Genomic DNA, 57,671 nt, shown 5'->3' on the forward strand with positions numbered 1-57,671 from the left:
CGCCTCCCTGCCCGGTTGTTTGGGCGGGGGGTCCGTGGTGTGAGTGTTGCGCGCCGCCCACAATTTCTAAATGGCCGCCCCCCCCGCGACTCGCTGGGGCCGCGGCCTTTTTGTGTTTTGCGAACGTGAAGAAGTCCGGCAGAACGGGACTTCCGCCCAGACGCGGAGGGTCCTGACATGCCGGACAATGGAGAAGGTGCGCGGGCCAGGAGGCCGGCGCCGAAACCGCGTGACGGCAGCGGGAGTTGCACGCACGGCCCACGCGGTGAAGCTGAAGCAGCAGAAGGAGTCACCACGATGTCGAACCAGCCCCAGGACCGTCCCGAGCGTCGATCGGACGACGGCCGAGGCTATGAGCCCCGGTCGCGTGGGGGCTGGTCGAACGACCGTGGCGCCTCCCGCCGCGACGACCGCCCCTCTGGCGGCGGCTACCGCCGTGACGACCGCCCGGGTGGCTACCGTCGCGATGACCGCGATGACCGTCCGCGTCGTGACGACCGTCCCTCCGGCGGTTACGGCCGTGACCGCGACGACCGCGGTGGCGACCGTGGCGGCTTCCGCCGTGACGACCGTCCGGCCGGCGGTGGTTTCAACCGCGACCGTGGCGACCGTCCGTCGGGCGGCTTCAACCGTGACCGCGATGACCGCGGTGGCGACCGTGGCGGTTTCCGTCGCGACGACCGTCCCTCCGGTGGGTACGGCCGTGACCGTGACGACCGCGGTGGCGACCGTGGCGGTTTCCGTCGCGACGACCGCCCGTCGGGTGGTTTCCGTCGGGACGACCGCCCGAGCGGCTTCAACCGCGACCGCGATGACCGTCCGCGTCGTGACGACCGTCCCTCCGGCGGGTACGGCCGTGACCGTGACGACCGCGGTGGCGACCGTGGCGGTTTCCGCCGTGACGACCGTCCGGCTGGCGGTGGTTTCAACCGCGACCGTGGCGACCGTCCGTCGGGCGGCTTCAACCGTGACCGTGACGACCGCGGTGGCGACCGTGGCGGTTTCCGTCGCGACGACCGCCCCTCCGGCGGTGGTTTCAACCGCGACCGCGGCGACCGTCCCTCCGGCGGCTTCCGTCGCGACGACCGTCCGGCCGGCGGTGGTTTCAACCGCGACCGTGGCGACCGTCCGTCGGGCGGCTTCAACCGCGACCGTGACGACCGCGGTGGCGACCGTGGCGGCTTCCGCCGTGACGACCGTCCGGCCGGTGGGTACGGCCGTGACCGTGACGACCGCGGTGGCGAGCGTGGCGGCTTCCGCCGCGACGACCGTCCGGCCGGCGGTGGTTTCAACCGCGACCGTGGCGACCGTCCCTCCGGCGGCTTCCGTCGGGACGACCGTCCCTCCGGCGGCTTCAACCGTGACCGTGACGACCGCGGTGGCGACCGTGGCGGCTTCCGCCGCGACGACCGCCCCTCCGGCGGTTACGGCCGTGACCGTGACGACCGCGCTGGCGAGCGCGGTGGTTTCCGTCGGGACGACCGCCCGAGCGGCTTCAACCGCGACCGCGGCGACCGTCCCTCCGGTGGGTACGGCCGTGACCGCGACGACCGCGGTGGCGACCGTGGCGGCTTCCGCCGCGACGACCGTGGTGGCGAGCGCGGTGGCTTCCGCCGTGACGACCGCCAGGGTGGTGGCTACCGCCGCGGCGGCGACGACCGTCGTGACGACCGCCGCGACGACCGGGACCGTCGGGACTACGACGACCGCCGTGGCAACTACGAGCCCGTCAAGCGCCTGCCGATCCCGGAGGACGTCACCGGCTTCGAGCTGGACGCGGACGTGCGCCAGGAACTCAAGAGCCTGCCCAAGACCCTCGCGGACGATGTCGCCCGCAACCTGGTGATGGTGGCCCGCCTGCTCGACGGCGAGGCCGAGGAGGCCTACCAGTACTCGCGCGTCGCGCTCCGTCTGGCGTCCCGCGTGGCCGCCGTCCGTGAGGCGGCCGGTTTCGCCTCGTACATGACGCAGCGTTACTCCGAGGCGCTGACCGAGTTCCGCGCCGCCCGTCGGATGACCGGCCGCGCGGACCTGTGGCCGGTGATGGCCGACTGCGAGCGTGGTCTGGGCCGTCCGGAGCGGGCGCTGGCGATGGCCGGCGAGCCCGAGGTGAAGCAGCTGGACAAGGCCGGCCAGGTGGAGATGCGCCTGGTGGCGGCCGGTGCCCGCAGCGACATGGAGCAGTTCGACGCCGCCGTGGTGACCCTGCAGAGCCCGGAGCTGGCCTCCAGCTCCGTGCAGCCGTGGACCGCGCGCCTGCGGTACGCCTACGCCGAGGCGCTGATCGCGGCCGGCCGCGGCGACGAGGCCCGTGACTGGTTCGCCAAGGCGGCCGAGGCCGACACCGACGGCACCACCAACGCCTCGGAGCGGCTCGCCGAGATCGACGGCGTGGAGTTCACCGACGCGCTCGACCCGGAGCTGGCCGAGGAGGAGGCCGAGCAGGCCGACGCCCCGGCGAAGAAGCGCACCGGTGACGTCGCCGACGACCGCGTGATCTTCGAGGACGAGGAGGACGTCGAGGAGTTCTACGACGAGGACGACCTCGAAATCGACGAGGACTTCGACGGCGTGGTGCCCGAGCGTGCCAAGGACGTCGAGTCCGCGGACGTCAAGGCCGACGAGGCCGACGCCAAGAGCTGAGCGATCGCGTAACGCCGTGAGGCCCTGCCGTTCCCGGACTTCCCGGGGTACGGCAGGGCCTCACGGCGTCCGGGCCCGTGGCACCGCGCGGCGAAGCGCGGGGACGGCCCGGCGCGGGGTCAGCCCAGCGTGAGGTTGCGCAGCACCAGTCCGGTGGCCGGCTTCGGCCCGAAGGAGGTGGACTTGCGCGGCATGGTGACGCCCTGCTCGGCTAGTCGGCGCACCACGCTCTCCCGGACCGGGTGCAGCAGGACGGCGGTGCCGCCGGTGCGCGCGGCCTCCCGTTCGGCGGCGACGGCGGTGTGCAGGTAGCCGATGTCGTCCGGGCCGTCGGGGACGTGCCAGGTGCGGTCGAGCAGGGTGGAGTGCAGGACCGTGGCGTCCAGGTGGCGCCACTCCTCCGGCCGGTCGCGCGGCACGGTGGCGTCCAGCAGCGACTCGTCGGGCTCGCCGAGCAGCCAGTAGACGCCGTCGCCACCCGTCAGCACGAAGCCGTTGCCGCCGTGGCGCTTCTGCTCGGCGAGCGCCTGGAGCGCGGCGGGCAGCGGGCCCGGGACCTCCTTGACCTTCCAGTGGTCGCCGAGCTTCTCCAGCGCCTCGGCCACGGGCAGCCGGTAGAGCACCCGGTGGATCGCGCGGACCCGCAGCGGGTAGCGGGCGGTGTCGACCAGGAGCACCATGCCGCGGTCCCAGGGGCTGCGCGGCAGGTGGCGGTGCTCGCGCTGGAGGCGCAGGTACATCTCCCAGCGGTGGTGGCCGTCGGCGATCAGCGCCCGGCAGGTCGCCAGGTCGCGGCCGATCTCGGCGATGTCGGCCCGGTCCGTGACGGCCCACAGCCGGTGGTGGGTGCCGTCGCTGGTGGCGGTGGAGATCAGCGGCTCGCCCTCGACCGTCCGCTCGATCACGCCGGAGGCACCGCCGTCGCCCCGGTAGGTGAGCAGCAGCGGTTCGAGGTTGGCCCGGGTGGTGCGCATCAGGCCGACCCGGTCGGCGACCGGCCGGGGCATCACGTCCTCGTGGGGGAGGACGACGCCGGCCTCGCGGCCGCTCACCGCGAGGGCGCCGATCAGGCCGCGCTGGAGCAGCTCGGGGGAGTCGGCGGTGGCGGGGACCCGTTGCTCGTACACGTAGATCGCGGGGGCCGGGTCGGCGGCGAGGATCCCCTCGCGCTGCCAGGCGGCCAGCAGCCGCGCGGCGTGCCGGTACCGGGTGTCGCGGTCGGGGCGGTCGCCGGCGTCCTCGGGCTCGGGCCTGGGCAGGATCAGCCGGACCACGTTGTGCGGGTCGGCGGTCTCCAGGTCGAGCCGACGGCCCGGGTCGACCACGTCGTACGGCGGGGACGTCACCGCGGCCAGGGCGCCGACCCGGTCGGGGACGTAGCGCAGGCCGCGGAAGGGGGACAGGGACAGGCCGGCGGTGGCGACGTGCCCGGGATCGCCGGGGCCGCCCTCGGGAGTCTCGACTCCGTCTTCTGCACTGGGTGTGCTCATTCTGGGCATCGTAACCGGGTACGCGTTGTTGAGAGATCGGAACACCCGTGCCGACTCGTGGGGCGGGTGTGCGACCGAGGGCGAGGTACCGCATGGACGACGGGCAGGAACGGGTGGACGGCGGCGGTTCGACCGGGTCGGGCGGGCCGGTCGGCGGGGTGCCGCCGCAGAGCCGGTCCGGGGAGCCCGCAGGGGACGTGTACGACTGGTTCCGCCGCGGCGCGCAACTGTTGGCGCAGGGCCATCCGGCGGCCGCCGAGCAGCTGCTGGCGAGAGCGGTGGCGGCCGAGCCGCACTCCCGCAGCATCCGGGAGGCCCTGGCCCGGGCCCAGTTCGACGCGGGTTCGTACGCCGCCGCGCTGGAGAACTTCCGGGCGGTGGCGCTGGCCGACCCGTCGGACGACTACGCTCAGTTCGGGTGGGGGGTCACGGCAGCCCGGCTGGGTGACTTCGAGACCTCCGCCGAGCACCTGGCGCTCGCCGTGGCGATGCGGCCGGAGACCGACCACTACCGGGCGGCCCTGCGGCAGACCCGGGCGACGCTGGCGGCCCGGGCCGGCGCGTACGGCCCGCTGCTGCCTGGGGCTCCCGGGTACCTGGCGCCCCCGCCCGGGGAGGCGGACCGGGCCGGGGGCGAGCCGGACGGCGCCGACGGCGCCGACGGCGCCGACGGCGCCGAGGGCGACGTCCGACCGGCCGACGGCTGACCGACGGGCGCAGGGCCGACGGATGCCGGGTCGGTGAGTGCCGGGTCGACGGGTGCCGGGCCGACCGTGGGGCCCGACGGGCCCGGTGCCGGTGGGCGCGGCGTCGCACAGCGTGGTGCGGCGGCGAGGTGTACGACGTGATCGACGACGCAGTGAACGACGACGCAGTGAATGAGGTAGCGCAGCCATGACCGATTCGGCCACCCCCGTGCGACGGACCGCCCCCGGCGGCAGCGAGCGGCCGCTGACCGAGGCCTACGACACGGCGCTGCTGGACCTGGACGGCGTGGTCTACGCAGGCGCCCGGGCGATCGAGCACGCGGTGTCCGCCCTGGACGCCGCCCGGACGGCCGGGATGCGGCTGGCCTACGTGACCAACAACGCCTCCCGCCCGCCGCGGGTGGTGGCCGAGCACCTGACCGAGCTGGGCGTGCCGGCCGAGCCGACGGACGTGATCAACTCGGCGCAGGCGGCCGCCCGGGTCGTCGCCGAGAAGGTGCCGGCCGGGGCGAAGGTGCTGGTCGTGGGCGGCCTCGGGCTGGAGGAGGCGCTGGCCGACCTGGGGCTGGTCGCGGTCCGCTCGCTGGCCGACGAGCCGCTCGCGGTGGTCCAGGGCTTCGACCCCTCGGTGGGGTGGGCGGACCTGGCGGAGGCCTCGTACGCGGTGCAGAGCGGGCTGCCGTGGGTGGCGTCCAACCTGGACCTGACGGTGCCGCGGGCCCGCGGTATCGCGCCGGGCAACGGCACGCTGGTCGCGGCGGTGCGGGCGGCGACCGGGGTGGAGCCGGAGGTGGCGGGCAAGCCGCTGCCGCCGATGCACCGGGAGACCGTGCTGCGCACCGGCGCGAAGCGGCCGCTGGTGGTCGGGGACCGGCTGGACACCGACATCGAGGGCGCCTTCAACGGCGGGGTGGACAGCCTGCTGGTCTTCACCGGGGTGACCACCCCCGAGCTGCTGCTGGCGGCCCCGGTCGAGCACCGGCCGACCTACCTGGCGGCCGACCTGCGCGGGCTCCTGGTCCCGCACACGGCGGTGACGGCCGAGGCCGGCGGCTTCGCGTGCGGCGGCCGGGTCGCGGACGTGGAGGGCGGCGCGCTGCGGCTGACCGGGTCGGGCGACCGTTGGGACGGTCTGCGGGCGCTGTGCGCGGCGGCGTGGGCGGCGCTGGACGCGGACGGTGAGCCGGTGGACGGGCGGAAGGCCCTGGCCGAGCTGGGCTTCTGAGGTCCGCCGGGGCCCGGTGGTCCCGGCTCCTGCGGAACGGGGCGGGCCGGGGCCGGCGTCAGAGAAGGGTGCGCAGTCGCAGCAGATCGCGGAAGCCGGCCTCCAGCCGGACCCGGCCGCCGGCCCAGGCGGCGGCGAAGTTGAGGCGGCCGTCGACCATCGCGACCAGGTCGTCGCTGCTCATGGTGAGCCGGATCTCGGCCTTCTCGGCGGGCGGGCCGGGCGTGGTGACCACGTCCTGGATCCGGCCGTCGCGCAGCCGCCCGGTGAAGGTCAGGTCCAGGTCGGTGATCCGGCAGCTGAGCGACCGGTCGAGGGACGCGGCCTTGCGGACGTTGCCGCTGGACTGCGACATGTTCCGGCTGAGCTGTTCCAGGGCCTCCCGGCACTCCTCGACGTCGGCCATGGGCGGCGGCTCCCTCCCCCGGTCGCTACGGTGCTGACTGCGGGCCACGGTACCTCAGCGGGGTTTTGGCGGTAGCGTCGTCCGTGGGGTGCCCGGAACGGCCCGGGTACTGAGGGCGACGGAGCGACGCGAAGGCGATTGGGAGGCACCCGGATGCTGCCGAGGACGGTTCGGGGAGTGGTGGAGACCGCCGCCGGGGTGGTCGAGGAGGTCGGCAAGCGGGTCGTCGTGACGGCCGCCTCGATGCTGGAGAAGGCCGGGGTCGACGTCACGGAGGTCGAACGCCGGCTGGGCGGGGAGTTCCCGCCGTCGGCGAAGACGCTGCAGACGCTGGCGGGGGAGGCGGTCACCGCCGGGCTGGCCGGGGTCGACCTGGCGGTCGGGGTGGCGCGCAACGAGGCGGAGAAGGTCTTCGAGAAGGTCGGCGACCAGGTCACCAAGGTCGGCGTGGTGCTGGCGTACCTGGAGAGCAAGCTGCGCGAGGTCGAGGAGGAGACCCCGGCGGCGCCCGGCGAGGGTGCGTACGGCTCGGAGGAACCGGTGCCGGCGCCGCGGGCGGACGACCTGTTCGGGCGCGGCTGGGAGTACGAGGACGAACCGTCCGGCCGGTCGGCGGGGGAGCCGATAATCGCCGAACGGGTGGAGGTGGACGCGCCGGTCGAGGTCGACCCGCCGGTCCCGCCGGCCGCGCGGTTCTCGCCGACGCCGCCGGAGCCGAAGGAGCAGGCGCAGAAGGCTCCCGCGCGGAAGACGGCGGCGAAGAAGGCCGCGGTGAAGAAGGCGGCGGTGAAGAAGGCCGCGGCGAAGAAGGCCGCCCCGGCCGGGGACAGCGCCGCCGAGAAGACGGCGACGCCCGGGACGGCGGCCGGGAAGGCCGCGGCCGAGAAGGCGGCTGCCACGCCCGCGAAGCCCGCCAAGGCTGCGAAGGCTGCGAAGGCTGCCAAGAAGACCACGACGGTCAAGAAGACCGCCTCCGCCGGGCGGGGCACCGCCGCCGCGCAGTCGGCCGCGCAGCCCAAGGCACCGGCGAAGCGCACGGCGACCAGGAAGACCACCGTCCGCAAGGCCACCAGCGTGAAGAAGCCCGATGCCCAGGACGAGTGAGCCGGCCGCAGCGCCCGGGGGCACCGGGCCGGCGCCGGGGGCGGAGCCGCTCGGCGTCGACCTGCAGCCCACCGGCCATCCCGTGGTGGACGCCGCACTGGCCCGGTTGGAGGCTCTGGACGGGGCCCCCGCCGAGGAGCACGTCGCGGTGTACGAAGATGTTCACCAGCGGATGGCCGACACGCTGGCCGCGCTCGACCAGGAATGACCCGCGGGACCCGTAGGAGCTGAAACACCAGTGGCAGTGGCACGACGCCGACTCGACGCGGAGCTGGTCCGCCGCAAGCTGGCCCGGTCGCGTGAGCACGCGTCCGAGCTGATCGCGGCCGGCCGGGTGACCGTCGGCGGCACCACCGCGACCAAGCCGGCCACCCAGGTGGAGACCTCGGCGGCGGTCGTGGTGGCCAAGGACGAGAACGACCCCGACTACGTCTCGCGCGGGGGCCACAAGCTCGCCGGGGCGTTCGCCGCCTTCGTGCCGCAGGGCCTGGTGGTCGAGGGCCGCCGGGCGCTGGACGCCGGCGCGTCCACCGGCGGGTTCACCGACGTGCTGCTGCGCGCCGGGGCGGCCCGCGTGCTGGCGGTGGACGTCGGGTACGGGCAGCTCGCCTGGTCGCTGCAGAGCGACGAGCGGGTCACCGTGATGGACCGCACCAATGTGCGCGAGCTGACCCTGGACCTCATCGGCGGCACCCCGGTGGACCTCGTGGTGGGCGACCTGTCGTTCATCTCGCTGGGCCTGGTGCTCCCGGCGCTCGCCTCCTGCGCGGCCGAGGACGCCGACCTGGTGCTGATGGTCAAGCCGCAGTTCGAGATCGGCAAGGAGCGCCTGGGCAGCGGCGGGGTGGTGCGCAGCCCGGAGCTGCGCGCCGAGATGGTGCGCCAGGTCGCCGGGCAGGCGTGGGAGCTCGGGCTGGGCGTGCGCGCCGTCACCGCGAGCCCCCTGCCGGGACCGTCGGGCAACGTGGAGTACTTCCTGTGGCTGCGGCGGGACGCCCCGCAGCTGGACCCCGCGGACGCGGACCGGGCCGTGGCGGAGGGGCCCCGGTAGGGTGCTCAGCGGACGTCCGGCCCGTCATGCTGTATGGCGGCCGCACCGGGGCCATGAGAGACCCGGCAGGCGTGAGGGAGAGGGCAGCGGCATGAGCGATGAAGAACGTACGGTCTTCCTGATCGCGCACACCGGCCGGGAGGCGGCGCTGCGCAGCGTCGAGGGCCTGGTGCACGGGCTGCTGAAGTCCGGGCTCCGGATCAGACTGCTGGAGGCCGAGGCGGTCGACCTGGACCTGCCGGACGGCGTCGAGAAGGTGGCCGAGGGCCCCGGGGCGGCGGACGGCTGCGAGCTGATCCTGGTGGCCGGCGGGGACGGGACGCTGCTGCGCGGGGCCGAGCTGGCGCGCTCGCACGGGCTGCCGATGCTCGGGATCAACCTGGGCCGGGTGGGCTTCCTCGCCGAGGCCGAGCGGGACGACCTGGCCGTGGTGGTCGAGCGGGTGGTCGACGCGGACTACGAGGTCGAGGAGCGGATGACGATCGACGTCATCGTCCGCACCAACGGCGACGTGGTGCACGAGGACTGGGCGTTGAACGAGGCCTCGATCGAGAAGGCGTCCCGGGAGCGGATGCTGGAGGTGGTGACCGAGGTGGACGGCCGCCCGGTCTCCAACTTCGGCTGCGACGGCGTGGTGTGCGCCACGCCGACCGGCTCCACCGCGTACGCGTTCTCCGGCGGCGGGCCGGTGGTGTGGCCCGAGGTGGAGGCGCTGCTGATGGTGCCGATCTCGGCGCACGCGCTGTTCGCCCGCCCGCTGGTGACCTCGCCCGAGTCGGTGCTGGCCGTCGAGGTGCAGCCGAAGACCCCGCACGGCGTGCTCTGGTGCGACGGGCGGCGCTCGGTCGAACTGCCCGCCGGGGCACGGGTGGAGGTCCGCCGGGGCCGGACCCCGGTGCGGCTGGCCAGACTGCACCGGGCGCCGTTCACCGACCGGCTGGTGGCCAAGTTCGCGCTGCCGGTGACGGGTTGGCGCGGCCGGGCGAACCACCACTAGGAGCGCACGGCCGGACCGCACCGTCGGACCGGCCCCGGACCGTACCCCCGGTCCGGGGCCGGCCCGGCCGCGGACGGTCCGTCAGACCGCCAGCGGCTGGGCCTCGTCGGTCGGGCCGAGCCGCCCGCCCGCCGCCGCGCGGGCGGCGACCGCGGCCAGGCGGCCGACGGCGGCCGGCACGGTCGCGGCGGGCACGGTGAGCGGGATCCGGATGTGGTGCTCGAACGCGCCGTCCGATCCGAAGCGGTTGCCCGAGGCGACCCGCACCCCACCGTGCTCCCCGGCCTGCGCCAGCGCCGCGCCGGACAGGCCGGCGGTGGAGACCCACAGCGCGAGCCCGCCGGTCGGCATCGGGAAGCTCCAGTCCGGCAGCTGGTCCGGCAGCGCGGCGGCGAAGGCGTGCGCGGTGGCCCGCAGCCGCGCCAGCTGGTGCGCCCGTACGGCGGGCAGCGGGTCGCCCAGCAGTTCGGCGGCGATCAGCTGGTCCAGCACCGGGGTGCCGACGTCGCTGTAGACCCGCTCGCCGGCCAGCCGGCGCACCAGCGCGGGCGCGGCCCGGACCCAGCCGATCCGCAGGCCGCCCCACAGGAGCTTGCCGGCCGAGCCGACGGTGACCACCTGGGCGGACCGGTCCAGCGCCGCCACCGGGCGCGGCAGCGGCACGGACTCCGGTACGCCCCAGCCGAGTTCGGCGGTGGTCTCGTCGACCAGCACGATGCTTCCGGCGGCCCGGGCGGCGGCCAGCAGCTCGCGGCGCTGCTCCTCGCCGATCAGCGCGCCGGTCGGGTTGTGGAAGTCCGGGATCACGTAGGCGAGCCTGGGCGCGGCGCCGCGCAGCACCCGCTGCCACTCCTCCGCGTCCCACCGCGGCGCCGGCCCGCCGTCCGGTCCCGGGCGGTACGCGAAGGGCACCGGGACCAGGCGGGCGCCGGAGAGCCGCAGTGCCTGCAGGGTGTGCGCGTAGCTGGGCGCCTCGACGGCGACCCGGTCGCCGCGGCCCACCAGCACCCGCTGAACCAGGTGCAGGCCGCCCATCGCGCCGGTGGTGATCAGGATCTGGTCGGGCGTGGTCGCCAGTCCGCGCTCGGTGTAGCGGCGGGCGACGGCCTCGCGCAGCACCGGGACGCCGGTGGGGTAGTGGCCGTGCCCGGAGGCGTAGTACGGCAGCTGTTCGACGGCCCGGGCGGCGGCGGCGCCGAACCAGGGCTGCGGGGCGGGCGGGGCGGCGACGCCGAGGTCCAGGGTGCGGCCCTGCTCGTCCGGCGGGACGGGGTGCAGGGCGTCACCGGGCGGCGGGGCGCCCTCGGGCAGGGCGGTCCAGCTGCCCGCGCCGCGCCGGCTGTGCAGGTAGCCGTCGCCGCGCAGCGTCTCGTACGCGGTGGCGACGGTGGTGCGGCTCAGCTCCAGGGCGGTGGCCAGCTCGCGCTCGGCGGGCAGGCGGGCGCCGACCGGCAGCCGGCCCTCGGTGACCAGCAGCCGGATCTGCCCGGCGAGGGTGCGGTAGGCGGGCCGGCGGGCGGTGGCCGGTTCGGGGAGCCGGGCGGTGGCGAGCAGCCGGGCCAGCGCGGGCGGGGTGACGGTGGTGTGCCAGTCGGCCATGGATATCAGTCCACTTGCTCGGAATTGGCCCTGGGGCGGGCCGTTTTGGCTCGTCCATCATGGCAGGGTGGCCGTACCGGCCGCCACCGCCGGGCGGACCGGAGGTGCAGCACCACCGCAGGAGCACCAGTGGCCACGTCGACCACGCCCCGACCGGGCACGCCCGTACCGACGACCGGAGAACCCGCCGGGGAGAGCAGCCTCGCGGCCCGCGTCCTCGGCGACACCCACGGCCTGGGCCGCCGGGTCCCGCAGCTGTTCGCCGGCCTCGCCCTGTACGGCGCGAGCATGGCGCTGATGCTCCGCTCCGGCCTCGGCCTCGACCCCTGGGACGTCCTCCACCAGGGCCTGCAGCGCAGCATCGGGCTCTCGGTCGGGGCCTGGGTGACGATCTGCGGCGCCCTGGTGCTGCTGCTGTGGATACCGCTGCGCCAGCGTCCGGGGCCGGGCACCGTCGCCAACGTGCTGGTGATCGGCGCGGCGATGGACCTCACCCTGCGGGTCATCGACGGTTTCGCGGCCCTGCCCGTGCGGATCGCCGTGATGGCCGGCGCGATCGTGCTCAACGGCCTGGCCAGTGGCCTCTACATCGGCGCCCGCCTCGGCCCCGGCCCGCGGGACGGACTGATGACCGGCCTGCACCGGCGCACCGGCCGCTCGCTGCGGCTGATCCGCACCGGCATCGAGCTGACCGTCCTGGCCGTCGGCCTGCTGCTCGGCGGCACCGCCGGGATCGGCACGGTCGCGTACGCGCTGGCCATAGGCCCCCTGGTGCAGGTCTTCCTGCCCCTGTGCACCGCACCTGTGACCGCGCCCACACCCGGGCCACAGCCCGCACGAAACCGCCGGAAGGGGTGAACTTCGGGGCACGGAGTTGCCGCGCGCCGTTGTCGCTCGTCGCGCGCCGGGGGCGGAACCTCGTATGGTCGTCTCCGTGTTGGACGAGATGCGGATACGGGATCTTGGGGTCATCGACGACGCGGTGGTCGAACTGGCCCCCGGCTTCACCGCCGTGACCGGTGAGACCGGCGCGGGCAAGACCATGGTCGTCACCAGCCTCGGCCTGCTGCTCGGCGGGCGCGCCGACCCGGGCCTGGTGCGCAACGGCACCGGACGGGCCGTCGTCGAGGGCCGGCTGGAACTGCCCGCCGACTCCCCGGTGGCGGCCCGGGCCGTCGAGGCCGGGGCGGAACTGGACGACGGAGCCCTGCTGATCAGCCGGACCGTCTCCGCCGAGGGCCGCTCCCGGGCGCACGTCGGCGGGCGGGCCGTGCCGGTCGGGCTGCTCGCCGAACTCGGCGAGGACCTGATCGCCGTGCACGGCCAGACCGACCAGCAGCGCCTGCTGCGCCCGGCCCGCCAACGCGGCGCGCTGGACCGGTACGCGGGCGAGGCGGTGGCCGAGCCGCTGGCCCGCTACCGGGAGACCTACCGCACCCTGCGCGAGGTCTCCGCGACCCTGGAGGAGCTGACCACCCGGGCCCGCGAGCGCGCCCAGGAAGCCGACCTGCTGCGCTTCGGCCTGGACGAGATCGCCGCCGCCGAGCCGGTGGCCGGCGAGGACGCCGAGCTCGCGGCCGAGGCCGAGCGGCTCGGCCACGCCGACGCGCTGTCCTCCGCCGCCGCCCTCGCGCACGCCGCACTGGCCGGCGACCCGGCCGACCCGGAGGCCCTGGACGCGGGCACCCTGCTCGGGCAGTCCCGCCGCGCCCTGGAGGCCGTGCGCCACCACGACGAGCGCCTGGCCGCCCTCGCCGACCGCCTCAACGAGGTCGGCTACCTGCTCGCCGACGTGGCCGGCGACCTGGCCGGCTACGCGGACGACCTGGACGCCGACCCGGTGCGCCTGGCCGCCGTCGAGGACCGCCGGGCCGTGCTCGCCCAGCTGCTGCGCAAGTACGGCGGCGAGGAGAACACCCTCGCCGAGGTGATCGCCTGGGCCGAGGCCGGGGCGGTACGGCTCGCCGAACTCGACGGCGACGACGACCGGATCGACGAGCTCGGCGCCCGCGAGACCGAACTGCGGGCCGAGCTGGCCGAGCTCGCGGCCGAGGTGTCGGCCGCCCGGCAGGCCGCGGCCGGGCGCTTCGCCGCGGCCGTGTCCGCCGAACTCGCCGAACTGGCCATGCCGCACGCCCGGGTGACCTTCTCGATCAGCCAGGTCGACGACCTCGGCGGGATCGAGGTCGGCGGCCGCACCGTCGCGTACGGCCCGCACGGCGTGGACGAGGTCGAGGTGCTGCTCGCCCCGCACCCGGGCGCCCAGCCCCGCCCGATCGCCAAGGGCGCCTCCGGCGGTGAGCTGTCCCGGGTCATGCTCGCCGTCGAGGTGGTCTTCGCGGGCGCCGACCCCGTCCCGACCTACCTGTTCGACGAGGTGGACGCGGGCGTCGGCGGCAAGGCCGCGGTCGAGATCGGCCGCCGGCTGGCCAAGCTGGCCGAGTCCGCCCAGGTCGTGGTGGTCACCCACCTCCCGCAGGTCGCCGCGTTCGCGGACCGGCACCTCGTGGTGGAGAAGACCAACGACGGCACCGTGACCCGCAGCGGGGTCAAGGTGCTGAACGACGAGGAGCGGGTGCGCGAACTCTCCCGGATGCTGGCGGGCCTGGAGGACTCGGAGCTGGGCCGTGCCCACGCCGAGGAACTGCTGGCCGCCGCCCGGGCCCCGCGCCACCGGTAGCCGGCGCCGGCGGCCCCGCGGACCGTCGGCGACGCGCCCCGGTGGCGCCGACTGTCCAAGAGGGCCGCCGACCTGGCATGGTGGCCGCTGGACACTGGCTTCCCAGCCCCGAGCGCCGCCCGGCGGGCAATCCTCGCGAAGCGGCGCGCGAACCTGATCGAGTCGGATGCGAGACGACGTGGACCATTCCGCCGCCCGGGCCACCGCGGCCGCCCCGGAACCGGGGCAGCTGCACGTGGTACTCGTCCTGGCCGCCAGCACCGGCGGCATCGGTGCGCACGTGCGCTCCCTGGCCCAGGGCCTGGTCGCGCACGGGGTGATCGTCACGGTCTGCGCGCCGGCCGGCACGGACGCGCTGTTCGGCTTCTCCCGCACGGGCGCCAGGTTCCACACCGTCGACATCACCCCCACCGCGGGCGCCCGCAGCGACGCCACCGCGATCGGCGAGCTGCGCCGGGCCTTCACCGGCGCGGACGTGGTCCACGCCCACGGGCTGCGCGCCGGGCTGCTCTCGGACCTCGCGCTGCGCACCGCCGGCCGGTTCCCGGGCCTGCGCCCGGAGACCCCGCTGGTGGTCACCTCGCACCACGCGCTGCTGGCCACCGGCATGGAGCGCCGGCTGCAGAGGCTGATGGAGCGCCGGGTCGCGCGCGCCGCCGACCTGGTCCTCGGGGCCTCCTCCGACCTGGTCGCCCGGGCCCGCGAACTGGGCGCCACCGACGCCCGGCTGGGCCCGGTGGCCGCCCCGCCGATGCCCGAGGGCCGGTTCGGCCGGGCCGAGGCGCGCGCTGCGCTGCTCGGCGGGGGCCCGGACCGCCCGCTGGTGCTGGCGGTGGGCCGGCTCGTCCCGCAGAAGGCCTTCGGGCTGCTGCTGGACGCCACCCGGGAGCTGGCCGCGCTGGACCCCGAGCCGCTGGTCCTGCTCGCCGGGGACGGCCCGGAGGCGGGCCCGCTGCGTGAGCGGGCGGCCGCCGAGAGGCTCCCGGTGCGGCTGCTCGGCTACCGCACCGACGTGCCCGACCTGCTGGCCGCCGCCGACCTGGTGGTGGTCCCCAGCCGCTGGGAGGCCCGCTCGCTGGTGGTGCAGGAGGCGATGCGGGCCGGCGTGCCGGTGGTCGCCACCGCCGTGGGCGGCATCCCCGAACTGGTCGGTGACGCCGCCGTGCTGGTGCCCTCCGGCGACCCGGCCGCGATCGGCGGCGCGGTGCGCGGGCTGCTGTCCGACCCGGCCCGCCGCGAGGCGCTGGTGGCGGCCGGCCGACAGCAGGCCGAGACCTGGCCGGACGAGGCCGCCACCGTCGCCCAGGTGCTCAGCACCTACGACGAGCTGGTGCAGCGCAGTTAGGGCCCCGCCCCCAGCCCGTCCCGAGGCGGCTCCGAGCACGCCCAGGGCACGCTTCGGGCCGGCTCCGGTGCGTCAGACCGTCGCCTGCTCGACGCGGTCGGCGGCCCGGCCGTCCGGCTGGGCGGACAGGTACGCGGCGCCGCACGCGGTCAGCCGCAGGGCGGTGTCGATCAGCGGGACGTGGCTGAAGGCCTGCGGGAAGTTGCCGACCTGGCGCTTGAGGCGCGGGTCCCACTCCTCGGCGAGCAGGCCCAGGTCGTTGCGCAGCGACAGCAGCCGGTCGAAGAGGTCGCGGGCCTCCTGCACCCGGCCGATCATGGCGAGGTCGTCGGCCAGCCAGAACGAGCAGGCCAGGAACGCGCCCTCGTGGCCGGAGAGGCCGTCCACGTTGTTGCCCGACTCGTCGTGGGTCGGGTAGCGCAGCACGAAGCCGTCCTCGGTGGACAGTTCGCGCTGGATCGCCTCGATGGTGCCGATCACGCGCTTGTCGTCCGGCGGCAGGAAGCCGACCTGGGGGATGAGCAGCAGTGAGGCGTCCAGCTCCTTGCCGCCGTAGTACTGGGTGAAGGTGTTGCGCTCCGGGTCGTAGCCCTTCTCGCAGACGTCCCGGTGGATGGTCTCGCGCAGCTCGCGCCAGCGCTCCAGATGGCCGTCGGCGGGGGCGTCCTCGGGGGTCTGCTCCAGCAGCTTGATGGTGCGGTCGACCGCGACCCAGGCCATCACCTTGGAGTGGACGAAGTGCCGGCGCGGGCCGCGCACCTCCCAGATGCCCTCGTCCGGCTCCTGCCAGTGCTCCTCCAGGTACTCGATCAGGCGCAGCTGCAGGTGGTGGGCGTGGTCGTTGCGGACCAGGCCGGTCATGTGGGCCAGGTGGAGGGCCTCCACCACCTCGCCGTAGACGTCGAGTTGGAGCTGCCCGGCGGCGCCGTTGCCGACCCGGACGGGCTGCGAGCCCTCGTAGCCGGGCAGCCAGTCCAGCGAGGACTCGGTGAGCTCGCGCTCGCCGGCGATGCCGTACATGATCTGCAGGTTCTCCGGGTCCCCGGCGACGGCCCGCAGCAGCCACTCGCGCCAGGCCTTGGCCTCGTCGCGGTAGCCGGTGCGCAGCAGGGAGGAGAGGGTGATCGCGGCGTCGCGCAGCCAGGTGTAGCGGTAGTCCCAGTTCCGTTCGCCGCCGATGTCCTCGGGCAGCGAGGTGGTGGGGGCGGCGACGATGCCGCCGGTGGGGGCGTAGGTGAGGCCCTTGAGGGTGATCAGGGAGCGGACCACGGCCTCGCGGTAGGGGCCCTGGTAGGTGCACTGGTCGGCCCACTCGTGCCAGAAGTCGGCGGTGGCGTCGAGCATCACCTCGGCGTCCGGGGTCCGGGGCGCGTCCAGGTGGGAGGCCTGCCAGGTGAGGGCGAAGGCGATCCGCTCGCCGGCCGTGACGGTGAAGTCGGCGTAGGTGGTGAGGTTGCGGCCGTAGGTCTCCGAGACGCCGTCCAGCCAGACGGAGTCGGGTCCGGCCATGGCGACGGTGCGGTGGGTGCCGTCGGCCTGCTCGACGCGGTGCACCCAGGGCACGATGCGGCCGTACGAGAAGCGCATCCGCAGCGCCGAGCGCATCCGGACGGTGCCGGCCACGCCCTCGACGATCCGGATCACCTGGGGGACGGCGTCCTTGCCGGCCAGCGGGCGCGGCGGCATGAAGTCGATCACCCGGACGGTGCCGCCCTGGGCGTCCCACTCCTGCTCCAGGATCAGCGAGTCGCCCCGGTAGCGGCGGCGGTCGGCGGGTACGGCGGGGGCGGCGGCGGTGGGCGGCGGCACCCGGAGGTCGGCGGTGTCGGCGAGGCGGACCCGGCCCCCGGTGGTGGGGGCGGTGGCCGTGGCGGGCGCGGGGACCTCGGTCAGGACGGCTTCGGCGGGGCCGATCCGCCAGAAGCCGTGTTCATCGGTGCCCAGCAGGCCGGCGAACACGGCCGGCGAGTCGAAGCGGGGCAGGCAGAGCCAGTCCACCGCCCCGTCCCTGCTGACCAGGGCGGCGGTCTGCATGTCCCCGATGAGTGCGTAGTCCTCGATACGGCCGGCCACGTGGATCTCCAGTTCGCAATGTGGTCAGGGCATCGGCGAGACGAGGGAGCGGGTCTGCGGGGCCGGAGGTCCACCCCGGGACGTCCGGTCTGCCGGGGGGTGGTGGCAGGCCTTGCTGGAGTGTCCGCGCGGGGCTCGGTCGAGCCCCTGGAGTGGGTGGGGAGGAGCTGCAATACGGGGAGGTCCGGTCGCGCATCGGGGACCGGGAGCGTCCTGACCCTCCCACGCCCTCCGCGTGCTCGTGCTGTCGGCGATGCGTCCGAGCAGCTTACGACGGACGAAAGGGGCGAAGCACGCGGGCGCCGCCCGGTGTGGCGCCGCAATTCGGCGGAAATGCCGTGCATCGCGGAGGCGTGGCGCAGGATGGTCCGGAAGGATCACCTCCGGGTGGTCCCTGTGGAGGAGCCGCCATGACCCGGACGGATACGGCCGGCTGGCCCGGTCCGGTGGGTCGTGCGACCGGTGTGACTCATGCGGCGGATGATGCGCCGGTGGTGCGCCCGGCGTGCGCCCCAGGTGCGGTGCGCGCGGCCCGAACGGCGTCCGGGTCGGGTCACTGTTACCCTGGTATCCCGTGGACCGGCGGGATCAAACGCCCCGGACCAGCCGAACCGGCGACTCTTCGAGCGCGGTGCCCAGCACCCGCCACCGTCGCCCGGCGAACCCCGAGCCTCCCGCCCACGTCACTTTCGACACGCGACCCACGGGAGCCCCCTCTTGGCACAGCCCCATTCCGGCAAGGCAGCGAACGGCCGAGCCGTGACGACCAAGCACCTCTTCGTCACCGGGGGTGTCGCCTCTTCGCTCGGCAAGGGGCTCACCGCCTCCAGCCTCGGAGCCCTGCTCAAGGCCCGCGGCCTGCGCGTCACGATGCAGAAGCTCGACCCGTACCTCAACGTGGACCCGGGCACCATGAACCCGTTCCAGCACGGTGAGGTGTTCGTCACCGACGACGGCGCCGAGACCGACCTGGACATCGGCCACTACGAGCGGTTCCTGGACACCAACCTGCACGGTTCGGCGAACGTCACCACCGGCCAGGTGTACTCGACCGTCATCGCCAAGGAGCGCCGCGGCGAGTACCTGGGCGACACCGTCCAGGTCATCCCGCACATCACCAACGAGATCAAGTCCCGGATCCGCCGGATGGCGACCGAGGACGTCGACGTCGTGATCACCGAGGTCGGCGGCACCGTCGGCGACATCGAGTCGCTGCCGTTCCTGGAGGCCGTCCGCCAGGTCCGCCACGAGGTCGGCCGGGACAACGTGTTCTTCGTGCACGTCTCCCTGCTGCCGTACATCGGCCCCTCGGGCGAGCTCAAGACCAAGCCCACCCAGCACTCCGTCGCCGCGCTGCGCAACATCGGCATCCAGCCGGACGCCATCGTGCTGCGCGCCGACCGCGAGGTGCCGCAGGCCATCAAGCGCAAGATCTCGCTGATGTGCGACGTGGACGAGGAGGCCGTGGTCGCGGCCATCGACGCCAAGTCGATCTACGACATCCCGAAGGTGCTGCACGGCGAGGGCCTGGACGCCTACGTGGTGCGCCGCCTGGACCTGCCGTTCCGCGACGTGGACTGGACCACCTGGGACGACCTGCTGCGCCGCGTCCACGAGCCGCAGCACATCGTCAAGGTCGCCCTGGTCGGCAAGTACATCGACCTGCCCGACGCCTACCTGTCGGTGACCGAGGCCCTGCGCGCCGGCGGCTTCGCCAACAACGCCCGGGTCGAGATCAAGTGGGTCACCTCGGACGACTGCGAGACGCCCGAGGGCGCCCGCGAGCAGCTGGGCGACGTGGACGCGATCTGCATCCCCGGCGGCTTCGGCGACCGCGGCGTCAACGGCAAGGTCGGCGCCATCACCTTCGCCCGAGAGAACAAGGTCCCGCTGCTCGGCCTGTGCCTGGGCCTGCAGTGCGTGGTCATCGAGGCGGCCCGCAGCCTGGCCGGCCTGCCCGAGGCCAACTCCACCGAGTTCGACGCCGCCGCCAAGCACCCGGTCATCTCCACCATGGCCGAGCAGCTGGCCATCGTCGACGGCAAGGGCGACCTGGGCGGCACCATGCGCCTGGGCCTCTACCCGGCCAAGCTCGCCGAGGGCTCGATCGTCCGCGAGGTCTACGGCGGCGAGCAGTACGTCGAGGAGCGCCACCGCCACCGCTACGAGGTCAACAACGCCTACCGCGCGGACCTGGAGAAGACCGGCCTGCAGTTCTCCGGCCTCTCCCCGAAGGGCGACCTGGTCGAGTACGTCGAGTACCCGCGCGAGGTGCACCCCTACCTGGTGGCCACCCAGGCCCACCCGGAGCTGAAGTCCCGCCCGACCCGCCCGCACCCGCTGTTCGCGGGCCTGGTCAAGGCCGCCATCGAGATCAAGACCGCGGCCTCCGCGTAGTTTTCCTCTCACCGGCCTCGGTCGTTCACCGGACGGCGGCCCCGCGATTCCCGCGGGGCCGCCGTCCGGCGTTAGATTGTGTCGTACTGACGAAAAGGGGAGAGCGATGGACGAGCACAGCGACCCGGTGATCGCCGACGTGGCCGAGGAGTGGGAGGTCCGGGCGAGCGGGACGCCGTTCCAGGGCAAGGTCACCGGCGTGCGCAGCGAGGAGGTCCGGATGCCCGACGGCAGCTGGGCCCGCCGCGACTACCAGACCCACCCCGGCTCGGTCTCCGTCCTCGCCCTGGACGGGGAGCAGCGGGTGCTGGTCCTGCGCCAGTACCGCCACCCCGTGCGCCAGCGGCTCTGGGAGCTGCCGGCCGGCCTGCTCGACGTCCCCGGCGAGAACCCCTGGCACGCCGCGCAGCGCGAGCTGTACGAGGAGGCCCACTGCAAGGCCGGCACCTGGCGGATCCTCGCCGACTACTACACCTCGCCGGGCGGCACCGACGAGGCGCTGCGGATGTTCCTGGCCACCGATCTGGCGGCGGCCGAGGGCGAGCGCTACGCCGCCGAGGGCGAGGAGCAGGAGATCGAGGTCGCCTGGGTGCCCGTGCCGGAACTGATCGGGCTGATCCAGGCCGGACAGCTGCACAACCCGACCCTGATCACCGGCACCCTCGCCGTGCACGCCGCGCTCACCGGCCCGGACGGGCTGGACGCGCTGCGCCCGGCGGACTCGCCCTGGCCGGCCCGGCCCTTCGAGGCGTGAGCGAACCTCCCGGCGGATCCGGTGAACCGCCGGGCGAACCGTCCGGTGAACCCGATGGCGCACCTGATGGCGAACCACCCCGCGCACCTTCCGGCGAACCGCCCGGTTGATTCGCCCGGGTGATTCGCCGGTTCGTACGACCGGTCACCTCGGCTCAGCCGGACGGTCGAACTACGCTTCGCAGACAGGGCGCCCGTCCCGGGCCGCCTCCGCTGAGCACCGGGCACCCCGTCCGGATGCCGAGCGCCGGATGCCCAGCTCCGGATGCCGAGCGCGGGATGACGTCGGGAGTGGCACGGGTGGCGAGGAAGACGGCGACGACGGACCCCGGCCCCGACGTGCCCGCCGGGGCCGTCCCAGGCCTGGACCGACTCCCGGCCGGGCCCACGCTCTTCGTCGGCCGGCGCGCCGAGCTCGCCGCGCTGCGGGCGGCCGCCACCCGTCCGGTGAGCGGCCGCTGCCCGGTCCTGGTCCTGGCCGGGCGCCCCGGCTCCGGGCGGACCGCGCTGGCCGCACGCTTCGCCCGCACCGTCGCCGCCGACTACCCGGACGGCGTGCTGTTCGCCCGGCTCTCCGCCCCCGACGGCGGACGGGTCCCGCCCGCTCGGGCCGCCCGACTGCTGCTGGAGCAGCTCGACCCGGAATCGGCCGTGCCGCTGCCCGGGGTGGTCGAGGACGGACGGGACGAGCCCGGCTGCGTCGCGCTGCGCGAGGCGCTGGCGGGACTGCGGGTGCTGCTCGTGCTGGACGACGTGCGGGACGCCGGACAGGTGTGGCCGCTGCTCGCCGACGAGCCCGGCTGCCTGGTGCTGGCCACCACCGCGGGGCCGCTCACCGGGATCGAGGACATCGATCCGGTGATCCTCGGCGGGCTGGACCGGACGGCCTCCGGCGAACTGCTGGCCGACCTGGTCGGCGGCACCCGGGTCTCCTGCGACCCGGTCGGCGCGGCCGACCTGGCCGAGGCCTGTGCCGCCCGGCCGGCCGCGTTGCGGCTGATGGCGGGGTGGCTGCGGGGGAACGCGAAGACCGCGGTCACCGACGCGGCGCGCGAGCTCACCCGGGTGGTGGGCGAGGAGACGGGGACGACCCCGGGGGCCAAGGGCGCCGCGGACGACGCGGTGAAGGCGGGGGCGGAGCAGGCGAAGCCGTCGGCGAACGCCCGGAAGGACGCACGCAAGGACGCGTCACGGAACGGGTCGGCGAACGGGTCGGGGATCGGGTCGGGGATCGGGTCGGGGAACGCGTCGGGGAACGCGCCAAAGAAGAAAGAGGAGGGCGGGGTCGCTCCCGGTGCCGGGGCGGCTGCTCCCGGTGTCGGGTCGGCGGGCGACCGGGCGGCCTGGGTGAAGCCCGGCCCGGAGCCGGCCGAGCCGGTGCCCGTCCCCGACAACGACCCGCTGCTCGGCGCGTTCACGCTGCTGTACCGCGGGCTGCCGGCCACCCAGGCGCGGATGCTGCGCACCCTCACCCTGGCCCCGGCGCAGACCGCCGACCCGCGCACCGCCTCCGCCCTGGTCGGCTGCCCGGTGCCGGACGCGGCCGCGACCCTGACCGCGCTGGCCGAGCGGGAGCTGCTCGGCGCGGAGGCGCCGGCCGCCGACGGCACCCCGCGCTACCGGGTGCCCGGGCGCCTCTACCCCCGGCTGGTCCGGCTCCGCGAGCAGGAGGACCGGCCCGCCGAGACCGAACTCGCCCGGGCCCGGCTGCTGGAGCGGCTGGTCCGGCTCACCGAGTCGGCCCGTGCGCTGCTCGACCCCGAGGGCGGCCCCGCCCCCGACCCGCTGCCGACCGCGCTGCGGCTGCACTCGCCCGAGCACGCCCGTGAGTGGCTGCTCGGCGAGCGGGAGCTGCTGCTCGGCGCGGTGGCCGACGCGATCGGCCAGGGCGACCTGGACGGCTCGGCCGGGCGGCTGGTCACCGCGCTGCTGCGGGCACTGCCGCTGACCGGCGCCCCCGCGCCCGCGGACCTCTACCGGCTGCACGAACTGGTGCTGACCGTCGCCGAGCGCAACGGCCGGCCCCGCCGGGCCTCGGCCGCCCTGCTCAACCTCGGTGACCTGCAGGTCGCGGCCGGCCGCTGGGAGCAGGCGGCCGCGCACTACCGGGCCGCCCTGGAGTACGCCCGGAAGGCCGACGACGAACCGCTCTGCGCGCGCGCCCTGGAGGGCGCGGCCGGCTGCCACCGGGCGCTCGGCGACGCGGTGCGCGCCGCCGACTGGTACGGCCGGGCGCTCGGGCTGCGCCAGTCGCTCGGGGACCACGCGGCCGAGGCCCGGCTGCTTGCGCGGGTGGCCGAGGCGCACACCGCCCAGCGCCGTTTCGACGAGGCGGACCGCGAGTACCGGGCGGCCCTCGCCGTGCTGCGCCGGCTGGGCGACGAACACGCAAGGGAAGCCGTCGGGGCGGCCCTCGCGGACCTGCGGGAACGCGTCGACGCCGGGTGGTGAAGGGCGTTTCAGAGGTATTGTCGAAGATGCCCGGTTGGGACGTCTTTGGTAGGTAAGTCGCAGGGGAAGCCTACGAACCTGCCAATGCGTGCGGGAAAATTATTCACTTTGGAAGGCTGACACGCCGACTGGGCTTCATTACACTCGGACCTAGTCGCGCAGCGATCCCCGCCCCGGGCTGCCCGGAGGCTTCCCCACGTGCGCGTCGCCCACCGGTCTTCTCCGGTCGGGACCCCCATGGCAAGAGGACGTGTTCAGTCGTGAAGGTCGGCATCCCCCGCGAGGTCAAGAACCACGAGTACCGCGTGGCCATCACGCCCGCCGGCGTGCATGAGCTGGTCCGCAACGGACACGAGGTCTACATCGAGGACAACGCCGGTCTCGGCTCCTCGATCCCGAACGAGGAGTACGTGGCCGCCGGCGCCACCATCCTCCCCACCGCCGACGAGGTGTGGGCCACCGCCGACCTGCTGCTGAAGGTCAAGGAGCCCATCGCCTCCGAGTACCACCGGCTGCGCAAGGGCCAGACCGTCTTCACGTACCTGCACCTGGCGGCCGACCGCTCCGGCACCGACGCCCTGATCGCCTCCGGCACCACCGCCATCGCGTACGAGACCGTGCAGCTCGGCAACGGTGCGCTGCCGCTGCTCGCCCCGATGTCCGAGGTCGCGGGCCGCCTGGCCCCGCAGGTCGGCTCGTACCACCTGATGCGTCCGGCCGGCGGCCGCGGCGTGCTGCCCGGTGGCGTGCCCGGCACCCACCCGGCCAAGGCCGTCGTCATCGGCGGTGGCGTCTCCGGCTGGCACGCGGCCACCATCGCCATCGGCATGGGCTACGACGTGACCCTGCTGGACCGCGACATCAACAAGCTGCGCGAGGCCGACCGCATCTTCGGCACGAAGATCAAGGCCATCATGTCCAACTCCTTCGAGCTGGAGAAGGCCGTCCTCGACGCCGACCTGGTCATCGGTGCCGTGCTGATCCCGGGCGCCAAGGCCCCGAAGCTCGTCACCAACGAGCTGGTCTCCCGCATGAAGCCGGGCTCCGTGCTCGTCGACATCGCCATCGACCAGGGCGGCTGCTTCGAGGACTCGCACCCGACCACGCACGACGACCCGACCTTCCAGGTCCACAACTCGGTCTTCTACTGCGTGGCCAACATGCCGGGCGCCGTCCCGAACACCTCCACCTACGCGCTGACCAACGCCACGCTGCCGTACGTCATCGAGCTGGCGAACCGCGGGTGGAAGGAGGCGCTGCGCCGTGACCCGGCGCTCGCCAAGGGCCTGAACGTGCACGAGGGCCAGATCACCTTCCCGGCCGTGGCCGAGGCCTTCGGCCTGGAGTCGGTCTCCCTGGAGAGCGTGCTCGCCTGAACCCCCTGACCGCACGGCGGTCGTTCGCCCCCGACCCGATCCCTTCGGGTCGGGGGCTTCACCATGCCCGTGAACGGCCGATTGACCGGATAGGTCGCTCTGTCGTCAATTTCTGTCGGTCGTGTCACCCGCCCGCAGAAACGTCGGGGTCGATGACCCACTCATCCCTTGACAGCAGCCCGCCTGATAGTCGACACATCCTGCCCACTACCGTGGATTGTGTTGCTGCGAACGCCTTGAACGGCCTAGAGTCGCAAACCGTCGGCATGCTGCCACGCTGACGAATCGACATAGAGTCCTGGATGCCCAAGGAGGTAAGACGACTTGTGAATGAGTCGACAATTGCTCCCGGGGGTGGTCAGCCAGGACTGGCGGAGCACACCGCCGGCCAGCCGAGTGTGGAGCCCGGGGCCCGGCAGCCCTCCGTGGGTTCGGCCGAGGTCGGCTCGGTCGCACTCCGCACCTTCGAAGCACGCCAGAACACAGCACAGGTGACCACGGTGACCGATCACGACACCGACTTGGCGGCCTACGGCCTGGCCTACGGAGAGTTCGCCTACGGCGCCTACGACGACCCGGACGCCGAGTACGAGCCGGACCCGGAGTACGCCGCCACGCTGGCCCCCGACGCCGCGCGCCAGCGCCGCGAGCGGGTCGGCCCGACCGGCCGCCCGCTGCCGTACTTCCCGATCCCCGCGCCGGTCGCCGAGCACGGCCCCGCCCAGATCATCGCCATGTGCAACCAGAAGGGCGGCGTCGGCAAGACCACGTCGACCATCAACCTGGGCGCGGCACTGGCCGAGTACGGCCGCCGGGTGCTGCTCGTCGACTTCGACCCGCAGGGCGCGCTCTCGGTCGGCCTCGGCGTCAACCCGATGGAGCTCGACGTCACCGTCTACAACCTGCTCATGGAGCGGGGCCTGACGGCCGATGAGGTGCTGCTGAAGACCGCGGTCCCGGGCATGGACCTGCTGCCGTCCAACATCGACCTCTCCGCCGCCGAGGTGCAGCTGGTCAGCGAGGTGGCCCGGGAGTCCGCGCTGGCGCGCGCCCTGAAGCCGCTGCTGCCCGACTACGACTACGTCATCATCGACTGCCAGCCCTCGCTGGGCCTGCTGACGGTCAATGCACTGACGGCCGCTCACAGCGTGATCGTTCCGCTGGAGTGCGAGTTCTTCGCGCTGCGCGGTGTCGCGCTGCTGACCGAGACCATCGAGAAGGTGTGCGAGCGGCTCAACCCCGAGCTGCGCCTGGACGGCATCCTCGCGACCATGTACGACTCGCGCACCGTGCACAGCCGCGAGGTGCTGGCGCGGGTCGTCGAGGCGTTCGGCGAGCACGTCTTCCACACCGTCATCGGGCGGACCGTGCGGTTCCCGGAGACCACCGTCGCCGGCGAGCCCATCACCACGTACGCCACCAACTCGGTCGGTGCCGCCGCCTACCGCCAGCTCGCCAGGGAGGTGCTCGACCGGTGCCGCCCCGCCGAGTGAGTCTCCCGGGTGCCGACGAGCTGTTCCGGACCACCGGCGGGATGGCGCTGTCGCCGTCCCTCGCGTCGCGTCCGGCCGCCGAGGCATCCAGACCGGAGACCGCGCGGACCGTCAACGGCTCGGACGGCGCCGAGGGCGCCGAGTCCGCACAGGGTGCCCAGGGCGTCCCGGGGCCCCAAGGGGCTCAGGGTCACCAGGGTGCCCAGGGCTCCCGGAGCGACCGGCAGCTGACGCCGGAGCAGCAGGCGTCCGGCGTCGTACCGGCGCCCGCGCAGCCGCCCGTCCAGCGGCCGGGCGGGGCCCAGGTCGCGCCGGGTACCCAGGCGGTCGGCACGACCGTGCCGGGTGGCCGAGGCGCCGCCGCCGCTCCGGCGGCCCGGGCGCACGCGGGAACCGCCGAGGAGCAGGCCGGTGCCGCCGGGCGCGCACGGCCGCGCGGCCGCGCGCCGCGCCGACCCAGCGGGCGCGAGCGGCACGACGAGAAGATCACCGTGTACGTGTCCGCCGAGGAGCTCATGGATCTGGAGCACACCCGGCTGGTGCTGCGCGGTGAGCACGGCCTGGCCGTGGACCGCGGACGGATCGTGCGGGAGGCCATCGCGGTCGTCCTGGCGGACCTGGAGCAGCGGGGCGAGGCCTCCATCCTGGTCCGGCGCCTGCGCGGCCGGTAGGACGCGCGGGAGGTAGGGCGGGCGGTAGGGCGGGCGGCGCGGTGCGGTAGGGCCGGCAGGTCGGCCGGAGAGCCCGACAGGGGCGCCGAGGGGCCTCGGGCCCGGCGCCGGAGGCCCGCCGCTGGGCGGCCGGGCGCCAGGACTCTTCACCCGAGGGCATGGGGTCGCTGCCTCGGGGTCGGGCCTGATCGGGTGCCGAGGGTCATGAGGCGCGCTCATGGGGGCGCTCGCTCCGGGTGCGGGCCGCGGGCCGGGCACTGAGAGTCATGCGTCGGGTTCATGGGGCTGTCGTGTGCGGCGGGGCTGTGGCTTCCTGATCGGGTGCCGAGGGCCATGAGGTCCGTGCACGGGCGTGGATGCGCTCGGGGCTGTGGCTTCCTGATCGGGTGCCGAGGGCCATGAGGTCCGCTCATGGGTGCGTCTGCCCTCGGGGTTGTGGGTTGCTGATCTGGTGCCGGGTGGCATGAGCCGGGCTCATGGGGCTCGTGTGCTCTTTGGGACGCGGGATGAGGGCCGTCGGTCGGACGTTGCGGGGCATGAGCGGCGCTCATGGTGCTCATGAGGTCGCCGGGTCGGATGCCGAGGCCCATGAGTCGGCCTCATGCGGTGGCTGCCCCGGGGTGGGGCGCTGCTCGCTGGGTCCGTGGCGGGCGCTGGAGGGGCGTTCTCGGGGCTGTGGGTCCCTGGCCGGGGTTCCGGGCGGGTGATGGGCCCGCGCGCCGGGCTGAGGGGCGTGGGCGGGCCCTCGGGCGGCGTGTCGGGGGGCCCGGGGCGGAGCGTGGGGCGGGGACGGGTGAAGATGGACCGTCATGCCGAGCACCACCGAACCAGCTGAAACCGCCGTGAGCGCGACCGAGGACGGGTCGCGGGGCGGCTTCCGGGTGCGGCTGGACAACTTCGAGGGCCCCTTCGACCTCCTGCTCAGTCTGATCGCCAAGCACAAGATGGACGTCACCGAGGTGGCGCTGGCGACCGTCACCGACGAGTTCATGGCGCACATCCGGGCGATGGGCCCGGACTGGGACCTGGACGCGGCGACCGAGTTCCTGGTGGTGGCCGCCACCCTGCTCGACCTCAAGGCCGCCCGCCTGCTGCCCGCGGCGGAGGTCGAGGACGCGGAGGACCTGGCCGTCCTGGAGGCCCGTGACCTGCTGTTCGCCCGGCTGCTGCAGTACCGGGCGTACAAGCGCGCGGCGGCGCTGTTCGGCGAGCGCTGGGCGGCCGAGCTGCTGCGGCGCCCGCGGACGGTCGGGCTGGAGCCCCGGCACGCGGACCTGCTGCCGGAGGTGGTCATCACCATCGGTCCGCAGCGCCTCGCCGAGCTGGCCGCCAGGGCCATGGAGCCCAAACCGAAGCCGGTCGTGTACGTGGACCACATCCACACCCCGCCGGTCAGCGTGCGCGAGCAGGCGGGGCTGGTGGTCGGGCTGCTCACCGAGCTGGGCGAGGCCTCGTTCCGGCAGCTGGTGGAGGACGCGCCGGACACCCTGGTCGTGGTCGCCCGCTTCCTGGCGCTGCTGGAGCTCTACCGGGAGCGGGTGCTCGACCTCGAGCAGCCGGAGGCGCTCGGTGAGCTGCGGGTGCGGTGGGTGGCGGAGGAGGGCCGGGTCGCGGTCGAGGTGACGGACGAGTTCGACCGGCCGGCGGGAGAGGCCCCGGGTGAGGCCCGGGGCGAGGCGGAGGAGGACGAGCGGCGATGAGCGGCGGGAACGAGGGAAGGCGGCCGGTGCGGCGCCCACTGGGGCTGCCGGGGCAGCCGCGGGCCGAGGAGTGGATGGAGCCGGCCTTCGAGCTGCTGCCGGACCCGGTGGAGACCGTGAATCCGGCGGACCGCGGGGAGCGTGTGGAACCCGCGGAGCCTGCGGAGCCCGTCGAGCCCGTGGCGGCCGAGCCGGCGGCCCGGGTGGTGCACCAGAAGTCGGCTCCGTCGACTTCCTACGCCGAGGAGCCGCCCGGCTCCGCGCTGCCGGTCGACGTCGGGTCCCGGGCCGACGCCGGACTGCGGGCCGAGCTGGAAGCGGTCCTGATGGTCGTCGACGAGCCGGTCGCGGAGGAGCGGCTGGCCGGGGTGCTGGAGCGGCCGCGGGCCGAGGTGGCCGCGGCGCTGCGCGAGCTGTCCGCCGAGTACACCGCCCAGGGCCGCGGCTTCGACCTGCGGTTGGTGGCCGGCGGCTGGCGGTTCTACACCCGCGAGACCTGCTCCGCGGCCGTCGACCGCTTCCTCCTGGACGGCCAGCAGGCCCGGCTCACCCAGGCCGCGCTGGAGACTCTGGCGGTGGTCGCCTACCGGCAGCCGGTGTCCAGATCGCGGGTTTCCGCCGTCCGCGGTGTGAACTGTGACGGCGTGATGCGTACCCTGGTACAGCGAGGACTGGTGGAAGAGGCCGGATCCGAGCCCGAAACAGGTGCGATCCTGTATCGGACGACGAACTACTTCCTGGAACGGATGGGGCTCCGCGGCCTGGACGAGCTGCCGGAGCTCGCTCCCTTCCTGCCCGAGGTCGACGACGTGGAAGCGGAGTCCCTGGAGGGCACGATGATCGCGGAGGCGGTCGCCGCCGCTGCCGCGCAGGCCGTGGACGGCAGTGGCGAGGCCGGTCGGGCCGGGCCCGATCGGTAGGGGGCGGTGAGGTCGGCCGAAACGACCGCACATCCCAGACGGAACGACGTACGGACACTTTGATGCGTAGCAGTGGCAACGGCAGGAACAGCAGCGGCGGCGGGAGCGGTCGCAGCGGACAGGGCGGGGGCCGGGGCGGCGGCTCCTACGGCGGCGGCAGCGGCGGCGGCCGCGGCGGCTCGGGCGCGCGCGGGGGTTCGTACGGCGGTGGCTCCTACGGGGGCGGCGGCCGCGGCGGCTCGGGCTCGGGTTCGGGCTCGCGCGGCGGCTCCGGTTCGTACGGGCGCGACAGCCGTCGGGACGACCGGCGCGACGACCGGCGCGACGACCGCCGGTACCCGGACCGCCCGCTGCGGCCCGAGGAGCGCAAGTACGACCGCCCCGAGTACGGCGGCGGCCCGAACGCCACCCCCGCCCGCGGCGGCTTCGCCGGCCGGCGCCCCGGTCCGGCCCCGCGCCCGCGCCGTGAGGGCCAGGGCGCCCCGGGCGACCCGCGCCGCCAGCCGCAGCGCTCGCGCGAGCTGCAGGCCAAGATCGAGGACGCCGTCCTCGCCCGGCACGACAAGCCGGCCGTCAAGCTGCCCAAGACCTTCGGCGAGCCCGAGGGCGAGCGCCTGCAGAAGGTGCTGGCCCGGGCCGGCATCGGCAGCCGGCGCGCCTGCGAGGAGCTGATCGAGCAGGGCCGGGTCGAGGTCAACGGCAAGCGCGTCACCGAGCAGGGCAAGCGGGTCGACCCGCAGAACGACGAGATCAAGGTGGACGGCCTGACCGTCGCCACCCAGTCCTACCTGTTCTTCGCGCTCAACAAGCCGGCCGGTGTGGTCTCCACCATGGAGGACCCGGACGGGCGCCAGTGCCTGGGCGACTACGTGACCAACCGGGAGACCCGGCTGTTCCACGTCGGCCGCCTGGACACCGAGACCGAGGGCATCATCCTGCTCACCAACCACGGCGAGCTGGCCCACCGCCTCACCCACCCGCGCTACGGCGTGACCAAGACCTACCTGGCCGCCATCCAGGGCCCGATCCCGCGCGACCTGGGCAAGCAGCTGGCCCAGGGCGTGGAGCTGGAGGACGGCTACGCCCGCGCCGACAGCTTCAAGGTGATCTCCAACGTCGGCAAGAACTACCTGGTCGAGGTGACCCTGCACGAGGGTCGCAAGCACATCGTCCGCCGGATGCTGGCCGAGGCCGGCTTCCCGGTCGAGAAGCTGGTGCGCACGCACTTCGGTCCGATCGCCCTGGGTGACCAGAAGTCGGGCTGGCTGCGCCGCCTGACCAACCCGGAGGTCGGCCAGCTGATGCGCGAGGTCGGCCTGTAGGCCGTCGCGTTCGCCCGTCTCTGAGGGCCCCCGGCCGCCGTGGTGCGGCCGGGGGCCCTCTGCCGTGCGGGACGTGGCGCCGGGCGGGGTGTGCGGTCCGTGCGGGGTGTGGGGGTCGTGCGGGTCGTGTGAGCCGGGACGCAACCGCTGGTCACGGCCTTGTCAGCGTCATGATCCGTGGCAGAGGATGGCCACCGGGCCACCGTCCCGCCGCGTGGCGGGACTGCGCCAGCACGGGCGCCGGTGGGCGGAGCAGGGGCGAACAGGGGGAGACGGCGTCGTGTCCGATGCACCACTGGGGCGGGCCAGCGGACAGGCCCTCGGCACACTGGGCCTGGCCGAGCCGGACGGGCAGGTGTACGCGGCGCTGGTGGCCAATCCGCAGTCCACCGCGGAGGAACTGGCGGAGGGCTGCGGCCTGACGCTCCAGCAGGGCGTGCGCGCCCTGGACCGGCTGGCGCAGCAGGGCATGGCCACCCGCGCGCCGGTGGACCGGCAGCGCTTCCTGGCGGTCGCCCCGGACGTCGCGATCGGCACCCTGATCGGCCACCGGGAGTCCGAGCTGCGGCAGGCCAGGGCCGAGATGCACCGGCTGATGGACGCCTTCCGGGAGGCCTCGCGCTACACCGACCCGGCGCACTCGGTGGAGGTGCTGACCGGCGGCGAGGCGATCGCCCAGCGGCTGGAGCACATCACCGAGACCAGCCAGTACCAGGTGCGCGGCTTCGACCGCCCGCCGTACATCCAGGACCCGGTGGCACCGATGCCGCTGCAGCGCCGCCGGCTGCGCGAGGGCGTGAAGTTCCGGACCGTCTACGACCGGGAGGCGGTGGCCTGGCCCGGGCGGCTGGAGAGGAACATCCTGGTCGGGGTCGCGGACGGCGAGGAGGCGCGGGTCCGGCCGACGCTGCCGATGAAGATGATCATCTCGGACGACCGGATGGCGATCATCCCGATCAGCGTCGGTGACAGCGTGCTGGACGCCGCCTACGTGATCCACCCCTCGGCGCTGCTCCAGGCGCTGGACACGCTGTTCGAGGCGGAGTGGGAGCGGGCCGTCCGGCTGCAGGCCGCCGTCGGCACCGGGGACGCGTCGCCGGAGCCGGAGGCCGACCACCGCAAGCTGCTGGGCCTGCTGGCGGCCGGGCTCACCGACGAGTCGATCGCCCGCTCGCTCGGCTGGAGCGCCCGGACCACCCAGCGCCGACTGCAAAGCCTGATGCGCTCGCTGGGCGCCACCACCCGCTTCCAGGCCGGCATGGCGGCCCGGGAGCGGGGGTGGCTCTGATCCCGGCCCCGGCCCCGGACCCGAGGCCCGCACCGGGGACTGGGGCGGGGGCTGGGCCGGGATCGGGGCTGGGCTCCGGGGTTCAGCTCCAGGGGGTGAGCGAGGACCAGCGGCCGTCCGGCCCCCGTTCGACCTTCTCCAGGCCGACCACGGCGGAGCGGTTCAGCCGCCCGTAGATGTGCGGGAAGAGCACGTCGGGGGTGGCCCCGGGCGGCGGGGCGCCGTGCGGGGCCTCCCACTTGACCATCGGCTCCACCAGCGACTCCTCGATCAGCAGCACCATCAGCGGGTCGGGGGAGTCGGCGAAGAAGGCGTTGGCGACCGCGAGCGCCGTCTGCTCGTCCGCCGAGCAGTGGATGAACCCGTCGGTCAGCAGCGAGGCGGTGGCGTACGGGCGGCCGGGGTCGGCCAGCCAGTCGTCCAGGGGGGCGAGGTGGAGGATCATGTTTCCTTTTCTACCCGTTGTCTCCGGGTTTGTTCCTGAGCGGTCGTCACCCGCCGGGCGGTGGTCGCCCTGTCCGACGGCGGGCGTCAGAGTCCGGCCACCTTGGCGGAGGCGGAGATCTCGTACACCAGGGTGAGCGTGCGGCGGGCGCCCGGGCCGAGCGGGACGTCCCAGCGGACGATGCCCTCGGCGTCGAAGGCGTCCGGCGCGGGGGCGCACTCCTCCTTGCGCAGCCGGACCTCGACCGCCGACACCTCGGAGACCGGCACCCGTTCGCGCACCGTGACGATCCGTTCGTCGTGCTCCTCCGGGCCGGAGAAGCGGGACAGGTGCAGCCGCACCGTGCGGGTGGTGGTCTGGCGGCCGGTGAGGCCGGCGGTGGCCTGGCGCTCCTCGGTCTCGCGGACCACCCGGTAGCCGTCCGAACTGCCGAAGGAGAGCTCGGCGTCGGCGCCGGTGGCGGTGAAGCGCAGCTCGCCCCGGCCGGTGAAGCCGCTGCCGCGGACCAGCTCGACCGGGCCGGCCAGCAGCGGGTGCCCCGCCGCGTTGCGGAACCGGACCACCTGGGTGACCAGCGGGGACAGCTCCGGGGCGCAGGCGTACTCGCTGCTCGCCGGCCCGGTGAAGGCACCGAGCGGCACCCGGTGCGCCCGGCCGTCGGAGGGCACGGTCGCGGGGGCGGGGGCGGGCAGCACCCGGACCTCGCCGCCGTCGTCCACGCCGGGGACCCCACCGCTCGGCCCGAGCTCGCTGATCGCCTCCTCGCGCAGCTCGACCTCGACCGTGCGGCGCTCCTCGTCGGTGCGCTCGCGCAGCACCAGGACGTCCTCGGCGACGGCCGGCGGGTCGGTGGCGAGCGCGGAGCGGGCAGTGGAGAAGGTGAGCAGGGCGTTCGTCCAGTCCTCGCCGGTGCGCTGCCAGACCACCGCCTCCGACTCCAGCTGCAGGCCGCCGTCGCCCAGGGTCGCGCGGTAGGACGGGCGCCAGAGCGCGCAGGGCACCAGGTGGGAGACGGTCAGCCCGGCCGGGCCGGCCTGCGCCGCCTCGACGGTCAGGTCCAGGTGGGCGGTCAGCTCGGCCGGGTCCTCCTCGGCCTCGTCCAGCGCGATCAGGGCCTGTGAGCGCTCCTGCTCCAGGCGGCGCAGCCGGGAGTGGGTGGTGCGCAGCTCCTCGCCGTAGCGCTCGCGCTCGGCGTCCACCCGGTCCAGCTCGCGGGACCACCGGCTGCGTTCGAGCTCGCCGATGCCGGCGCCTTCGCCGATCTCGCGCAGCAGGTCGGCGGAGAGCTGGGCGAGCAGGGCCAGCCGGGCCTCCAGCCGCGCGCGGGTCTGGTCGGCCAGGCGGCTCTCGGTGTCCAGCCGGTGGAGCCGGTGGCGCAGTTCCGAGTCGTCCGGGCCGGGCGGCAGCGGGGCGCGCGGGGTCCAGGCGCGGACCAGCCGGGCGTCCAGGACGCGGACGCCGGGGGTGGCGGACTCGGCGCGCAGGGTGCGGTCGACGGCGAGGGCGGTGAGCGGGCCGAGGCGCAGCCGCTGGACGCCCGCGGTGAGGTCGACCGTCGTCGTGCGCTCGACCTGGCTGCGGTCCTCCAGGCAGGTGACGGCGGTGACGGGGAGGGCGTTCGTGTCCCGGGTGGTGTCTCCGCTCATGGTCAGTTCCTCCGGTTTCCGCCGACGATGGCCTTTCCGGCCGGGATCTTGATCAGGTAGCCGCCGTCCAGCTCCGTGCTGCCGCCGGGTGGCAGGTCGACCCGCCAGAGCCGGGTGCTGGGCGGGCACTCCGGTGTGGAGACGGCCGGGGCGTGCCACTCGGCCCGCTCCTCGATCCGGACCTCGGCGTCGGAGGTGACCGGCACCCGCTCGCGGACCTCCACCGTGACGGCGCGGCCGAGCCGGTTCGCGAGCCGGACCTGCACCCGGTGGTCGAGCACGGTGCTGTTGCCCTTCAGCATGCCCGTGGTGGACTCGCGCAGCTCGGTGCGGCGCGCCACCTCGATGCTCTCGGTGACGCCGATGCCCAGGCGCCGCACACCGCCGGGCGCCAGGGTGGGCAGGGCGGCGGTGAGCAGGAACTCGTCGTCCACCGTGACCTCGACCGGGCCGGCCAGGACGGCGCGGTCGGTGCGGTTGGCGAGCACCAGGGTCGCGTACACCTTCTCCTCGACGGCGGGGACGGTGACGTACTCGGGGCGGACGGTGAGCGGGATCTCGTCCACGGTGACGGTGTGCCAGGTGCCGTCGGACGGGATGTCGGCGGGGGCCGCGGCGTCGAAGCGGTGGTCGAAGGAGCCGGCCGACTCCCGGGGCGGGACGGCGTGCCGGGGCAGCACCAGGCGGCGGATCTGCTCACCCGGGTTGCCGCCGGGCAGGGCCCGGTCCAGCTCCTCGTGCTCGACCCGCTCGGGGCGCGGGTGCAGGGCGCCGCGCCGGGCGGTGGGTTCGTCGGGGCCGGCCAGGACGAGGTCGGGGTAGTCGAGCAGGGTGGCGTCCGGGGCGAAGCCGGTGGTCCGGGGCGGGACGGCGAGGCCGCCGCGGCGGAGCCCGCGGGAGCGGCGGGCCTCCGCCGGTGGGCGGCCGCCCGGTGCCTGCGGGAGCGGGGCGGCGGCGGGGACGGCGGCGGGAGCGGCGAGTACGGGTGGCGGGGGGCCGCCGTAGCCTGCGAAGCCGCCAGGAGCGGGCGGGGGCGTCGGTGCCGTGGTCGGCGTGGCCATCGGCTCGTCGACGCTCAGGGTGCCGCCGCCGTACCGGCCGGAGGGCGCGGGCGGGGCGTCCGCCAGTGCGGCGAAGGCCTCGGCGCGGGGGCCGGCGGGTCGGGCTCCGCCGAGCCGGGGGCCGGCCGGTACGGGGCCGGCCGGCACGGGCCTGGCGAGGTGGGCGGCCCGGGGCGGGGGCGGGACTGCGGCCGCGTCGTAGCCGGTGAAGAGGTCGGACAGGCCGGCCGGGGGCTCGCGCCAGCCGGAGGGCGGCGGGGCGGGCTGGCTGCGGCCGATCCGCAGCGAGGCGAGCCGGGGCAGGTCGGTGCGGCGGTCGAGGTCGGCGGTGGAGAGGGCGAGGTGGACGCCGGTCCAGTCCTCGCCGGTGCGCTGGGCGACGGCGGCGCGCAGGAGGAGGTGGCCGGCGTCGGAGCCGGTCCGGTGGGACAGGCGGTAGGTGGGCACCCAGCGGGCGGCGGGGACGCCGTACTCCAGTTCGAGGTGGAGGGTGGTGGCGGCGTCCTCGGCGGTGGCGGCAGTGCTGTCGGTGAGGGTGGTGCCGTCTGTGGGGGCGGTGCGGTCGGTGGGGGCGGTGCCGTCCGTGGTGATGGTGAGCAGGACGGTGGCGGTGGTCGAGACCGGTGCGGCCCGGTCGGCGGTGGACGCCCGCTCCAGCCGGTCGGCCGCCGAGTCGCGCTCGTGGTCGGCGAGTTCGATCTCCCGGTTGAGCTCCTCGGCGCGCTGCTGGAGCCGGGCCAGCCGCTCGTCGACGAAGTCGGCGAGCTCCAGCCAGGCGTCCGCGGGAGTACGGCGCAGCGGCTCCTCGCGCCGGGTACGGGGCGGCACCGCGCGCAGGGCGGCGGTGTCCGCGATCGCGGAGAGGACCAGCCTGCGGCGCTCGCCGAGCATGCTGCGGCGCTCGGTGGCCTCGTCCAACTCCCTCTGCAGATCCGAGAGTTCCGTCGGCTCGCGCAGTTCGGCGACCTGCTCCAGCCGGGCCTCGGTGACCGCCGCGCCGGCCGGTCCGGAAAGCACCCGGGCACGCAGTGAGCGGCCGTCCAGGGACAGGGGCAGGCCGGTCAGCCGCAGCCGCCCGCCGCGCGGAACGGGCACGGTGGCCCGGCGGCGGCACACCGCGCCCTCCGCGTACACCACCACGGAGTCGAGGACCGACGGGTGGGCCGGTACGGCCGGCGGTTTCGTCCGACCCGTTCGGCTGCTGTGCTGATCGTCCATGCGCAACCCCTTCGTTCGCGTGTTGCCTGCCGTGTGCCGTGTGCCGTGTGCCGTGTGCCGTGTGCCGCGTTGTCGCGAGTCGCCGTGCCGGGTGTCGCTCGTCGCGGCCGACTGCTGCTGCTCTCTCGCTCTCTCGCTCTCCTGCGCTCCTGCTCTCCTGCTCGTCCGCTCCTTCGCCCGGGCGGCCAGTCTGCCCGGCTTCGGTGCGGGCGTCGCCGGATTTCCGGGTGCGGCGTGTGCACTGGATGGGACGGGGGCGGGGCCGCCGTGGTTGCCGGTGCCGGGAGCTGCCGGGAACTGCCCCCGTGGTTGCCGGGTGGCAGGTGGGGACTTCGGCGCAGCGGATGAGAGAGGATGGGGCGCGGGTGCTCCCGGACGGTCCCGGCACCTGTCGAGAATCGTGATCGAGGAGAGCGACCCGCCATGCGCACTGCCGTCGTCGTCGGCACCGGACTGATCGGCACCTCCGCCGCGCTCGCCCTGACCGCTCGCGGCCTGACCGTCCATCTGGAGGACGCCGACCCGGACGCCGCCCGCACCGCCGAGTCGCTCGGCGCGGGCACCACCGATCCGGCCGACGGCCCGGTGGACCTGGCGATCATCGCCGTCCCGCCCGCGCTGGTCGGCAAGGTGCTCGCCGACTGCCAGCGCCGCAACCTGGCGCACTGGTACACCGACGTCGCCAGCGTGAAGGCCGGCCCCGGCAGCGAGATCGCCGCACTCGGCTGCGACACCGTCCACTACATCGGCAGCCACCCGATGGCCGGCCGCGAGCGCTCCGGCCCGCTGGCCGCCCGCGCCGACATCTTCGAGGGCCGCCCCTGGGTGCTCACCCCGACCGCCGACACCGACACCGAGACGCTCAACGCCGCGCTGGAGCTGGTCGCGCTCTGCGGCGCGATGCCGATCGTGATGGACGCCGCCGAGCACGACCGGGCCGTCGCCCTCGTCTCGCACGCCCCGCAGCTGGTGTCCTCGCTGGTCGCGGCCCGGCTGGAGAACGCCGACGACACCGCCATAAGGCTCTCCGGCCAGGGTGTGCGCGACGTCACCAGGATCGCCGCGTCCAACCCCGGCATGTGGGTCGACATCCTCTCCGCCAACGCGGGCGCGGTCGCCGACATCCTGGACGAGGTCGCCCTCGACCTCGGCCGGACCGTCACCGCGCTGCGCGCGATGGAGGCGGCCGAGGAGGGCGAGCGCCGGGCCGGCGCGGCCGGGATCGAGGCGGTCATGCGGCGCGGCAACACCGGCCAGGCCCGGATCCCCGGCAAGCACGGCGCGCCGCCCACCCGGTACGAGACGGTGGCGGTCGTGCTCGGCGACCAGCCGGGCGAGCTGGGCCGGCTGTTCGGGGAGGTCGGCGACGTCGGGGTCAACATCGAGGACGTCGTCATCGAGCACTCGACCGGGCAGCAGGTCGGCTTCGTCCAGCTGTCGGTGGCGCCGACGGCGGTCAAGCGGCTGGTGAAGGCCCTGCGGGCGAGCGGGTGGAGCGTGCGGGACTGAGGCGCCGGGGGCTGCCGGGGGCTTCGGAGGCTTCCGGGGCTCCGGGGGGTGCCGGGGGCTTCGGGGTTTCGGGGGATTGGCGGGCTTCGGGGCCGGGGTTCGCCCGGGCGCTTCCGGAGGCTGAGCGGGAGTGGGGCGGGCGGCGGAGTCCGTGACGGCGGCAGTCCATTAACCTTGAGGGAGACAATCCCCGGCCGTCCGCCTGCGCAGGCTTCGGCTCCCATGCTCAGAGAGAGGTTCGCCCCCGTGGACACTGCCGACCGAGCGCACGCCCCGGTCGTCGTCGCCATCGACGGACCCTCCGGCTCCGGCAAGTCGACCGTCTCGCGGGCGGTGGCCGCCCGGCTGGGCCTGAGCTTCCTGGACACCGGCGCCATGTACCGGGCGATGACCTGGTGGATGCTGGCCAACGAGGTCGACGTGAACGACCCGGAGGCCGTCGCCGTCGCGTGCGGCAAGCCGGTGATCGTGTCGGGCACGGACGCCGACGGCCCCACCATCACGGTGGACGGCCAGGACGTCTCCGGCCCGATCCGCGGCCCCGAGGTGACGGCGCAGGTCAGCGCCGTGGCCGCGGTGCCGGCGGTGCGGGCCCGACTGGTGGAGCTGCAGCGCGGCTGCGCCGAGGTCGCGGAGCGCGGCATCGTCGCCGAGGGCCGGGACATGGGGACCGTGGTGTTCCCGGACGCCACCGTCAAGGTCTTCCTGACCGCCTCCGAGGAGGCCCGGGGCGCGCGCCGGGCCGCCGAGCTGCGCGCCAAGGGCGTCGACGAGGCGACCATCACCGCGATGGCCGCCGATCTCGCCCGCCGGGACGCCGCCGACTCCTCCCGGGAGACGGCCCCGCTGGCCCAGGCCGCGGACGCGGTCCTGGTGGACACCAGCGACCTCACGCTGGAGCAGGTGATCGACCGGATCGCCGGGCTGGTGGAGGAACGGGCCGGGCTGTCCTCGGTCTGACCCGGCGCTCGTCGGACCGGCTGATGGTCGGGCCGGCCGATGGTCGGGCCGACCGTCGTCGGACCGACTGACTGTCGGACCGGATGATGGTACGGCCGGGCCCTTGCCGGGTCGGCCACTGCCGGGTTCGACCCCCTACCGAGTGAGCCGCGGGCCGGTGAGGCGCCGCGGAGACAACCATCGCGCTGCCCCGAGCGGGGCAGGTACGCACGGCACGCCCCTGGGAAGGGCCGGGCCGGGAAACGGAACAGACGAACATGACCGCAGAGCACACCACCGCCGATCACGGCGGACTGGACGCCGCCGACTACGCCGAGTTCATGGCCCTCGCCGCCGAGGAGGGCTTCGACATCGACGGCGTCGACGTCCTGGACGGCGCCGAGCACGTCCGGCTGCCGGTGCTGGCCGTGGTCGGCCGCCCGAATGTCGGCAAGTCGACCCTGGTGAACCGCATCATCGGCCGCCGCGAGGCGGTCGTCGAGGACAAGCCGGGCGTGACCCGCGACCGGGTCACCTACGAGGCCACCTGGAACGGCCGCCGCTTCAAGGTCGTCGACACCGGCGGCTGGGAGATCGACGTCCTCGGCATCGACGCCATGGTGGCCGCCCAGGCCGAGCTGGGCATCGAGCAGGCCGACGCGGTGCTGTTCGTCGTGGACGCCACGGTCGGCGCCACCGACACCGACGAGGCGCTGATCAAGCTCATCCGCCGGGCGGGCAAGCCGACCGTCCTGTGCGCCAACAAGGTCGACGGCCCCTCCACCGAGGCCGAGGCCGCCTACCTGTGGTCGCTGGGCCTGGGCGAGCCGTTCCCGGTCTCCGCCCTGCACGGCCGCGGCTCGGGTGACCTGCTGGACGCCGTCATGGACGCGCTGCCCGAGGCCCCGCCGCAGACCTTCGGCGACGCCGCCCCCGGCGGCCCGCGCCGGATCGCGCTGATCGGCCGCCCGAACGTCGGCAAGTCCAGCCTGCTGAACAAGGTCGCCGGCGAAGAGCGGGTGGTCGTCAACGAGCTGGCCGGCACCACCCGCGACCCGGTCGACGAGATGATCGACCTCGGCGGCAAGACCTGGAAGTTCGTGGACACCGCCGGTATCCGCCGCCGGGTCCACCTCACCGCCGGCGCCGACTTCTACGCCTCGCTGCGCACCTCCGCCGCTCTGGAGAAGGCCGAGGTCGCGGTCGTCCTGATCGACGCCAGCGAGACCCTCGCCGAGCAGGACACCCGCATCATCTCGATGGCCGTCGAGGCCGGGCGCGCCGTCGTCGTCGCCTACAACAAGTGGGACCAGCTGGACGAGGAGCGCCGCTACTACCTGGAGCGCGAGATCGAGCGCGACCTCGTCCAGGTGCAGTGGGCCCCGCGGGTCAACGTCTCGGCCAAGACCGGCCGGCACATGGAGAAGCTCGTTCCGGCGATCGAGACCGCGCTGGAGGGCTGGGAGACCCGCATCTCGACCGCGCGCCTCAACGCCTTCCTCGGCGAGCTGGTGGCCGCCCACCCGCACCCGATCCGGGGCGGCAAGCAGCCGCGCATCCTGTTCGGCACCCAGGCGGGCATCCGTCCGCCGCGCTTCGTGCTCTTCGCCTCGGGCTTCCTGGAGGCCGGCTACCGGCGCTTCATCGAGCGCCGTCTGCGTGAGGAGTTCGGGTTCGTGGGGACGCCGATCTCGATCTCGGTGCGGGTTCGGGAGAAGCGCAAGAAGAAGTAGCAGTGGTAGAGAAGTAGCAGGAGCGTGAGTCGGGGCGACCCGGCTCACGGCCGATGGGCCTCGTCACGGTGGTGGCGGGGCCCATCGGCGTTTCTGTGCGTCGGTGGATGCCGTGGATGCCGTGGATACCGGTGGGGCAGGGGCGGCGGTGGGGTCGGTGCTGGCGGTGCCGGTGGTGGGGCGGTGGGGCGATGTGCGGTGCCTCAGTGGTGATCGCCGTTGCGGCCCGGGGGGAGGGAGAGCATCTGTCGGTGACGGCCGCCGGCGGCCGGGGCGGTGGCGAGCCCGGTGGCCGTACCCATCACCGGGGAGGGGGCGGGCGGTGCGGGCGGCGCGGGCGCCGGTACGGACATCGCGTGCGGGACCGGGCCGAGGTACCCGGCGGCGACCCAGCCCTGGCCGTTGGTGAACTGGCCTGCGACGCTTGCGGATTGGGCCGAGGTAGGGGCAGCGGCGGTGGCGGTCGGGGCGGTGCGGTCGAGGCCGTCGCCGGTGGGGGTGCCGGTGGGGGTGCCGGTGGCGGCGGTTGCGGTGGGGGCCGGATGGTGGTGGGCCTGGAGGCCGTGGGGTGCGTGGCTTCCGGGGTGGTGGCCGGTGTGGGCCGCAGCGCGGGGTGCGGTGTGGGGTGCGGTGTGGGGTGCGCTGTGCGGTGCGGCGGCGGGCGCAGCGTGGTGGTGGCCGCCGGTGTGACCGTGGTGACCGTGCTGGTGGTTGCCGGTGTGTCCGCCGACGTGGCCGGAGCCCGAGCCCGTGCTGTGGGGCTGGGAGGCCATGAACTGGGGGAGGCCCGGCGCCTGGCCCGCGAGGGTGTGGAAGGCCTGGTGCTGGTGCGGGTACGAGCGCTGCTCACTGCGCAGGGGGTAGCCGTCGCGGACCGCGAAGCCGGTGAACGCCAGGTCCTCCTCGCCCGAGCGGTCGCCGGGCAGCGCGCGGAAGAGGCGCCGGTACTCGGAGTACAGCTCGTCGTAGATCGGCGTGGTGGAGTGCGGGTGCTCGGCGTCGTACGACGGGCGCATGCCCGGGATCGAGCGGGGGACGGTGGTGGAGCGGCCGGGGGACGCGGAGACGTCGTAGCTGTACACGTAGGGGCCAACGAGCGAGAGGGGGCGGGGGATGCGGGGCGCTCATGCGGGGCGGCCATGAGAGGAGGTCATGTACGGCGGTCATGATCGGTGTGCATGCTGCGCGGATGTCATGAGCGGCGCTCATGCCAGGCCCATGAGCGGCGCTCATGCCAGGCCCATGAGTGGCGCTCATGCCGGGCCCATGAGCGGCGCTCATGCCAGGCCCATGAGTGGCGCTCATGCCGGGGTCATGAGGGATTCTCATGCGGCGTCCTATGAGGGACTCTCATGCCGAGCCCACGACCAAGGCCCGCGACCAAGGCCCATGAGCCGGGCTCATGGGCAGGCCCCATGAATCACGCTCATGCGTCTACGTCCCTGTGCGAGGCGTTCATCCGCGGGAGCGGGGAGCGGGGGAGCGGGAACCGCGAGGCACACCGGACGCGCGGACCGTCGGGACGTGCCGGGAGGAGCGAGCCCGCGCCGGAGGCGGCCCGGGGCGGATGGGGGAGGCCGCCGTCCGGCGCGCAGGGCAGGAGGACGGATCAGGTACCGGCGAGCGGGAGGGAGGCGGCGACCACCTGGCCCAGCGCCACGGCCCGCTCCAGCGCCTGGCGCAGCAGGTCCTCGCGGGGCTGGCGGCCGACCATGCCGGCCGGGACGGCGTACATGGTCACCTCGGAGAGCTGGCTCGCCGCCATCCGCCAGGCGTCGGTGACCTGCAACGGCTGGTGCGCCTGCCACCAGCCGGTGCTGCCGCCGGCCGCGGCGGGCTGCAGGATCGCGTGCAGCTTGCCCATCGCGACCAGGACCGACCAGCCGGGCAGCTGCTCCGGGGTCTCGTCCAGGTCGGTGACGGGCTGGAAGCCGGCGTCCTGGAGGAGGTCGAGGAACTCGTCCTCACCCGAGGTGCTGCCCGGGCGGCCGACCGGACCGGTGGGCTCGACGACCAGCGAGGCGTGGCCGACCTTGCCGTGCAGGACGAGCCCGCAGGTGATGCCGAGGATGGCGGCCTGGCCGGGGGCGGGCGACTGGGCCGCGGCCCCGCCGGGGGCGGCCGGGCCCGGCTGCGGCGCGGCCGGTACGTGGCCGGCCGGCGCGGGAGCCGGGACGGCGAGGTCCGGGGCGCCGGTCTGGGCCTGGTTGATGCTGCGGACGGCGCCGACCAGCTGCTCCTCCGCGACCGGCACCACCTGGGAGGGGATGCAGCGGGCGTGCGCGAAGGCGAGCACGGCGGTCTCGTCGCCGACGAAGAGCACGGTGCTGGTGGGTTCCACGTGGGTGTCGCCGGGGGTCCGGCAGGAGGTGCACTCGTAGCTGTCGGGGGCGCGGTCGCCGCCCAGTAGGCGGTCGGCCTCGTCGTCGCCGATCTCGGACCGGACCTCGTCGCTGACGTCGAGCATGCGCGGCACAGGGTCTCCTCGGATGGATGCGGATGGGGCTTCGGGGGCGGACACGGGGAGGTCGACATGACCAACGGGCCCTTGTGTCAGGCGTCACGGGTGCCCGTCGAGGCTGACGGGAATTGCCCCGGATCCGACCGCGCGGCGTGTTCTCGTGGTCGCAATCTGTCGATGTCGGTGTCGGGACTGCCGAAACGGAACCGTGAGGTGAGTCACCCGGCGGGGATGTTTCAGCTGGGAATCAATGGTCAAAGCGGACATTTCGGGCATGATTGTGCGGGTCTTACCGCCGGTAACCCTTGGCTGAGCTGGGCAGACCGTTCAAGTTTTGAAATCTCCGCCGACCGGCTCGTAGCTTCTTGGTCGGCGCAACGAGCGCCACCCGGGATCACCCCCGACGCACAGCCCCCCGGTCCGCCGGGCGCGGCAGGTGCCCGCCGACACGACCGCTCGAACAGGTCGTCGGCGAGCGGCTGGGTGGCCGGGGCGGCAGCGGCACGTCCGACACGTGCACGGCCGCCCGACGGACGCGGCAGGCGAACGCGGCCCCTCACGGGGCCTGGTTCCGCATGCCCGCCCGGGGCTGTCGAGAGGAACCCCATGACCTTCCGTAACGAGAACGCCGCTGCCACCACCTCCGCCGCCACCAAGCGCAACCGCGTTCGGATGGCTGTCGTGGCGGGCGCCGCTGTCGCGGCCCTGCCGGTGGCCGGCCTCGTCACGGCCACCTCGGCCTCCGCCGCCTCCGTCTCCACCTGGGACGCCGTCGCCCAGTGCGAGAGCGGCGGCAACTGGGCCATCAACACCGGCAACGGTTTCTACGGCGGTCTGCAGTTCACCTCCAGCACCTGGGCCGCCTACGGCGGCACCGCCTACGCCTCGCAGGCCAACCTGGCCACCAAGGCGCAGCAGATCTCGATCGCCGAGAAGGTCCTCGCCTCGCAGGGTCCGGGCGCCTGGCCCGTCTGCTCCGTCAAGGCCGGCCTGACCAAGGGCGGCGCCCCGGCCGCCGTCGACACCTCGGCGGGCGCCACCGCCGCCAAGCCGGCCGCCCCGGCCGCCAAGCCCGCCACCCCGGCCGCCAAGCCGGCGCAGGCCCCGAAGGCCGCTGCGCCCAAGGCCGCTGCGCCCAAGGCCGCCGCCCCCAAGGCTGACGTCGCGCCGAAGGCCGCCGCCCCGAAGGCTGCCCCGAAGGCCGACCAGGGCGCCAAGGCCTGGACCGGCTCGAACGACGCCAAGCCGGCCAAGGGCAACTACACCGTCAAGTCCGGTGACACCCTGAGCTCCATCGCCGCCGCGCAGGGCCTGGACTGGCACGACCTGTACAAGAACAACGCCAAGGTCATCGGTGGCAACCCGGACCTGATCTTCCCGGGTCAGACCCTGAGCATCTGAGCTGCTGAGCTGCCGAACGTCTGAGCTGTTGAGCTGCCCAACGTTTGAGCTGCAGAGCTGCTGAAACCGTCGAGGCTGCTGAAGCTGTCGGGGCTTCGCGGTCCTGAGGCTTCGTGAGCGGCTGACACCGCTTGCCCGGGCGTTCACCGGCTCCGGCTTCCACGGCCGCTCCCCCCTCGCGCGGATACTCCGCCGAGTGGGGGAGCGGCCGTCGGCGTTCCGTGGCGGGCGGCCCGTGGCATGTCTAGGGTCGGCTGCCATGTCGCAATCGTGTGATGAACGTGTGGGCCGACGTCGGGTTGTGCTTCGGGTCGGTGCCGCGCTGGCGCTGGTGCTGGCCCTGCCCACGGGCGGTGCGCGGGCGGGTGCGGCCGTCCGGGTCGCGGATCTGGTGTGGGACGCGCTGGCCGACTGCGAGAGCGGCGGCGACTGGCAGGCGAACACCGGCAACGGCTTCTACGGCGGACTGCAGATCCGGCCCTCCACCTGGGAGGAGTCCGACGGCCTGCGCTTCGCCGACCGGCCGGACCACGCCGGTCGGCGGGAGCAGACGACCGTCGGCGAGGAGATCGTCCGGCGGCAGGGGTGGGGGGCCTGGCCGTCCTGCGCGAGGGAGTTGGGGCTGACTGGGGGAGGGCCCGGCGAGCACCGCACCGGGCCCGATCGGGCCTGACCGGGGCTGGCCTGACGGGGCGGGTCGGGACGGGAACGGGGCTGGGGCGGTTCCCGGTGGGGTCGGTGCGGGAGGATGGTGGGGTGATCCAGGGCGAGTTGTTCGGTGATCTGCCAGGGGCTGACGGCGCCGCGCGCGCTGCCGCGGCCGCAGCCGCAGCCGCAGCCGCAGCCGCACGAGCTTCCGGGACTGCCGGGACGTCCGGCTCTTCCGGGTCTTCTGAGGCTTCCGGTGGACCCGGGCCCGACGGACGGGCGCGCGTCGAGCCCGCTCCCGGCGCCGTGCTGCTCCCCGGCTGGCTGGACCTGGACGCGCAGCTGCGCCTGATCGCCGCCTGCCGGGAGTGGGCCCGTCCGCCGGCCGGTCTGCACACGGTGCGGATGCCCACCGGCGGGATGATGTCCGTACGGATGGTGAGCCTGGGATGGCACTGGTACCCGTACGGGTACCGGCGGGTCGCCGAGGACGGCGCGCCCGTCAAGTCGTTCCCGTCCGAGCTGGGCCGCCTCGCCCGCCGGGCCGTCGCCGAGGCGTACGGGCAGGCGCTGCCGGAGGTCGCGGGCGCCGCGTCGTACGAGCCGGACATCGCGATCGTCAACCACTACCCGCACGGCGCGAAGATGGGCCTGCACCAGGACCGCGACGAGCGGACGGACGCGCCCGTGGTCTCGCTCTCGCTCGGTGACCGCTGCGTCTTCCGGCTCGGGAACACCGAGACCAGGACCCGGCCGTGGACCGACCTGGAGCTGCGCAGCGGGGACCTGCTGGTGTTCGGCGGCCCGTCCCGGTTCGCCTACCACGGGGTGGTGCGCACGCTGCCGGGAACGGCGGACCCGGAGCTGGGACTGGTGGGGCGACTCAACATCACGGTGCGGGAGTCGGGGCTGGGGGCGTAGCGGCGGCTGCCCGGGAGGGCTCGGCCGGCCCGCCGCTTCCGTCATCCGTTCGTCGACTCGTCTACTCGTTCGAGTGAAACGGTGGCTCGGACACGGTGAGCGGGAATGACCCGGGTCGCCGGAGAATTCGAGTGAGCTGGAGAATTCGATCGGAGTCCGCATCCGAGGGGATCGGGGTCCGGAGAGGAAGCACGCTCATGGGTACCCCCGTCGACGACCTCGTCGATCTGCTCGACCTGGAGCAGATCGAACTGAACATCTTCCGCGGCCGCAGCCCCGAGGAGGCACTGCAGCGGACCTTCGGTGGCCAGGTCGCCGGGCAGGCGCTGGTGGCCGCGGGCCGCACGGTCGAGGACAAGCGCCCCGTCCACTCGCTGCACGCCTACTTCCTGCGCCCCGGTGTGCCCGGCGTGCCGATCGTCTACCAGGTCGACCGGATCCGGGACGGCCGATCCTTCACCACCCGCCGGGTGCTCGCCATCCAGGGCGGCCGGTCGATCTTCGCGCTCACCGCCGACTTCCACAGACCCGAGGAGGGCGGCATCGAGCACCAGTACCCGATGCCGGACGTCACCCGGCCCGAGGAACTGCCCAGCGCACTGGAGGAGGTCGGCTCCCGGCTCGGCGAACTGCCCCCGTTCATCAGCCGCCGCCAGCCCTTCGACATCCGCTACGTCGACCGGCTGCGCTGGACCAAGGAGGAGCTGGCCGGCGTCGAGGCGCGCAGCGGTGTCTGGCTGCGCACCAACGGCCGGCTGCCGGACGACCCGCTGATCCACGTCTGCGCCCTCACCTACGCCAGCGACATGACGCTGCTGGACGCCGTCCGGGCCCCCGTTGAGCCGCTGTGGGGCGAGCGTCACTTCGACATGGCCTCCCTGGACCACGCGATGTGGTTCCACCGGCCGTTCCGGACGGACGACTGGCTGCTCTACCAGCAGGAGGCCCCGATCGCGCACGGCGCCCGGGGCCTGGCCCGTGGGCAGATCTTCGACCGGAACGGACAGCTGGTGGTGTCCGTGGTGCAGGAGGGGCTGTTCCGACCGTTGAAGCGGTGAGACGGGAAGGCGTGGCGAGTGGCCGCGTTGCGGTTTCGGCGGCCGCGGACCGGTGGGAATGATCCGTCCGGGCGGACGGTGTTGTGGATGATCGAGACGGGCGGCCCGAACAGCGGGCCGTCCCCGGACCGACCGGGAGGGTGGACCGATGACGGCGACGGCCGCGGAGGACTGGAAGCACTGGAGCGACGGGCGGGCCGCGTCCGTGAGCGCACCGCACGGCCAGCTGGCACTCACCGGCACGTACTGGCTGGAGCCCGAGCCCACCGAGATCCCCGGCCTGCCCGGTCGCTGGTGGGCCGACGCCGAGGGCGTCCGGAGCCGGGCGGTGGCAGGCGACGGCATCACCGTGACCGGCGCGGACACGCCGGTGGACGGCGAGGTGCTGCTGCGCCCGGACAGCGACCCGGCAGCCGACACCGCCACCTTGGGCGACCTGCTGCTCGTCCCGATCGAGCGCGAGGGCGAACTCGCCCTGCGGGTCTTCGACCCGGCCGCGCCGAGCCGGGTCGCCTTCGCGGGCATCTCGGCCCATCCCTACGCACCCGAGTGGGCCGTGCCCGCGGTCTTCACCCCGTTCGAGGACGAAGCCCGGTCGGTCGTGGTCCCGAACGCGGACGGCAAGGAGCGCCCGCTGGCCGTCACCGGGCAGATCGCCTTCACCGTGGCCGGCGAGCACCGCACCCTGACCGTCAGCCGGTCGGGCGACCTCCTCAGCGGCGTGTTCGCCGACGCCGGCAGCGGCATCGGCACCTACCGCTTCCGCTTCATCACCCTTCCGGCACCGGACGCCGACGGCCGTACGGTCCTCGACCTCAACCGGGCCTACCTGCCGCCCTGCGCCTTCTCCGACCACTTCATCTGCCCCTTCCCGCCGCCCGGCAACCGGCTGGACTTCGCGGTCGAGGCGGGGGAGAAGCAGGTGCTGAGCAGGTAGCCGTCACGGAGTTCCGGACCAAGGACGGCCCCGCCGCAGGGGCGACCGGGGGCGGGGCGGAGCATGGGAACATGTCGAACGATCAACATTCCACCTCCGCCGCGTCGGCGGACGCACCGCCCGAGGCCGGACCCGGGGCCGATCCGGCGGACGGTGCCGCAGCCGTCGGTCTCGCTCCCGACGCCGGTACCGGTGCCGCTTCGGGTGTCGTTCCCCAGACCGGTGCCGCGCCGTCCGGCCCCGCATCGCCCGGTCCCGCATCGCCCGGCCCCGCATCGCCCGGCACCGAGGCTGCCGGTGACCTGCCGGCGGACCCGGTGGCCACCGACGCGCCGTGGTACCGGCGTGCGTTCGCCGACCTCAGCCCGCTACGCGAGAACGCCGACTACCGCCGGGTCTGGTCCGGTCAGGCCATCTCCTCCATCGGCCAGCAGATGACGGCCGTCGCCGTCTCCGTCCAGGTCTACGACCTGACCGGTTCCGCCTTCGCGACCGGCCTCGTCGGCATCTTCTCCCTCGTCCCGCTGGTCGTCTTCGGCCTCTACGGCGGCGCGATCGCCGACACCGTCGACCGGCGCAGGCTCGGCCTGATCGGCTCGGGCGGCCTCGCCGTCGTCTCCGCGGTCCTGGCCGCGCAGGCCCTGGCCGGCCTCGGACTGGTCGCCGTCCTCTACGCGGCCGTCGCCGTCCAGGCCGGATTCTTCGCCCTCAGCTCGCCCGCCCGCTCCGCGATGATCCCCCGGCTGGTACCCAGCCACCAGCTCCCGGCCGCGAACGCCCTGAACACCGTCAGCATGAACCTCGGCCTCACCATCGGCCCGATGCTCGGCGGCGTCCTGATCGGCGCGTACGGAGCCCAAGCCGCCTACCTGGTCGACACCGTCGCCTTCACCGGCACCCTCTACGCGATGTGGCGCCTGCCCGCCATGCGCCCGCTCGGCGAGCGCAAGGGTCGCGCCTCCGTCCTCGACGGCCTCCGCTTCCTGCGCGAGCAGCCCAACCTGCGCACCAGCTTCCTGGCCGACCTGGCCGCGATGGTCTTCGGAATGCCCCGCGCCCTCTTCCCAGCCATCGCGATCACCTTCTACGGCGGCGACGCCGGCACCGTCGGCCTGCTGGTCTCCGCCCCGGCCGTCGGTGCCCTGACCGGCGCGCTCTTCTCCGGCTGGGTCGGCCGCGTCCACCGCCAGGGCGTCGCCGTCCTCGCCGCTGTCGCCGCCTGGGGCCTGGCCATCGCCGCCTTCGGCGTCCTCCACAACCTCTGGCTCGGCCTCCTGCTCCTCGCGGTCGCGGGCTGCGCCGACACCGTCAGCATGATCTTCCGCAACACGATGATGCAGGTCGCCGCCCCCGACGAGATGCGCGGCCGCCTCCAGGGGATCTTCATCGTCGTCGTGGCCGGCGGCCCCCGCCTCGGCGACTTCGAGTCCGGCACCGTCGCCGCCCTCACCAACCCCACCACCTCCGTGATCAGCGGCGGCCTCGCCTGCGTCGCCGCCGTCCTCCTCCTCGCCGCCCGCCGCCCCGCCTTCCTCGCCTACGACGCCCGCCACCCGACCCCCTGACCCACCCCACCCCCAAACCTGGCAGCGAGCACCCCCCGACGTGCTGTATTGTTTTCCACGTCGCCGGGACACCGGGGACAAGGTCGAGAAGCCCACAGCAGAGCCCCCCAGGCCCTCGCTGCAGGCGCCGAGACCACGGGACGTGGCGCAGCTTGGTAGCGCACTTGACTGGGGGTCAAGGGGTCGCAGGTTCAAATCCTGTCGTCCCGACTGGGGTTCTACTCCGTCGTTGCAGGTCAGAGGCCGTTTCCTCGTTCGCGAGGAGGCGGCCTTTGGCATTCTCCGGGGCATGCCTCTCACATCCGTCTCACGGTTTCATGGTTCGACGCTGAGTGCGGAGACCGCTTGGCGTAGTGAACTGTGGCTATCTGCGTCGCTCCTACCTTTATGTCTGCTCTGATGGTCACAACTATGGTTTCGATGGTTGCTCGCCGTGATCGCAGGCTCAGTCTGATGGGTTGGCACTTGACGCTTTACGGCGCTGATCAAGTGCGCGTAGACAGGTCCTGCGGCTGCCCCGGTGACGGATGAATCGGGAGATGATGAGGTGGCCGCAGCTCAATTTGTCGCGCGACTCGATGTGCAGCCGCTCCTGGCGCGGCGTCAGGGAAGTCGCCGCCGAACATCCTTCGGCGGCAACCGCAGCAGCAGGTCGTCTCGAAGCTATCGGCTGAACGCCCAGTAATCGTGGGTCCCACCTGGCCGGTAGGGCCGGGCAGACCCTCTCTGCTGATCGGGCATCCGTTAGGTGCGATCGTCCAGCTTCGGGCGGGGGTGCCGTTGCAGGTGTTGAGGATGAGCTGGGTGCCGGGTGCGGTGTCGGCGTTCGGATCGTCGACGTACAGGCGGGAGAGACGGGGCGCCGCGGTCGCCGCAAGCCAGCTACTGCTGGCCGACGCTGCCGTTTGCAGGCGTTGCACCGCAGGGAGGGGCAGGGCGATGGTGCCGCCAGCGCGGCCGTGGCAGGCAGCGGCAGTTGGTGCATCTGTAGCCGGAACGGAGTTTTCGTCGGCGGTCCGTGGTGGTATGGACACCCAGTGCGCTTGATCACGGTGGCGCGTTGGGGGTGGGGATGGAAGATCTGTCGCGTGGGCCGGGCATCGCGGTGAGTGCTGTGTCCGTGTCGCAGTACACCGTTCCGGCTGCTCTCGTGCCGCCCAACCAGTTCGACCGGCGCACTCCTCTACAGCAGGTCTGGTACTGGGAGCCTGCCGAGTGGGAGCGCTTCACGCATGAGTGGGTGCGCATGCGAGCGCCGGACGAGGGTTACTTGGGTGCTGAGATCATCGGCGGCAGCAACGACCGGGGCGCCGACGTGGTGGCATTCTTCACCGAGCGGCGTCTCAACGGCGAGTGGCACTGCTTCCAGTGCAAGCTTTACCACGACGATCTGGCCCTTGCCGACGCTTTGCCAGAGATGATCAAGCCCTTCGTTGCCGCAGTCGAGACCACCAGGACGCTGCCGACGCGCTACACCTTCGTCGCCCCCAGGATCCACCCTCGACTCAAGGACTTGGTGCTGACACCCGACGAGCTCAAGTCCCGTTTCCTGGAATATCTGCGCGGTCGCTCCCAGGCCGTGACGAAGCTGCCCGCGCAGCTCCTCGGCGATGTCGCGAAGCTCGCCGAGGCCACCGAATTTTCCATGTTCTGGACCGTCAATCTGGACGAGATGTTGGAGGTCTACAGCAAGTCCCCGTTGTTCGCCGCCCGCTTCAACTACCCCCCCTCTGGCGAACCCGCGAAGCTCCCCGTGCCGCCCAAGCCCGCCGCCGATGAAGCCCGGTTCCTGGAGCAGTTGGTCGACGTGTACCGGGAGCGGTTTGGGGAGCAGATCGTGACGGTGGACGATGCCTTCGGCCATTCTCGGTCCGGCAGTCATCTGCGGCGGCAGCGCGAGGCGTTCTACGCAGCCGAAGCACTGCGCATGTACGCCCGGGACAGCGTCCCGGGCGACGCTTACACGGAACTGCAGGAGGATGTGCTCGCCAACCTGCTTGAAGTGGCGGACGACGAGCACGAGTCGGGCTGGCACCGGCTGCGGGCGGTCGTCACCCAGGCCGGGAACCTGCAGGTATCGGGATCGGTCATTGCGTCGCACTTCCAGCAGGTCCAACGCAAGGGTATGTGCCACCAGTTCGCGAACGACGACAAGTTGACGTGGTGCGACGGGGGCGAGCAGTGAACGTCCTCAACGGTCCAGTGGAGGTGGGCATGCGGGCCCTGGCACTGCTCGCCGGGGCCCACCCGGAGGCACTCGATCTCGCCGCGCTCGTTGTGCTAGACCACGCCGTCCTGCACAGCGAGCGGTTCGGCGGGCCGCCCAGTTTGCTGCCCGAATTGCCTGCCCAGCCGGGCGAACTCGGCCGCAAACGCGAACTCCTCCACGAGGGGCTGGCCGTCCTGATGCGGGCCGGCCTGGCCTCGATCGACGCCACGGCCGAGGGGCTGGTCTACCGGGCGACCGCCCGAGGCGCCAGCTTCCTAGGGATCTTCGAAGCGCCCTACGTCGGCCGGCTGTGCGAGCGGGCGACCTGGGCAGTGGAGCGACTCGCCCCACACACCGACCCGCTGGCGGCCACGCGGGCCATCACGCAGACCTGGCGCGAGCAGTTCGCCGCGAGCGCGCACCACTCGGGGGACGGACATGAATGACCTCACGCTTACGCACCTCACCTACGCCGGTTCCAGCCTCCCCGACGCGCAGGTCGCCTTTTCCCCGTCGTTCACCTTGATCTGTGGTGACTCCAATACGGGCAAGTCCTTCATCGTCGATTCCATCGACTACATGCTCGGCGGGCACATCACGCCCGCGATCCCGCACTCTGACGGCTACAGCCAGATCCTGCTCGGGCTGCTCCTGCCGGACGGCAGTCCGCTCACCCTCGTACGGGCACCAGGCAGCAATAACGTGCACGTGCACGAAGCCGACCTGCGGGGCCTTGTCCACGCCGCCCCCGACATGGTGCTGTACGCCCGGCGGACGAAGAACCGGCGCGACGTCTCCCATTACCTGCTCGACCGACTCGGCCTGGCGGACGCGTACATCCGCACTAACGAAGCGGGAAACACCGAGCACCTCAGACTCGCCGACCTCACCCACCTGGCAGTCGTCACCGACGAACGGATGGTCGACCAGACGCCGCCCTCGCAACGGGTCCGAGGCAACGCCGCGAAGACCGCCGCCAGATCCGTGATGAAACTCGTCCTCACCGGTGAGGACGAGCCGCCGGCGAGCAAAGTACCCAACGCCGCCCAACGCCGCATCCAGAAGAGCAAGATCGCGCTGCTCGACCAGCTCGTGATCGACCTGTCAGTGAAGCAGACCACTCAGGAGAGTGAGGGCCAACTGCGGGCACGCCAGGCCCGACTGGCGGCCGCACTCGAGACGGTGACGGCCTCGCTGCGCGAGGCGACAGAGCGACAGAGCCGGATCGCGGCCGAACGGACGAAGCACACCGAGGCCGAGGAAGGACTGGCGGTGCGTCTGGGCGAAGTACGCGACCTGCTGGGGCGTTTCGACATCCTCCGACAACAGTACGAGTCGGACCTCGCCCGGCTGGATATGGTCGGCGAGGCCGGCAACCTGCTCGGCTACTTCCGGGCCGGCCGCTGCGTGTTCTGCGGAGCGGAGCCCGAGCACCAGGAACCCGCGCACGACAACCACGAGACTACTCACCTACACGAGGCGGTCACTGCGGAGACCTCCAAGACCCAGGCTCTGCTGGCCGACCTCCGGCTCACTATCGCCGATCTGGAGGAACAGCGGGACGATCTCCTCCACCAACAGGAGCGGATGCGTGCCAGAGGTGCCGAACTCGACCGCACGATCCTGATGATCGAGGAGCAGCTCCTCCCGGCGAAGGGCGAGCTCGACCAGATCTTGGCGGAGCGCTCGGATATCGAGCGCAACCTCGAAGTGCTGGCGCGCATCGGCGAACTCGACGAGCACCGCGCCGAACTGGTCGCCGCCGGAGCGATGCCCACCAAACGTGCAGACTCGCTCATCCCTGGACGGACGGTGCGAGTGTTCGAATCTGTGCTCCAGCGGATTCTCGAACGGTGGCATGTACCGGGCACCGAGCACGCCGGCTACGACCCCTACAGCGGTGACGTTCGCGCCGGCGGCCAGGCCCGCGCTGAGCACGGCAGGGGAATGCAGGCGCTGCTGCGCTCTGCATTCTCTGCGGCGCTGGCCGAGTACTGCATCGACCGCAGGCTCCCGCACTTGGGTTTCCTCGTGCTGGATTCGCCGCTGGTGACCTATGGCCAGCTCCGTGACGAGGATGAGGCACGGCTGGCTCCTGAGGTTAATGACAGCTTCTATCGACACTTTCTCGACTCGCCGGGGCAGACGATCATCGTGGAGAACACGCCACCGCCCCCTGATGTCGTCGAGCAGGCCCACGTGGTGATGTTCCGCAGGACGGGGACGGGGAACGGCAGGCGCGGATTCTTCCCCGCAAGGCCAGGAGTCGTCTGAGCCTGGGGCTCGTAGACAGCTATGGCGGCTTTACCGAAGCTCTCGGTCCCCTGCGGCTGGCTGCCCTCACCACTACTTACCGCCCCCGTCCGTTCGGAGGAGTCGGCAGCTACCAGCCGCGGTACGCCTGGGAAGGCCGTGCCTTGGCCGACCGACCGGACGATTCTTCGCTTGCCAAAACTGCAGCAGCCCAAACCCGAGCTGCCGGGGGCGCCGGACCCGGCAGATCCCGCCCGCTATCTGTGGTCGGACCGCAGGTCAGCGGGATGCGGGCGGCTTCGGCTACGGGGTTCCGTGCGCGGCGGCGTCGAGGATCTCACCGAGGCAGAGCCAGGCGTTGGGGCCGGAGTAGCTGATCAGGCTGTCCGCGAAGCGCTGCAAAGCCTGCTGGTCGGCGCCGAGCGCGGCGGCCACCAGGGTGAGGACGGCGGGCTGCGTACTGTCCCGGTAGCGGGGGCCATCGACGGTGAGTGTCGTCCAGGCCGGGAGGGCGAGGACGGTCTCGTGGTCGCAGTCGGGCAGCGCGAGGACGTGCCTGGCCCAGCGCGGTCGGTGGGAGCCCCGCCGAGTCGGCTGCGCAGTTCGCGCGTGAGGGTGTGAAGGGCCTCCTTCGGTTCAGAGCGCCGGGCGAGGATGTCGGGGAAGGTCGGTTCGCTCCGGACGGCGCCTTGTCGGACGAGGGAGAGCAGGGTCTTCTTGGTCAGTTGATCGTTCCCGACGTGCTCCTCCAAGTACGTAGCCAGGACTGGGCTCGATGGCGGAGAGCTGGCGGGGCGTCACTTTGGAGGAATCGCCCGTGCCGCCCGGCGGATGGCGGACGGCGGGGAGAGCGAGACGGAATCAGCTGTCCGCCGGCTTACGACGCCTTGACTACTGCTTCACCCTTTCCCAGAAGCTGAGGATCTTCGGGTCCTCGGACAATTCGTCAAGGATGATCGCAGCACCGACGTTGAGTCTCAGGCGGACCTTCTTGGACCCCTTGGCCGCGAAGTTCTCCAACCGGGCCAGATCGGATTCGCGAAGCGCGCTGATGAAGGGCTTCCACTCACCCTCGTACTCCTGTGTCCACTTCAGGCGGTGGTCCTCGGGCTGATGGTCGTCCTTGAGGATAAGGGTTGACTGGGCATGTTCCATGAGGTGCCTGAGGTAGTGGCGCGATGCCTCCGCCAGTACTGAGTCGGTGCCGCTGGACGGTGCCGGAGCGTCGACGACAGCGGCTCCGCACGTCAACAGTGCCTCAAGGATCTCCTGACGACGGGACCAGTAGCGGTCGGGACGTAGGTATACCTCCACCACCTCCTTGTGCATGACACCGGTCAGCCCCGTCAGATCGGTTCTGCCCACACCTGTCGTGATCCTCTTGACATGGGTCCCGTCGAGCGCGATGCGCCAGTCGACGGCCGCCGGAAGGATCAGCTTCTCCACGTGGCAGTCGACCAGTTTGGCGTTGTTCGCCTCGATGTCGGTGAGGTCGAGCTGGCCGGCGAAGGTGGCGCCCAGGATCGGCACCGATGGCATCGTCCGGGTGGCCCGGATCACCGCGGACCACATGCTGCCGAGGTTGGTCGCGAGGACTCCGTCGTGGAAGCCCTCATCCTGACGCGTCGCCTCCGGGGGGAAGGCGGCCAGCGCGTCGACGATGCGAGCTGCGTCGACCGCCTCGACCACGGCGTTCACGGTGGCCGTCCGCCACTCAGACCGGCTCAGGAGTCGGTGGAAGGCCGCGAGGTGCCGTTTGTCGAGGTGGCGCGTGACGATCCCGGCCAGGAAGTAGTCGAAGAAGAGTTCGTGCTGGAACCGGAACCGCCTGGGACCGTTGGTCGTCGCGCCGGCCGCCAGTCCGCACAGCACCTGCAGCCGGTCCCGGAGGCCTTCCCGGTCGTCCAGTTCCGCCACGTCGGCCAGGTCGAGCGCTATCGTCGCGGCCATCTCCAATTCGTCGGAGTCGACCTCGCGTTCATGGCTTTCGGCCATGATCTCCGCGACATACTCGAACGTGCGCCGCAGTTCGCCGCGGTCGAGGAGCCCCGATGTGCTTCCGACGGTGGGGGTGAGCTTGCGTTCCTCCCGCAGGATGTAGTGGTCCAGCAGTCGCTCGGTGAACGAGGTGGCGGTGCCGGACTCCTGGTCGTAGTCCCCCGCACGGCACATCTCTGCGAAGGCCCGGGCGAAGAAGGGGAGGCCGAGCAGTTCTTTGTCCCCGGTGGACAGATTCTGGAAGCGTGACGCCGGGACGCCGTAGTCGTGGAGGAAGGACCGGATCTGATCGGGGGTCCAGCGCAGGACCTCGGCGATCCGGTGGCGGACCGCCGCGCCCCCGCCCTTAGCGCGTTGGACACTGGACCGGTACTGGTTCACGTAGTAGGAGGAGCGCGCGGAGACCACCAGGACTCCCCGACCGCCCAGGGCGTTGAGCCACCCCTTCAGGGATTCGAGGGCATCGCTGTACGCGGCTCCGCCGAGCAACTCGTCGAAGCCGTCGATGAGCAGGGCCACCAGGCCGTTGCGGCAGAGGGATTTGACGCGGTTCTCGTTGAGGTTCTCCGTCCAGATCACGGCGTTGTTGACCGCGGCGTCGAGACCGTCCAGGACCCGGCCGGTGGACTGCACATAGAGGAAGAGCGGGAGGTCGCCGATCGAGTTGCCCTCGTTCCGTTCCACCTCCAGGGCCCGGTCCCGCGCGGCCTTGACCATCGCGCGGGTCTTTCCGATCCCGGCCTCACCGTTGATGAAGACGACCTGGGTGGCGCCCTTCTCCACACCGAGGTCGTCGTCCACGCCGTCGATCAGCTCGGAGAATCCCTGCTGCTGGGCGTTCGTGCCGTCGTAGTCGGTGACCTGGACGCGTGCCTCCCGGTGAGCGGCGATCCCCGGCTTCCAGCCGAGCTGCTCGCTCTCCTCGTCGGTGATCTGGCGCTCGATCTGGTCCAGGGTGCGCCGCAGCCGGCCGGCGACGACGGGCCAGTTGGCCAGTCGGCGAAGGTAGACGCGGTAGGGGACCCATGCGTCCTCGTCCTGCCACTGGGGGCCGTCGGGACCGAGGCGGAAGTAGTCCCTGCGGTGCTCGGTGCCCTCGCTGGTCGACTTGCCCCACTCATAGCCGAACCCGTGCTCGTGGTCGAAGTACTCCGGGGGCGGGGCGAGCAGATCGGCAAAGGCCGTGAGATCGCTCTCGACATCCCGTCGGAAGGCCTCCCGGAGGTCCGACAGGTGTCGTGGTTTGAGGAGCTGGTTGAGTGAGCCCGGGATCGGCCCCGCGCTGAGAGTGGACCGGTAAGCCGGTGCCCCGAAGGCGAGGAACGACGGATCCTTGCCGACGAACCTGGAGAAAACGTGCCAACTGTCGTCCGCCATCGCGTAGAGGAACGGCCAGAGTCCGACCTCGGCACCGGGCCAGAGGAAGGCCGGGCGCAACTCCGGGTCGCCCGTGTCGGTGACCGAGACCGTGGCGTCCGCCAGACAGGCCGCGACGATGTCGGAGATCGCCCTGACGAGTGCGTCCACGGTGTCCGACAGACCTGGCGGGACCGCTCCGCCGTGGCTCACGTGGTCGCGCAGCTGTTTGGTGCCCCGGAGTCCGGAGGGAGCGCCAGGTATCCCTTCGTCGTATCGGGCCAGGGCACTGGTTACGGCGCTTCCCACATGGCTTGCCGCGCCACCTGCCTCGGCACCGTTGAGACGTGAACGGAGGTCTCGGAGAAGGGAGATCCACTCGCCCAGGCCGGGTGACCGGCCGATCGGGGGCACGGGAAGGCCGCTCGCGCGGAGGGTGGAGGTGGCCAGGAGGGCCAGGAAGCGCACCTCGAAGTCGAGCGCCGAGAAGCTCTCCTGAACACTCCGGGTACCACCCACAGTGGGGGCGTAGAACCCTTCCATGCGGTGGAACGTTGCTACTGCTGAGTTGGTCATTGATCACCTCAACGCCGATGTACGGAAATGTCGTTCACCGTCTGCC

Annotated in this window: 43 protein-coding genes, 1 tRNA gene and 1 pseudogene; 34 read left to right on the top strand and 11 right to left on the bottom strand. The window is 73.3% G+C overall.

Features of this window, described 5'->3' with window-relative positions; all coding sequences use genetic code 11:
* Positions 1 to 387: 387 nt before the first annotated feature.
* Positions 388 to 1,314, top strand: a pseudogene (locus tag ACIRST_RS26960) (tetratricopeptide repeat protein); the annotation flags it as partial.
* A 423-nt stretch (positions 1,315 to 1,737) separates the two neighbouring features.
* Complete coding sequence (locus ACIRST_RS26965; protein WP_402805066.1) at positions 1,738 to 2,643, top strand: hypothetical protein; 906 nt, start codon at positions 1,738 to 1,740, stop codon at positions 2,641 to 2,643.
* Positions 2,644 to 2,762: 119 nt separating this feature from the next.
* Here the strand turns inward: ACIRST_RS26965 and ACIRST_RS26970 are convergent, their stop codons facing one another.
* On the bottom strand, positions 2,763 to 4,133 hold the full coding sequence (locus ACIRST_RS26970) for a DUF1015 family protein (RefSeq protein ID WP_402804932.1): 1,371 nt from the start codon (positions 4,131 to 4,133) through the stop codon (positions 2,763 to 2,765).
* A 92-nt stretch (positions 4,134 to 4,225) separates the two neighbouring features.
* On the opposite strand from ACIRST_RS26970, the gene ACIRST_RS26975 reads away from it, so the two are divergent.
* Positions 4,226 to 4,840 (top strand): tetratricopeptide repeat protein, encoded by a 615-nt coding sequence (locus ACIRST_RS26975; protein WP_402804933.1) that lies wholly within the window; start codon positions 4,226 to 4,228, stop codon positions 4,838 to 4,840.
* 187 nt (positions 4,841 to 5,027) lie between these two features.
* Positions 5,028 to 6,065 (top strand): HAD-IIA family hydrolase, encoded by a 1,038-nt coding sequence (locus ACIRST_RS26980; protein WP_402804935.1) that lies wholly within the window; start codon positions 5,028 to 5,030, stop codon positions 6,063 to 6,065.
* A 58-nt stretch (positions 6,066 to 6,123) separates the two neighbouring features.
* On the opposite strand, the gene ACIRST_RS26985 is transcribed toward ACIRST_RS26980, so the two are convergent.
* Positions 6,124 to 6,471, bottom strand: coding sequence for an SCP2 sterol-binding domain-containing protein (locus ACIRST_RS26985; RefSeq protein WP_350523510.1), 348 nt, complete (start codon positions 6,469 to 6,471; stop codon positions 6,124 to 6,126).
* A gap of 177 nt (positions 6,472 to 6,648) precedes the next feature.
* On the opposite strand from ACIRST_RS26985, the gene ACIRST_RS26990 reads away from it, so the two are divergent.
* From ACIRST_RS26990 to ACIRST_RS27005, 4 genes are all read left to right on the top strand, one after another.
* A complete protein-coding gene (locus tag ACIRST_RS26990) occupies positions 6,649 to 7,575 on the top strand; it encodes a hypothetical protein (RefSeq protein WP_402804937.1) in 927 nt (308 codons plus the stop codon).
* Entirely contained in the window at positions 7,559 to 7,783 is a 225-nt protein-coding gene (locus ACIRST_RS26995; protein ID WP_402804939.1) for a hypothetical protein, read from the top strand. Before ACIRST_RS26990 ends, ACIRST_RS26995 begins: the two co-directional genes overlap by 17 nt.
* Positions 7,784 to 7,819: 36 nt before the next feature.
* Positions 7,820 to 8,626: a TlyA family RNA methyltransferase gene (locus tag ACIRST_RS27000; protein ID WP_350523518.1), complete on the top strand. Its 807-nt coding sequence runs from the start codon at positions 7,820 to 7,822 to the stop codon at positions 8,624 to 8,626.
* 91 nt (positions 8,627 to 8,717) lie between these two features.
* Positions 8,718 to 9,623, top strand: coding sequence for an NAD kinase (locus tag ACIRST_RS27005; RefSeq protein ID WP_350523507.1), 906 nt, complete (start codon positions 8,718 to 8,720; stop codon positions 9,621 to 9,623).
* A gap of 81 nt (positions 9,624 to 9,704) precedes the next feature.
* Here ACIRST_RS27005 and ACIRST_RS27010 read toward each other — a convergent pair whose 3' ends face one another.
* A complete protein-coding gene (locus tag ACIRST_RS27010) occupies positions 9,705 to 11,222 on the bottom strand; it encodes a PLP-dependent aminotransferase family protein (RefSeq protein ID WP_402804941.1) in 1,518 nt (505 codons plus the stop codon).
* Between the two features lie 129 nt (positions 11,223 to 11,351).
* Here ACIRST_RS27010 and ACIRST_RS27015 point away from each other — a divergent pair, with 129 nt between their 5' ends.
* From ACIRST_RS27015 to ACIRST_RS27025, 3 genes are all read left to right on the top strand, one after another.
* Positions 11,352 to 12,080 carry a YitT family protein gene (locus tag ACIRST_RS27015; protein WP_402804943.1) on the top strand — a complete coding sequence of 243 codons (729 nt, stop codon included), beginning with the start codon at positions 11,352 to 11,354 and terminating at the stop codon, positions 12,078 to 12,080.
* 64 nt (positions 12,081 to 12,144) lie between these two features.
* Entirely contained in the window at positions 12,145 to 13,902 is a 1,758-nt protein-coding gene (gene recN, locus ACIRST_RS27020) for a DNA repair protein RecN (RefSeq protein WP_350523505.1), read from the top strand.
* 166 nt (positions 13,903 to 14,068) lie between these two features.
* A complete protein-coding gene (locus ACIRST_RS27025; RefSeq protein WP_402804945.1) occupies positions 14,069 to 15,247 on the top strand; it encodes a glycosyltransferase family 4 protein in 1,179 nt (392 codons plus the stop codon).
* Positions 15,248 to 15,319: 72 nt separating this feature from the next.
* On the opposite strand, the gene ACIRST_RS27030 is transcribed toward ACIRST_RS27025, so the two are convergent.
* On the bottom strand, positions 15,320 to 17,320 hold the full coding sequence (locus tag ACIRST_RS27030; protein WP_396553197.1) for a glycoside hydrolase family 15 protein: 2,001 nt from the start codon (positions 17,318 to 17,320) through the stop codon (positions 15,320 to 15,322).
* A 759-nt stretch (positions 17,321 to 18,079) separates the two neighbouring features.
* Here ACIRST_RS27030 and ACIRST_RS27035 point away from each other — a divergent pair.
* The 10 genes from ACIRST_RS27035 (at position 18,080) to ACIRST_RS27080 (ending at position 31,691) form a co-directional block, all read left to right on the top strand.
* Positions 18,080 to 19,717 (top strand): CTP synthase, encoded by a 1,638-nt coding sequence (locus ACIRST_RS27035; RefSeq protein ID WP_350523502.1) that lies wholly within the window; start codon positions 18,080 to 18,082, stop codon positions 19,715 to 19,717.
* A gap of 106 nt (positions 19,718 to 19,823) precedes the next feature.
* Entirely contained in the window at positions 19,824 to 20,471 is a 648-nt protein-coding gene (locus ACIRST_RS27040; RefSeq protein ID WP_350523501.1) for an NUDIX hydrolase, read from the top strand.
* A 299-nt stretch (positions 20,472 to 20,770) separates the two neighbouring features.
* Positions 20,771 to 22,921 carry a tetratricopeptide repeat protein gene (locus ACIRST_RS27045; protein ID WP_402804948.1) on the top strand — a complete coding sequence of 717 codons (2,151 nt, stop codon included), beginning with the start codon at positions 20,771 to 20,773 and terminating at the stop codon, positions 22,919 to 22,921.
* Positions 22,922 to 23,181: 260 nt separating this feature from the next.
* Positions 23,182 to 24,297, top strand: a complete 1,116-nt coding sequence (gene ald / locus ACIRST_RS27050; RefSeq protein ID WP_350523499.1) for an alanine dehydrogenase — start codon at positions 23,182 to 23,184, stop codon at positions 24,295 to 24,297.
* Positions 24,298 to 24,722: 425 nt separating this feature from the next.
* Entirely contained in the window at positions 24,723 to 25,790 is a 1,068-nt protein-coding gene (locus tag ACIRST_RS27055; protein ID WP_030290161.1) for a ParA family protein, read from the top strand.
* Positions 25,787 to 26,461 (top strand): hypothetical protein, encoded by a 675-nt coding sequence (locus ACIRST_RS27060; protein ID WP_402804950.1) that lies wholly within the window; start codon positions 25,787 to 25,789, stop codon positions 26,459 to 26,461. The genes ACIRST_RS27055 and ACIRST_RS27060 overlap by 4 nt, the downstream gene beginning before the upstream one ends.
* An 809-nt stretch (positions 26,462 to 27,270) precedes the next feature.
* A complete protein-coding gene (locus ACIRST_RS27065; RefSeq protein WP_402804952.1) occupies positions 27,271 to 28,161 on the top strand; it encodes a segregation and condensation protein A in 891 nt (296 codons plus the stop codon).
* Positions 28,162 to 28,487: 326 nt separating this feature from the next.
* Entirely contained in the window at positions 28,488 to 29,081 is a 594-nt protein-coding gene (locus tag ACIRST_RS27070) for an SMC-Scp complex subunit ScpB (RefSeq protein ID WP_402805068.1), read from the top strand.
* A gap of 62 nt (positions 29,082 to 29,143) precedes the next feature.
* Entirely contained in the window at positions 29,144 to 30,403 is a 1,260-nt protein-coding gene (locus ACIRST_RS27075) for a pseudouridine synthase (protein WP_402804954.1), read from the top strand.
* A gap of 280 nt (positions 30,404 to 30,683) precedes the next feature.
* On the top strand, positions 30,684 to 31,691 hold the full coding sequence (locus ACIRST_RS27080; protein WP_402804956.1) for a helix-turn-helix domain-containing protein: 1,008 nt from the start codon (positions 30,684 to 30,686) through the stop codon (positions 31,689 to 31,691).
* An 82-nt stretch (positions 31,692 to 31,773) separates the two neighbouring features.
* Here the strand turns inward: ACIRST_RS27080 and ACIRST_RS27085 are convergent, their stop codons facing one another.
* From ACIRST_RS27085 to ACIRST_RS27095, 3 genes are all read right to left on the bottom strand, one after another.
* On the bottom strand, positions 31,774 to 32,136 hold the full coding sequence (locus tag ACIRST_RS27085; RefSeq protein ID WP_350523493.1) for a DUF952 domain-containing protein: 363 nt from the start codon (positions 32,134 to 32,136) through the stop codon (positions 31,774 to 31,776).
* An 86-nt stretch (positions 32,137 to 32,222) separates the two neighbouring features.
* Positions 32,223 to 33,782: a DUF4139 domain-containing protein gene (locus ACIRST_RS27090; protein WP_402804958.1), complete on the bottom strand. Its 1,560-nt coding sequence runs from the start codon at positions 33,780 to 33,782 to the stop codon at positions 32,223 to 32,225.
* A 2-nt stretch (positions 33,783 to 33,784) separates the two neighbouring features.
* Positions 33,785 to 36,061, bottom strand: a complete 2,277-nt coding sequence (locus tag ACIRST_RS27095) for a DUF4139 domain-containing protein (protein WP_402804960.1) — start codon at positions 36,059 to 36,061, stop codon at positions 33,785 to 33,787.
* A gap of 423 nt (positions 36,062 to 36,484) precedes the next feature.
* On the opposite strand from ACIRST_RS27095, the gene ACIRST_RS27100 reads away from it, so the two are divergent.
* The 3 genes from ACIRST_RS27100 (at position 36,485) to der (ending at position 40,242) form a co-directional block, all read left to right on the top strand.
* Positions 36,485 to 37,570, top strand: a complete 1,086-nt coding sequence (locus ACIRST_RS27100; RefSeq protein WP_350523490.1) for a prephenate dehydrogenase — start codon at positions 36,485 to 36,487, stop codon at positions 37,568 to 37,570.
* Positions 37,571 to 37,816: 246 nt separating this feature from the next.
* Positions 37,817 to 38,530, top strand: coding sequence for a (d)CMP kinase (gene cmk / locus ACIRST_RS27105; RefSeq protein WP_350523489.1), 714 nt, complete (start codon positions 37,817 to 37,819; stop codon positions 38,528 to 38,530).
* 257 nt (positions 38,531 to 38,787) lie between these two features.
* Positions 38,788 to 40,242: a ribosome biogenesis GTPase Der gene (gene der / locus ACIRST_RS27110; RefSeq protein ID WP_402804963.1), complete on the top strand. Its 1,455-nt coding sequence runs from the start codon at positions 38,788 to 38,790 to the stop codon at positions 40,240 to 40,242.
* 203 nt (positions 40,243 to 40,445) lie between these two features.
* Here the strand turns inward: der and ACIRST_RS27115 are convergent, their stop codons facing one another.
* Entirely contained in the window at positions 40,446 to 41,324 is an 879-nt protein-coding gene (locus ACIRST_RS27115) for a hypothetical protein (protein WP_402804965.1), read from the bottom strand.
* A 527-nt stretch (positions 41,325 to 41,851) separates the two neighbouring features.
* A complete protein-coding gene (locus ACIRST_RS27120; protein ID WP_350523486.1) occupies positions 41,852 to 42,718 on the bottom strand; it encodes a hypothetical protein in 867 nt (288 codons plus the stop codon).
* Positions 42,719 to 43,309: 591 nt separating this feature from the next.
* Here ACIRST_RS27120 and ACIRST_RS27125 point away from each other — a divergent pair.
* The 10 genes from ACIRST_RS27125 (at position 43,310) to ACIRST_RS27170 (ending at position 53,716) form a co-directional block, all read left to right on the top strand.
* On the top strand, positions 43,310 to 44,104 hold the full coding sequence (locus tag ACIRST_RS27125; RefSeq protein WP_402804967.1) for a transglycosylase family protein: 795 nt from the start codon (positions 43,310 to 43,312) through the stop codon (positions 44,102 to 44,104).
* 301 nt (positions 44,105 to 44,405) lie between these two features.
* Positions 44,406 to 44,777 carry a transglycosylase family protein gene (locus ACIRST_RS27130; RefSeq protein WP_402804969.1) on the top strand — a complete coding sequence of 124 codons (372 nt, stop codon included), beginning with the start codon at positions 44,406 to 44,408 and terminating at the stop codon, positions 44,775 to 44,777.
* A gap of 281 nt (positions 44,778 to 45,058) precedes the next feature.
* A complete protein-coding gene (locus ACIRST_RS27135) occupies positions 45,059 to 45,673 on the top strand; it encodes an alpha-ketoglutarate-dependent dioxygenase AlkB (protein ID WP_402804970.1) in 615 nt (204 codons plus the stop codon).
* Between the two features lie 197 nt (positions 45,674 to 45,870).
* Positions 45,871 to 46,731, top strand: a complete 861-nt coding sequence (locus ACIRST_RS27140; RefSeq protein ID WP_402804972.1) for an acyl-CoA thioesterase — start codon at positions 45,871 to 45,873, stop codon at positions 46,729 to 46,731.
* Between the two features lie 148 nt (positions 46,732 to 46,879).
* Positions 46,880 to 47,668 carry a DUF1684 domain-containing protein gene (locus ACIRST_RS27145; protein ID WP_402804974.1) on the top strand — a complete coding sequence of 263 codons (789 nt, stop codon included), beginning with the start codon at positions 46,880 to 46,882 and terminating at the stop codon, positions 47,666 to 47,668.
* Between the two features lie 71 nt (positions 47,669 to 47,739).
* Positions 47,740 to 49,233, top strand: coding sequence for an MFS transporter (locus ACIRST_RS27150; protein ID WP_402804976.1), 1,494 nt, complete (start codon positions 47,740 to 47,742; stop codon positions 49,231 to 49,233).
* 136 nt (positions 49,234 to 49,369) lie between these two features.
* Positions 49,370 to 49,443: transfer RNA gene (locus ACIRST_RS27155), tRNA-Pro, on the top strand.
* 862 nt (positions 49,444 to 50,305) lie between these two features.
* Positions 50,306 to 51,418: an ABC-three component system protein gene (locus ACIRST_RS27160; protein WP_402804978.1), complete on the top strand. Its 1,113-nt coding sequence runs from the start codon at positions 50,306 to 50,308 to the stop codon at positions 51,416 to 51,418.
* Positions 51,415 to 51,888 (top strand): ABC-three component system middle component 2, encoded by a 474-nt coding sequence (locus tag ACIRST_RS27165; RefSeq protein WP_402804980.1) that lies wholly within the window; start codon positions 51,415 to 51,417, stop codon positions 51,886 to 51,888. Before ACIRST_RS27160 ends, ACIRST_RS27165 begins: the two co-directional genes overlap by 4 nt.
* Positions 51,881 to 53,716 carry a hypothetical protein gene (locus ACIRST_RS27170; protein ID WP_402804981.1) on the top strand — a complete coding sequence of 612 codons (1,836 nt, stop codon included), beginning with the start codon at positions 51,881 to 51,883 and terminating at the stop codon, positions 53,714 to 53,716. The genes ACIRST_RS27165 and ACIRST_RS27170 overlap by 8 nt, the downstream gene beginning before the upstream one ends.
* A 282-nt stretch (positions 53,717 to 53,998) precedes the next feature.
* Here the strand turns inward: ACIRST_RS27170 and ACIRST_RS27175 are convergent, their stop codons facing one another.
* Positions 53,999 to 54,130, bottom strand: a complete 132-nt coding sequence (locus ACIRST_RS27175; RefSeq protein ID WP_402804983.1) for a hypothetical protein — start codon at positions 54,128 to 54,130, stop codon at positions 53,999 to 54,001.
* Between the two features lie 456 nt (positions 54,131 to 54,586).
* Positions 54,587 to 57,592: an NACHT domain-containing protein gene (locus ACIRST_RS27180; protein WP_402804985.1), complete on the bottom strand. Its 3,006-nt coding sequence runs from the start codon at positions 57,590 to 57,592 to the stop codon at positions 54,587 to 54,589.
* Positions 57,593 to 57,671: the final 79 nt, after the last annotated feature.

Origin of the sequence: Kitasatospora sp. NPDC101447, from assembly GCF_044767225.1 — a bacterium.
Classification (GTDB): domain Bacteria; phylum Actinomycetota; class Actinomycetes; order Streptomycetales; family Streptomycetaceae; genus Kitasatospora.

Bases quoted from the DNA above. Each gene is read 5' to 3' on its own strand.
- ACIRST_RS26970 (WP_402804932.1), bottom strand. From the start codon at position 4,133: ATGAGCACACCCAGTGCAGAAGACGGAGTCGAGACTCCCGAGGGCGGC.
- ACIRST_RS26975 (WP_402804933.1), top strand. From the start codon at position 4,226: ATGGACGACGGGCAGGAACGGGTGGACGGCGGCGGTTCGACCGGGTCG.
- ACIRST_RS26980 (WP_402804935.1), top strand. From the start codon at position 5,028: ATGACCGATTCGGCCACCCCCGTGCGACGGACCGCCCCCGGCGGCAGC.
- ACIRST_RS26985 (WP_350523510.1), bottom strand. From the start codon at position 6,471: ATGGCCGACGTCGAGGAGTGCCGGGAGGCCCTGGAACAGCTCAGCCGG.
- ACIRST_RS26995 (WP_402804939.1), top strand. From the start codon at position 7,559: ATGCCCAGGACGAGTGAGCCGGCCGCAGCGCCCGGGGGCACCGGGCCG.
- ACIRST_RS27005 (WP_350523507.1), top strand. From the start codon at position 8,718: ATGAGCGATGAAGAACGTACGGTCTTCCTGATCGCGCACACCGGCCGG.
- ACIRST_RS27010 (WP_402804941.1), bottom strand. From the start codon at position 11,222: ATGGCCGACTGGCACACCACCGTCACCCCGCCCGCGCTGGCCCGGCTG.
- recN (WP_350523505.1), top strand. From the start codon at position 12,145: ATGGTCGTCTCCGTGTTGGACGAGATGCGGATACGGGATCTTGGGGTC.
- ACIRST_RS27025 (WP_402804945.1), top strand. From the start codon at position 14,069: ATGCGAGACGACGTGGACCATTCCGCCGCCCGGGCCACCGCGGCCGCC.
- ACIRST_RS27040 (WP_350523501.1), top strand. From the start codon at position 19,824: ATGGACGAGCACAGCGACCCGGTGATCGCCGACGTGGCCGAGGAGTGG.
- ACIRST_RS27065 (WP_402804952.1), top strand. From the start codon at position 27,271: ATGCCGAGCACCACCGAACCAGCTGAAACCGCCGTGAGCGCGACCGAG.
- ACIRST_RS27070 (WP_402805068.1), top strand. From the start codon at position 28,488: ATGGTCGTCGACGAGCCGGTCGCGGAGGAGCGGCTGGCCGGGGTGCTG.
- ACIRST_RS27075 (WP_402804954.1), top strand. From the start codon at position 29,144: ATGCGTAGCAGTGGCAACGGCAGGAACAGCAGCGGCGGCGGGAGCGGT.
- ACIRST_RS27085 (WP_350523493.1), bottom strand. From the start codon at position 32,136: ATGATCCTCCACCTCGCCCCCCTGGACGACTGGCTGGCCGACCCCGGC.
- ACIRST_RS27090 (WP_402804958.1), bottom strand. From the start codon at position 33,782: ATGAGCGGAGACACCACCCGGGACACGAACGCCCTCCCCGTCACCGCC.
- ACIRST_RS27095 (WP_402804960.1), bottom strand. From the start codon at position 36,061: ATGGACGATCAGCACAGCAGCCGAACGGGTCGGACGAAACCGCCGGCC.
- ACIRST_RS27100 (WP_350523490.1), top strand. From the start codon at position 36,485: ATGCGCACTGCCGTCGTCGTCGGCACCGGACTGATCGGCACCTCCGCC.
- der (WP_402804963.1), top strand. From the start codon at position 38,788: ATGACCGCAGAGCACACCACCGCCGATCACGGCGGACTGGACGCCGCC.
- ACIRST_RS27125 (WP_402804967.1), top strand. From the start codon at position 43,310: ATGACCTTCCGTAACGAGAACGCCGCTGCCACCACCTCCGCCGCCACC.
- ACIRST_RS27140 (WP_402804972.1), top strand. From the start codon at position 45,871: ATGGGTACCCCCGTCGACGACCTCGTCGATCTGCTCGACCTGGAGCAG.
- ACIRST_RS27145 (WP_402804974.1), top strand. From the start codon at position 46,880: ATGACGGCGACGGCCGCGGAGGACTGGAAGCACTGGAGCGACGGGCGG.
- ACIRST_RS27150 (WP_402804976.1), top strand. From the start codon at position 47,740: ATGTCGAACGATCAACATTCCACCTCCGCCGCGTCGGCGGACGCACCG.
- ACIRST_RS27160 (WP_402804978.1), top strand. From the start codon at position 50,306: ATGGAAGATCTGTCGCGTGGGCCGGGCATCGCGGTGAGTGCTGTGTCC.
- ACIRST_RS27170 (WP_402804981.1), top strand. From the start codon at position 51,881: ATGAATGACCTCACGCTTACGCACCTCACCTACGCCGGTTCCAGCCTC.
- ACIRST_RS27180 (WP_402804985.1), bottom strand. From the start codon at position 57,592: ATGGAAGGGTTCTACGCCCCCACTGTGGGTGGTACCCGGAGTGTTCAG.